We start from the raw sequence: 57,671 nt of genomic DNA on the forward strand, positions 1-57,671 counted from the left end.
CGACCACGCCTCTTCGTTTGTTCTAGCCGTTTTTGCTGTCCTCGTTTGTAATAAGTGTAACTCGGTTCGCTTGGGAGTACAAAATCCTGATTCATCTAAATATTTTAAGTCGATTTCTCCCGCAGCAAACTTTTTAACGCTTAAACTTCGATCGACAATTGCATCGGAATTGGAACGCTGTTTTCATCTAAGACAGACAGCGCATTTACGAAAACAATTGTATGCGGGACTGCGGGCATTAAGCGGCGCAGTGCATTTAGGTAAGATTCGGCATCGGGGCGGCGGGCGAAACGGGCGACTGTTAACCGCTGACAGTTGGGGAGGTGGCGAATTATGCACCAAGGTTGAAGTCGATCACGATATGTCGATTGTTTTGGTATCATAGGAAAATCCTTCCCACTTTTGTGGGTGGTGAATGAAAGGCGATCGCTCTAGATTTCTCAGGTCAGGGGGCGATCGCTAATTTGATAATATTAATCTTATGATACGTTCGTATCGACTGTCAAGTGCAAGATGGGTCTAATTCGGTTGCGGGTTCGAGAACTAGCTGAAGAGAAGGGTTGGACGTTGAAAGAAGTTTCTGAGCGATCGGGCATTCCTTACAGTACCGTTAGAAGTTATGCCCATTCTCCCAAACTGGCAACTGTAGACTATACAGCTTTGAATAAGATGGCTCGCGTGTTTGATATTGCGATCGAAGATTTAGTTGAGATTTTGGAAGAGTAGGCTGATTTTTTGCTGGGAATATGGGACGAATTAGGCTGCGAGTTCGAGAATTTGCTCAAGAGAAGGGTTGGACTCTAAGGGAAGTCTCCAACAGAACAGGTGTTCCATACACCACGATCGCCACCTATGCTAATTCTCCAGGGATGGCTACCGTTGACTACACAGCTTTGGACAAGATGGCCCGTGCGTTCGATATTGCGATCGAAGATTTAGTGGAGATTTTGGAAGAGTAGGCTGATTAGTCGTTAGGAATATAGGATTAGTTCGATAATAAAAAATATTACATTGCTGCGATCGCCAACAGGATTAGCCTAGTGAAGAGAAGTTTTACAACTCAGATAAAAAACTAGCAACTTCAGGAGCAGAAGCCATAGTAAAATTGGCAAAATCCGGTGGCAACCTGACATTAAGAGCAAATGCCATTATCCCTAAGACAAATTGCAGCCTTTGAGATTCACGCAAGTTTTCTGCTCTATTCAAAAATCCACTAACCAATGATGTTGAACGCAACCGAAGTGGCACCCTTTCAAATTTAATCTTCCAATAATCTATGAAAAAAGGTAAAATTACTTGTCGATATGTCGCAGATAAGGGTTCACGATGTTGGTATATGAAAGGTGCGATCGCCATATGCAGGAGAATATCTGTTTCAAGCGGAGTATCATTTTGTTGCGTGGCAACTAAGTAGCCAATTGCTAGAAACACTTCTTCGGTTTGAGGATCGAACCTGTTACTAAGATCTAGTATTTCGCTATATGAAACTTCTGGTAAGTAAATTTGTTCGAGTAGCTCTGCTGCTTGTAACCAAAGTTGCGGCTTCACTGCTGTTGCACTAATTTGGCGACATATTGCTGCTACTTCTGTGGCCTGTGAGCGCGCCAGTTCAACAGAGCGGAGAGCCACTGTACCAATCCGGAAAACAACGGGGAGTAGTCCAACTAAGGCTGCATTATGTTCTGCCTTCCGCCATATTTCACTAGGCTTGTTACCTAAAATGGTTTCGACATCAAGCTCGAATCCTTGCGGAAGTTGACCAATCTGAAGCAGTTGTGTGCTGGCAGCAAAAAAAGCTCCTGCATCCATCGCAAAATCCAGGACTTCAGCATAACGGGCATCTAAAAGTAGATACGGAAAAGCTTCCAGACTAAGACGAGCGAAAACAGCACGCTGGTTTGTATCCCTTGCATCATCAATTCCTCTCAAAGCCCAAACTGCTGCTCGCTCATCATTGCCAACGGAAGCTGCAAAAAATGTTAAATTGACCAAAACCGTACTTTCTCGATTTCTGTCGTAATAATCTACTAATCCTGGATTTTGAGAAAAAAGAATACCTCGCTGCGGTGCTGCGTAATCTTCGCCACCCAGTGTTTTAGTTGGAGGACTACCAGTACGGGCTAGATTAGAGAAATAACCCGATACATGACCATATACAACAAAGAGTTTTTTCCAGTCTTCTGTATCTGACCTACAAGCCAAAAGCTGCTCACCAGCCTGCTCCCAAGATTCAAACACAGATACTAATGAGTTGCCAGCTAGCCATTGGCTAATAGCAAGTTCACCAAGTGCTTTTACCAGTTCGCTCTTATCAATAAGACTATTAGTTTCTGCTAAATTTACGGCCTGTCTAGCAAATTCAACTGCTAACTGAGCATCTTGCTCTCCAGTTGCAATACTGATATATATGAGAACTTTTAGGCGTCTAGAGGGATAAGCATTTGTTTCCTCACTTAATGCTTTGCTGAGCCAGATAACAGCATGATTTTTTTGGTTAATGAGTACATATTTTTGCCCTACGAGTTCCTGGATCAAAAACCGAACTCGCGGATCTTCAGATGCTTGTTGAAGTGCTGCTTGTGCAACAGCTACTATGGCATTTACATCTCCAAGATAATCTCCTAAAACAATAATTTTAGAACGTATAGCACACGCCCATAGCAGCTCTAAATCAAGTTTATTAGCACGTTCTGCCAAGTCTTCATAGGCAGCAAGCATTGCTGACCAATCCTGTTCTTCTTGAGGCTTCTCAGCCTCTTTAAGCCATAACTTTTCTGAAACCACCAAGCAACCTTGTTCAGCTACCTCATGATTAAAGGCAAACTGCCTCTGTTCAAGAGTAAGCTGCTCTATGGTGCTAATCCAATCGCGAAGATGCTCCGGAGAAGTGATTCCTTGGCTATTTGTCCAAATCATGAATCCAAGTAATCCTTCATCAGAAAATGCTGGCTCATTGCTACCCGGTATTTGTGCATATGGTAGAAAGTGGAGTGCAGTTCTTAAATATCTATTGGCACGTATAGGGTCATTGTCAAAGACAGAGTTAGTAGCCATCATGGCTGCAAGAACGCCTATAGCATTTTTATCGCTTGCCTGCTCAAGGAGTGTATCTAAGTCTTGAACTAAATAAGATATAGATTTACCATATTTGTGTCGTGCAGCAATTTGCTCACCACGCAGAAAGATACGAAGGTCCAGATCCATTTGCTCAGGAAGTGGCAGCCTACCCCATAAAGATAGCAATGCTCTGTCATTAACTAAAATCTCCATAGAATTTAGTTCTCGAAGAGCCGAAATCAGCATCAAGCCAGCTCGGTCAAAAACTTCTGCACCAAGGAAGTGAATAATTGCATTGAGAACATCTTGCGGGCTAAGTTGGTGTCTAGATACAATCAGGTTTCCTAACGCTAAATGGCATGATTTTTTCGTCTCAACCAACAAATTATTTTCGCCTAGTTGCTTAACCAGGGGAGAAATGAGCAAACCTTCATCAACATCGCGTTGCACCCAAAGTCCAACTAGAGTATGTAGGCGCTCGCTAGGTCTTTCCAAAACTCGGTTAACAGATGCGACAGCTTGGACCTCAATCAGCGAAAAGCTACCAACGGGCAAACAGAGACGGTATAACAACTCTCTGGTATTCTCATCCTCAACAGAATCCAATACACGCCTAGTTATCTGGCTGTTGAGTGCAGCTTGATACTCACCTTTGAGTAGCCTCTCATATACTTCTTCATTAAGTTGCCAACTGTGCTTGCTTAAATCTCGTGCAATAGTAGTGAGTAATACTGGGTGTTGCTGTGCGATTGCGTTTATGCCTCTGAGCAAATTTGCACTAATCAAAGAACTTGGTGCACCGTAAGATTGAAGGATTTCAGCAGCTTCATCATCAGTAAAAAGTGGAACTTTCATTGAATGAAGAATTGTATTTCCTATAAATTCCTCAAGACTGAATGGAAGCTGATAGGGGCTGGTTGACAAGATCCGAACATCATGTAATCTGCACGCTCTCGTTAGCTGAATCAGTTTTTCTGAAAGTTCATCACTACCTGAAAGTTCTGGCAGATCGTCCAGCACTAGCATTGCACCTTCACCAAGTCTTTCACATAGCTGGCAGTACCACTCGTATTGATTGCTTTGCGATGTTGTGCCCGTTAGTTCTCTACAGACCGCATCTAATTGCTGACAGCCTGCTCTACGGGTTAAGTCCCGCAACCGCACCCAAGCACGACAAGTGCCAATAGCTTGAGCCACTAATATAGCGAGGTGGGTTTTACCCGCTCCAGCCATACCGTCAATGGCTATCCAACTATAATCGTTGAAAATGCTTATTATTGATTTGACAGTTTGCTCCCTATGACTTAGATTCTCTGCAAGCAGGGGAATACTAATATTTGGTGGAGTTGGAAAGTAATTAATTGCTACATCAACACCCTGCTGTTGAATCAAGCGCTGCACTTGGTCATTAACTTGTGAAGCGATCGCATCGGGCAACTGTGTAAAATTTTGCTCCAGAGTCCCCACACGCGATTCAAGGTTCAAGACATTAACTATAAGATTTTGCAACAGGTTATGGTCTCTGTCACTTAGCGTGGGAAGTGAAAGCTGATGCGTTCGCTCTTCTACTGTGAGTTGTTTGATATCAGGCTGAGAAAGTAGTTTAAAAACATAGAGGAAAAGCCTTTGATACTGCTCCTTTGCTTGAATTTCATTTGTAGCATACTCTTGTTTAATGAGGGTTTGTAGAATCCAAGTTCTTAATGATTGAGGATCGGGTGTATTCGTACTCCACTCAAAGCTACAAATTAGATCGAGTAGTTCCTCGTTGCTAGCGGCTGTGATAAAATTCCGAAATACGGCCCAAGTTGTATCAGAACACTTTTCGGGTTTAGAGTCTTTACTTAGAATTATACGGATTCCCTCTAAAGCTTCATTTTGAGAGATTTCTGTTAGAGTCCCTTGGCGGAGCTGTTCCCATACAAAAATTCCTTCTTTTTTCTTAAGCATTTCTGGAGAAGGTCTCTCTTTAGTAACTAAGGCAGTAGTTGTGTAAAGAAAATTTAATGTCTCCTGCGAATTATTCTTACGATGCTCAACAAAATTAGCAATGGCTGTCACAGCACTCCAAAGCGTAACAGAAGAGTTGTAGTTTTTGACCTGTTCGAGTCGTCTTTCCTCTTCTCCAGAAAGTGAACGGTAAATTTTATCTATATCTTCGCCACACTCTAGTTCTAGGAACTCTCCGGGTTGTAAAGAAAGCCAACGCTCAATGGTCAGATCAACCTGATAGACATATCCTCGAATGGTGTCCGATGCGTCTCTATTAAGTTGTCGAGTAAAAGCAGACATAGTTAAATCTACTTAGATAGATAAGTTATCTCGATCGAGATGGATATTTAGAGAAGCCAGCCTTCTCCTGAATAACCCTTATAAGTTGGTTAACCAAACAATTCCTCTAGCTGAATATAAAAGTGATATCGCTCCGGTTCACTAGCCAATATAGCATAAGTTGCTTGATTACAAATGGCTAGAATCTGCTCTCTAATAAAACTCTCGCTGTTTTGCTTGCTTGATTCGAGCGCGATCGCAGATGTAAGGTGCTTACGCTTTGCGATGATAGCACCCTACAAACTTGTGGAACAGGCGTCTCGCCTGTGAATTTCTGCGCTTCCCTACCTCATCTCATATCCAAACAAATTCGGATCGACTTCACCCAAATTCAAATCGGCCAAACCATACTCAGCCCAACGCCTTTCTACCATCGCCGCCACATCAGGATCGGACTCCAAAACTTCCCCCCATTCGTGATCGGTTTCCGGCGGCATCTTCGTAGTAGCATCAATCCCCATTCTGCCTCCCAAACCAATCTTTTCACTGGCAAAATCTAACGTATCAAAAGGCGTATTCGGCAGAATAAATACATCCCGAACCGGATCGACTTTAGAACTAATTGCCCAAACTACTTGACGCGGGTCGCGAATGTTGATACTTTTATCGACAACAATCACAAACTTAGTGTAAGTAAACTGCGGTAATGCACTCCAAAATGCTAAAGCAGCCCTGCGCGCTTGACCGGGATATGCTTTATCAATCGAGATAATTGCGGCTTTATAACTCAGGGCTTCCATCGGTAAGAAGAAATCGACAATTTCCGATACTTGCTGCCGCAAAATAGGGGTATAAATACGGTTAAGCGCGATCGCCATCATTGCTTCTTCTTTCGGCGGCCGCCCGCTAAATGTCGTCAGATAAATCGGGTCTTTGCGGTGCGTCATGCAGTGGAACCGCACCAACGGCGAATCCTCCACGCCGCCGTAATAACCCATGTGATCCCCGAAGGGCCCGTCGGGCAGAACTTCCCCCGGCGTAATCGTTCCTTCTAACACAATTTCCGAGTCCGCCGGTACTTCCAAATCTACGGTTTTGCACTTCGCCAATTGCACGCCGGAACCGCCGTAAAGTCCGGCAAATAACCATTCCGATAAATCTACAGGAATTGGCGTTGCAGCAGCCAGGATGATTAAAGGATCGACTCCAAGGGCGATCGCAACTTCCAACTTTTTACCAGCCTGCGCCGCTTTCCGCAAGTGCCGCGCCCCGCCCCGCACCGATAACCAGTGTACAGTCATCGTGTTTTTTGACTGCAACTGCAACCGATAAACCCCCACATTCGGCGTGCCCGTTTCGCAATCTTTGGTAATTACCAAACCCAGGGTGATAATTTTGCCCGCATCTCCCGGATAAGGGCGAATCATCGGGATTTTGTTCAAATCCAGCCCTTCTCCCTCAAGTACCACTTGCTGACAAGCTGGGAAAAAGTCGCGGCCGGGTTTGGCTTTCACTACGTCAAACAGCACTTTGCCGAATTCTATCGCTTGGGAAATCTTTTTCGGCGGTTTTGGCTGTTGCAGCATTCCCAGTTTTTTGCCGAGCTCTTCTAGTTCGATCGGCTTTTCCATGTTCATCGCCCAGCAAACGCGCTGTTCCGTACCCAACAGGTTGATTGCGACGGGGAATTCGGCCCCTTTGACGTTTTCAAACAGCAATCCAGGGCCGCCTTTTTGCAGCATTTGGTTGGAAATTTCGGCAATTTCGAGGTCGGAATCGACTAAGGCGCTAATCCGGCGCAGTTGTCCCCGTTCTTCGAGTAGTTTTAGGAATCCCCGCAAGTCTCTTGCCATTTTTTTTAAGAATTGTTAACGTTCTTTTGTTATTATGAGCCGATCGACTGCCACAATTTACTCTTGAACCCCTCAAAGAATATCTATTTAACGAACCGCGAAGACGCGAAGGGTGCGAAGGAAGAGAAAGAAGAAGATAGGTGATGCCTTGTTCGGTTCGGGAGTAGGCTGCATAATGGGTTAATGAAATGTCCTCAATGCGAATCTGACCAAGTTCGTAAAAACGGCCGTCCCAACGGGCACCAGCGGTATCTTTGCAAAGCTTGCCGCAAACATTTTTTTGAGCGGTTGAGTCCGCAGTCTTTCAGTCGCCAATGCACTGAAACAGAGTTAAGCGAAGTTATCCCGCAAGGAATCGAGTCTGCAACCACCACAGAGTCCGGCGGGATTGCGATTTTGTTGTTAGATGCCGAAAATCTGAAACTTAAGGTTAATACAGAACAATTCTTAGCCGGTTTGTGCGACTATCCCCTGCAAGTTAAAATTGCTTTTGCTAACTGGAAAAACCCGAGTACGGGCAAGTTGGATGCTGAACTTTACGATCGCGGTTACGAACTAATTCACGTTCCGGGTGGTGCTAATAGTGCTGATGGTAAAATGATTGCTTTTGGCGCTGCTATTTTATATCGATATCGGGATGTGCGACAAGTTTTTGTCTGTTCTTCGGATGGTTTGTTAAATCATCTTTGCAATCAGTTGCAAAATCAGGGAGTGACTGTCTTTCGGGTGCGTCGGCAAAATTCGGTTTTGTCTGTAGAAAACTGTCAGAATGGTGAGAGCAAGCACTATTCTTGCGAAAGGGAAGAGGAAATCCCTAGTTTTGAAGAATTGGCTAATCAAGTTGCTGAGTTGTTGAAGGCTGAACACAAATCTATTGATGAGCGAATCGCTCGTTTTTCTAGTGTGGCTGAGCTTTTTCAAGAACGCCGTAATGTTGCGTTCAATTCTACAAATTCCCATACAGCAGCACTGTCGGAGTCAGCACAAAACCAAGTTCCCCCAGTGCTTGAACCATCTTTGGCGACCGTTGCTGTTCCTCCAAATATTGCGGAGCAAAATTTGCCAGAAATAATACCTGCTGTCAATTCAAATGCTATTGAGTCCCTGGATGTTTTAAAAAATATACTTGTAGAAATAATTGACTGTGCAAAAAATGAGTTGAAAGAGGATGCTATTCTTGTAACAATAATTAAGAAAGTTTTTTTTGCTAAATATCACTCTCATGCTGATTTAATTGTAAAAAGCTTTTTGGGTAAAACTTCTAGTTTGATCAAATTTTTGCAGTCGCAATCAGCTACTTTTAAAATAATATTAATCGGTACCGAACATCAAGTGGGACTCGTTCAAAAACCCTCCGCTTCAAAAATTGAATTATCTGCCGCCCTCGAAGCATCGGTAGCAAAAATTGTACTGGCATTAACTGCTGAATCTCCAGGTAGTTACATTCCGATTCCCCAGGTAGCCGGCGAATTTAAAAAGCAATACGGTCAACCAATTACTAAAAAGCTGAAATCGCTGGATTTGGGCACCAAATTTGCCGATTTTTTGCAGTCCTGTAAAATATTTAAAGTTAAGAAAAACGGTAAGATTTATGAAGTGGCGATCGCCAAAGTTACGGATTAAATATATGACTCCAAAGTCATAAATTGTGAGGGTAAGGTGCGCTTGGACGTACCTTACAAGCTATAGCAGTCGCCAAGGTGCTTAGGTAACGCTCGCTCTTCGACTACGCTCATGTACTCCCTGGCGATCGTATTCAAGATTAAGGTCAAACAGACAACTTTTCGCCTGTCAGGTTTTAATCGGGCGGCCCACTTTTCTTTCAACCAGTCCGAGGCTTTAACCCTCAGTTATCGAATTGCTTACCTATTCTTAACCATTTTTGATTAGCTATTGTGATAAATTATCAGAGGACATCAGTTATTTTAAATAACCATCTACTAGCAATCCTTAGTTATTAGTTTTTAAAGCTGATTTTTTGAGTCAGTTTGGAGCGACTCAATTACTGAATAACAATTACTCCCTCACTAACTAGCACGAAAAATTAATTATTTTCAAAGTCTCAATACACTCTCGATCGCCAACAATCAAAAGCCCAGGTTTAAATGAAAACTGCCCCTTCGCATCTGCCACCTGAGTCTAAGCTTTGGCAGCGCAATTTAACCTCAGCTATGTGGAAAGAGTATGCTTTACACGCTCTATTGGGAATACTTGGGTGTATTCCCGCATTGATCACCCTAGGAATTATTACAGTCCTGATTTATGAAACAGCAATTTTCTTCCAAGAAGTACCTTTGTGGAGATTTTTGACAGATACGCAGTGGACGCCGCTGTTTCCCAATAAAACCTTTGGCATTATGGTACTTGCCAGCGGCACATTGTTGACAACGGCGATCGCCATGACTGTTGCCGTGCCTATTGGCTTGCTCACAGCCATCTACCTCAGCGAATACGCTCCCCATAGAGTGCGTTATCTGCTCAAACCATTTATAGAAACTCTATCGGGCATCCCCACTGTAGTCTATGGCTATTTTGCTCTGTTATTTGTCACCCCGCTGCTGCAAAAACTTATCCCCAATCTAGCCGGGTTTAGCCCTTTAAGCGCAGGTTTAGTCACTGGCGTAATGATTGCACCTATTGTATCTTCTATGAGTGAAGACGCTATTCAAAATGTACCAAAAAGATTACAAGAAGCAGCTTATGCTTTAGGTTTTACTAAACCAGAAATTATTACTAAAATAATTTTACCAATCGCATTTCCCGGCATCATTGCCTCCTTTACATTAGCAGCTTCTCGCTGTTTGGGAGAAACCCTAATCGCCTCCATTGCAGCAGGACAAAATCCCCACTTTGCTCTGAATCCGCTAGAAGCAGTATCGACAATGACTGCTTTTATCATTCAAGTAAGTTTGGGCGATGTACCTATAAATTCTCTAGAATTTCACACTATTTTTACAGTAGGAACTGTCATATTTTTGATGACCTCGATCCTCAACACACTGAGTCACTTGCTTGTCCGGCGCCACCGCGATTTAATGTTAGAAGTCCCAATTTGCAGCCAGGAGGTAAATCAAGAAAGTTTAGCTATTAATTCTCGGTCAGATATCGCTCAATACTCCCCTCAAAAAATACCAAAATTTCCTCACATTTTTCAGCCTGGTTTCACCAAACGTCACTTCCTCGATCGAATATTCATAATTCTCACAGCTATTCCACCTTTAGTTTTAATAACCGTTCTAGGGCTTTTATTATTTGATGTGTCTCAAGATGGTCTCTCGCGCCTTAACTGGCAATTTATCACGTCATTTGCTTCCAGAAACCCCGAAGAAGCAGGAATTTACGTAGCCTTAGCGGGAACTTTTTGCTTGCTGGTATTAACTGCCATTTTCGCTACTCCCATTGGAGTAGGAGCAGCCATTTATCTCGAAGAATATGTCCCCAATAATCTATTTAGCGAATTCCTCGAAATTAACATTGCAAATTTAGCAGCAATGCCCTCTATTATTTATGGCTTGCTAGGGCTGGGAGTATTTGTTCACGGATTAGGATTCTTGACTGGCAAGTACAGTTTACTTTCTGCGTCCCTCACTCTATCAGTAATCGCTTTACCCACAATAATTATAGCTACTCGTTCAGCACTGCGCGCCGTTTCCCATAGCTTGCGCGAAGGAGGCACCGCTACAGGAATGACTCGGTGGCAGGTTTTGTGGCATCTAGTCCTGCCATCTGCAATGCCCGGTATTTTAACGGGAATTTCTTTATCCCTTTCCCGCGCAATTGGCGAAACTGCCCCGCTAATTGCGGTAGGTGCATCGGCTTTTATTACCTTTACGCCTGCTTTATCTCTGGAGGGGTTACGGAGTCCTTTTACCGCTCTACCAGTTCAAATATTTAACTGGGTTTCTCGAAGTCAAGCCGATTTCCAACAAAATGCAGCAGCAGCAATTATCTTGCTAATTGGCATTCTATTTGTGATGAATATTTCGGCTATAATATTGCGAGATAGCTGTAGCAAAAAACAAGCTTAAAGCATCAAAAAGCAATTAGCAAGCCTCACCCAAGTAGCAATAAAAATCCGCACCTGTAAACCTAAAAATCAAGGATTAGGAGTGTAATGGATAAATTATTGCTTCTTCCTTACACCCCCCTATCTGCAATTCCCAATCGCCAATACGCAGTTTCTTTGTACCTATGCAAACAGATTTTGAATTGCCAACACCCCTAGAAGCTATTTTGCGCGTCCAGCAACTATCCGTATCCTACAATGACACTTTAGCCATACAAGGAATCAATATGGAAATTTACAAAAATCAAGTTACAGGATTTATCGGCCCTTCTAGCTGCGGAAAAACGACTCTGCTGCGCTGTTTTAACCGCATCAACGACTTAGTTAAAGGCGCTAAAATAACTGGAAAAATTACTTTTTACGATCGAGACATCACAGAGTTCAATCTCATAGAGATTCGCCGCCGCATCGGTATGGTATTTCAAAAACCCAATCCATTCCCCAAATCGATTTACGAGAACATTGCTTTGGGACTTCGCGTCAACGGCTATCGGGGAAATATTGACGAGCTTGTCGAAGATTCTCTCCGTCAAGCAGCGCTGTGGGATGAAGTAAAAGACCGGCTTAATAAAAATGCTATGACTTTATCAGGGGGCCAGCAGCAGCGACTTTGCATTGCTAGAGCCTTAGCACTTCAACCAGAGGTAATTTTGATGGATGAACCTTGTTCAGCGCTCGATCCAATTTCAACTTTACGCATAGAAGAATTGATTAACAGCCTTAAGAAGCATTACACAATTGTTATAGTCACGCACAATTTACAGCAGGCTTCAAGAGTGGCTGACCTTGTTGCCTTTTTCAATATCAAGATTCAAGAAGGAAGGCGAGTGGGCGAACTTGTAGAGTATGCTTCAGCTCCTTCTATATTCCTGAGTCCTCAACATAAAACGACCTCTGATTATGTGGGGACTTATAGCCGCATAGATAGTGTAATTAGTTGAAAAATTAGGGTGCGTTATATCTAGTTGTAACGCACCTTAATTGAGTCATTTATTATCCAAATCGACCTTCTACATATTCTTGCGTTTGCTGCTTGGCAGGACTGTTAAAAATAGTCTTAGTTTGATTAAACTCGACCATTTCACCTAAATACATGAAAGCTGTATAGTCAGAAACCCGTGCGGCTTGCTGCATATTGTGAGTGACAATTAAAATTGTCACTTGTTCTTTCAACTCGGCAATTAAAGCTTCGATGCTGGAAGTTGCGATCGGGTCTAAGGCAGAAGTTGGTTCGTCAAATAAAATTATCTCAGGTTCGGTTGCGAGAGCTCTAGCAATGCACAACCGCTGCTGTTGGCCTCCCGAAAGATTAAACGCCAAATCATTTAATCTGTCTTTTACTTCATTCCACAAAGCTGCGCCCTGCAGAGCTTTTTCGACTTTTTCATCCATGACGCTGCGCTTCGTTTGACCCCGCACCCGTAACCCATAAACTACATTTTCATAGATTGACTTGGGAAAAGGATTTGGCTTTTGAAACACCATGCTGATCCGCATCCGAACTTCGATGGGATCTACCTTACGGCTGAGGATATTAATCTCATCTGAGTCCAGCAAGATTTCCCCTTCGTAGCGATTGCCGGGATAGAGGTCGTGCATCCGATTGAAACACCGCAGCAGCGTAGTTTTGCCACAGCCAGACGGGCCAATTAGCGCGGTGACTTTTTTATCATCAACAACTAGGTTGATATTTTTCAGTGCCTGAGTTGAACCGTAGAAAAAATTCAGGTTTCTGACTTCAGCTTTTGCCTTAACGTTAGTTGAAGAGGAAGAGTTGGTTGTGATTTTTTTTACCATTTGATGTTTTTGCGGAAAATATAGCGGAGATAAATTGCACAGCCATTCATCACCAAGGTCATCGCCAGTATTATGAGGCCTGCTGCGGCGGCGTTGTTTTGAAATTCCGGTTGCGGGCGCGATACCCAGTTGAACATTTGCATGGGCATGACTGTGAAGGGTGACATCAGCCATTTAAACGAAACATAAGGAAATTCGGCTTGCAGGGGAGAGTCTGGCAAAAAGGCAATAAAGGTGAGGGCTCCAATTGTAATTAGAGGTGCTGTTTCTCCGATCGCCCTTGACAACCCCACAATTACTCCTGTCATAATACTGCCAGCGGAGTATGGCAAAACGTGATCCGAAATCGTTTGCCACTTGGTAGCGCCTGTGGCGTAGGAAGCTTCCCTGATCTCATTAGGAATAGCCCTCAGTGCCTCGCGAGTAGTAACAATTACTACTGGTAAAATCAGCAGTGCTAAAGTCAAACCAGCAGTGAGAATGCTCTGACCCAAGTTTAATTGATATACAAAGAAACCTAAAGCTAAAAGTCCATAAACAATTGAAGGAACGCCTGCTAAATTAGTGACATTAATTTCGATAAAATCAGCAACCCAATTTTTCCGGGCGTACTCTTCCAAGTAAATACCCGACGCAATACCCAAGGGAACCGCTGCTAAAGCTGTTACTAACATTACTAAAGCCGAGCCTACCCAAGCAGACAGTACGCCTGCATCTTCCGGGCGACGGGATGGGAACGATGTCAAGAATTGCCAGGAAAGACGCGGTAAACCATCGATCGCCAAATCAATGATTAATGCTAACAGGACAACCACACCTACTAGCATAAACAATAAGCCGATCGCAGCGAAAATGCTGTCCCACAGCTTAGCTTTTGCAATTATTTTTCGGATTTCCTGTATATTTTTTACTGCCATATTTGGGTAGTTAGTAATTGGCAATTGATGATTGGTAATTGGTAAGGAGTTCTGATTCTTTTGTTAGATTAACTTCAGCCTCAAAATACCAATTTAATTTGAACTTACCGATGTTTTAGATCCCCTTAAATCCCCCTTAAGAAGGGGGACTTTGAAAGCGAGAATCTTGTCCCCCCTTACTAAGGGGGGTTAGGGGGGATCTGATTCTATGGAAACTCACCAAAACTTGCTTTTTACCATTACTTAGTATTAGTAGATTTCCCTGTAACGCTTGCTCAGAAAATGCCCAATTATGTTAAATATCAAAGTCATCAACACTAGGGTCAGCCCCGCCACAAAAATTGTTTGATACTCTAAGCTGGCGTGCGGCAAGTCGCCGAGACTAACTTGCACGATATAAGAAGCAATTGTAGCACCGGGTTCCATTGGATTCCATGTGTAATTTGGCTGCAAACCAGAGGCGATCGCGGGAACCATTGTAAGGCCCACAGCGCGAGAAATTGCCAAAATGTAAGAAGCAGAAATTCCTGAAAGTGCCGCGGGAAAAACTACCGACGTTGCTGTCTGAAATCGTGTTGCTCCCATTGCATAAGCGCCTTCCTTGAGATATACTGGCACAGCTCGCATTGCATCTTCGCCGATCGAACTAATGAAGGGTACAATCATAATACCCACCACTAATCCAGCGCTCAACATATTGAAGCCCGGTAAATCTGGCAGCACTTTCTGCAATAGCGGGGTTACAAATAAGAAGGCAAAGTAACCGTAGATTACTGTGGGAACTCCCGCCAGCAATTCCAACGCTGGCTTCATCACCTCGCGCACGCGACTGTCAGCAAATTCGCTCAGGTAAATCGCAATGATTGTACCCATAGGAATTGCCACCATCATTGAAACTCCCGCAATTACCAAAGTACCCGAAACTAGGGGCAAAATCCCGTAGCGAGGCTCGGAAAACAGCGGTGTCCATTCTGTACTCGTGAGAAATTCCACCAAAGAAACTTTTTGGAAGAAACCCAAGGACTCCGAAACTAGGATGTAAAGAATAGCGAAAGTAGTTAGTACCGACGAAAAGGCTGCGAGGAACAGCAAGAAGGCGATCGCGCCTTCGCGTAAATCCCTCACTACCTTTGGGGAAAACGCGGCTTGTTTGGATAATTTCAGTGATTTTTGAGCCATTAGTTATCAACAATTAGTCATTGGTTATTAGTTATCAGTCATCAGTCATTAGTCGTGCCTCTCCGATTTGCACCCCGAAATATAGATATAATTTTTGTAAGTAAATACAGCGCCACGATCTGGATTTACTCCCGTAACTAATGACTGCTGACTAAATAAATACCGACAAACTTGCTATCTGGCTTCGCGCTTCAACATTTCCTCAATCGTCAAACCTACAGCTTCTTCGCCACCGAAAATAGTGCCTACACGACGCTTTGTAAAATGACTCATAGCAGTTGTATAAGCCTGGGGAGGTAGAGCTACGTACTTGACCTCGCTCGCTAGTTTAGCACCGTTTTTGATATAGTATTCGACAAACTGCTTCACTTCCGGCTTATCTGCTGACTTGGCATTAACGTAGATGAACAGAGGACGCGATAGCGGTTGATAACTGCCATTTTGTACTGTCTGCGTAGAAGGCAATACAGCACCTTTGCCACCATTAATTCCCACTGCTTTGAGCTTGCCCTTATTTGCTTCGTAATAAGCGTAGCCGAAGTAGCCTATGGCATTTTTGTCGCGAGAAACACCGTTGACTAACACATTGTCGTCTTCGCTGGCCGTGTAGTCGCCCCGGCTAGATTTAGATTTGCCGACGATCGCTTCAGTAAAATAGTCAAAGGTTCCAGAAGCAGTACCGGCACCAAACAGCTTCAGGGGTGCGTTGGGAAATCCTGCCCGAATTTGGTTCCAGTTATTGATTTTACCCTGAGCTCCGGGTTCCCACATTTTCTTGAGTTCGGCAACTGTCAAGTTTTGCGCCCAGGTATTTTGGGGGTGAACCACGACAGTCAAAGCATCATAAGCAACGGGTAGTTCTATATATTTAATCCCAGCTTGAGCGCAAGCCTGCATCTCCGCTTTCAAAATCGGTCGGGAACCGTTGGAAATGTCAGTTTCGCCGCGGCAGAATTTTTTGAAGCCGCCACCCGTACCGGAGACGCCCACGGTAACTTGTATGCCTTTGTTGGTTTTTTGGAACTCTTCGGCGACAGCTTCGGTAATCGGGTAGACGGTGCTGGAACCGTCGATTTTAATTGTTCTTTGTCCTTGAGCCTGAATCGCTGGGACTGACATACCGATCGCCGCAGCTACAAATGCCGATGCACCCGCTATTGTCAAGCCGTTAAGCTTAAATTTCATCAAATTGAGCGCCATATAATTTGATCCTGTGCGTTAAGTATGATGAGCAGCGAATCCTATAGGAGGATAACAGTCGATCTTTAAATTTTGAATTAATTTAGATTATGAACAGTTTAAATTTTTCCCACTAACTGAGATAATGGACTGTTGAACAAAGCTTTTGATGACTATAAAATTGATCGGGAAAAAGCTTAAACTAGAAACGGCAGCGACAATAGTCTTTTTAAATGTGCGATTTGCGATCGTCTTGAAAACTTTGTAAGGTTTTTTGCAAAAATGTCTTCACCACTGCTGAAGCGAGAGTTGGGTGTTTTCGGCGCAACTCTCATGGGCCTGGGATCAATCCTCGGTACCGGAGTATTTGTGAGTATCGGCATTGCGGCGGAAGTTGCGGGGCCGGGAGTGATTTTGGCCGTAGGTATTGCAGCTTTTGTTGCTGTGTGCAATGGCCTTAACAGCGCTCAATTAGCGGCCAATCATCCTGTTAGCGGCGGTACTTATGAATATGGCTACAAATATCTCAATCCTTGGCTGGGTTTCACTGCCGGCTGGATGTTTTTGTTGGCGAAAACGGCTTCTGCGGCTACTGCTGCTTTGGGTTTTGCGGGGTATTTTTTAAATGCAGTTGGTGTAGCCGATCGCACTTACCTGATCCTAACAGCTTTAGTCGCCCTCGCCGCCATTACTTTAATTGTATTGACGGGAATTAGGCGATCGAATATTGCCAATACTGCCATAGTCTCAGTTACACTTCTATCCTTAGCGGTGTTTGTTGCTGTCGGTTTGCCAGAGGTAAAGTGGGAAATGGCCACCGTACAGAATCATAACTCGATCGGCTCCATCTTCCAGGCCACCGCCCTGATGTTTGTCGCTTATAGCGGTTACGCCCGAATCACCACAATGAGCGAAGAAGTGCGGGAACCGAGGGAAACCATTCCCAAAGCCATAATTTTCACTTTGGTGCTGACAATGCTGCTTTACGTCGGGGTAGCAGTAGTTGTCGCGGGCGCGGGGGGAGCCGATAAATTGTCTTTACAAACAGGTGGCACGACTGCACCTCTGGAAGTCATCGCCCGCAGTTTCCGAATTCCAGGAGTTTCTCAACTGCTAGCCGTCGGTGCAATTACCGCTATGTTGGGAGTCTTGCTGAACTTAATTTTAGGGCTGTCGCGTATCTGGCTGGCGATGGGGCGGCGCTTGGATATGCCCAGAGTCTTGGCGCGGCTGAATCCTTCGGGGACAACTCCCTACGTGGCTGTGGTGGTTGTGGAAGTGACGATCGCACTTTTAATCCTCGTCGGCGATGTCAAGACCACTTGGTCATTTAGCGCCTTTAGCGTTTTGATATATTACGCTATCACCAACCTCGCCGCGCTGCAACTTTCCCCCGCCGAAAGGCTTTATCCGCAGTGGTTGGCTTGGGTGGGTTTGGGGAATTGTCTGTTTCTGGCTTTCTGGGTGGAGAGGCAAATTTGGCTGACAGGATTGGCATTAATTGCCGCCGGTTTAATTTGGCGGGCGATCGTCCGACTCCCGGCGAAAAACTAGAATTGTGATAAATTGAAACAGCATTCTGCATTGTAGAGGGCCATGCCCGATCGAACTCCCGAGCTTGCGACTCAAGAATCTCCCGCATTCAGCGCCATCAGTCGCTATATCGCTCAAACACTAATTACCATTCAGGAAAAGCATCCCGAATGGATAGCTGAAAAATACAGGAACACCCCCTGGGCAAAACCTGATTTTCAGTCAGTTTTGATTGGAAAATTGACAAAAAGTTTCACAGTAGCCAGCGATACAGATTCCCTGCTGCTGACTGCGAAAAAATATCTACAAATTCTGCTGGTTCCAGAATTCATTAATTCACCTCAATTCAGCAAATTATCTGCCAAAATTCAGCAGCTAGCCCAATCTCAAACAGCACCAGCTAAATCAGAAAACTCAGTTTCCTCAGAACCTCCAACTCCAACACCCAATCAACCAGCCCCGCTTCCGGCCGGCATTGCTATCTTGCTGCTAGATGTCGAAAACTTGCAACTCACCGTCGAAACCGAAAAATTCCTAGAGGGAATTTGCAACTATCCCATTCAAATCAAAGTTGCCTTTGCCAACTGGCGCAGCATGGGCAAGAAAGATGCCGAATTTCACCAGCGGGGCTATCAACTAATTCACGTCCCCCCCGGCAAAGACAGCGCCGACTTAAAAATGGCTACCGTCGGCGCATCGATTTTCGTACATTATCCCACAGCCAAAGAGATTTTTGTCTGTTCGTCCGATCGCGCCCTCACTCACCTCAGCAATACACTGCAAGCCCACGGATTAACCGTATTTCAAGTCCGCAAACAAATAGATAAAATTATAGTTTTAAACAGCAAAACCGGACAAGTGGAAACCCATTCCCTGGTAACTATACCGGAAATTACACCCCTAGAACAATTAGTTATTCAGCTAAAGGAATTAATCAAAAAAGAACAAAAACGCACATCAGCTCAGTGGATAAAACTTTCTACTGTTTCAGCTTTATTTAAGGAGAATCATGGTTTAGTCCTCAATCAAGTTGTTGCCCATCATTTGCTCGGCACTAAAACCAGGGATATCTTTCTCAAATATCCCACGGATTTTGTCCTCCACAAACCATCAGAAACTTCTCAAACTTATGTTACTCTTTTTGAAGTGAGATTGTCGCCCCCACCGCCAATACTGAGCCAAGAAACTCTGAATAACCACCAGGCAGCACCTGCAAGTTTGACAGATATTAATTCTTTGGAAGACTTGGAAAGAGCTCTTGTCAAAATAGTTGGTGACTTAACCGGCAACTCTCCTGACAATTCTGTATTTCTTTCCAATGTAGGCAGCGAATTTCACAGACAATACGGCAAACAAATTACCCAAATAATTAAAGATTTTAATCTCGGTAGGAAATTTACTAAATTTTTGCAATCCTGCGCTTCTCTCCAGCTAAAAAAAGCCGACAAAGGCTGGCAAGTTTCCCTCAATTAATTAAAAATTAGGCGTTGCTTAATCAGGGTATGAAAAAAATAACTTTAAAATCCAAAAGCTTTGTGGATACTGGTTTTTATGACGGGCATATTTAACGTTTCATACCGTAAATCAGCAACGCCAAAAATTAAAATATATAAGCATCCCCATTACTAGCAACTTGAGTTATCATACAATCGGGACGTAAAGATATGTAAAGGGATATGCAGGACAAAGTTGTAGTTGTGGTGGGTGCGACTGGCGGCATCGGTTCAGCGGTGGCCCGCCAACTCGCCGATGCGGGTGCGAAGCTAGTGCTCGCAGCCAGAGACAGCAGCAAGTTAGACGCTTTAGCTAGCGAACTTTCGGCAACAGAGGTACTGTGCGTGCCCACAGATATCACCGATTTGCAGCAAGTCGAGACGCTGATGCAGACAACTGTGGAACATTTCGGACAAATTGATGCTCTCGTAAACGCCGCCGGTGCCGGAATTCTCAAGCAGTGGAACAAGTTAGAACCGGCGGATTTAGACGCCATGCTTGACTTGAACTTGAAAGGCAGTTTTTACACGTCTCAAGCAGCGGCGAATGTGATGAAAGAGCGCAAATCCGGCCACATTTGCAATGTCATCGGGATTTTGGGCAAGCATTCGATGGCGATGGGAACCGCTTATTGCGCTTCAAAGTTTGGGGTAGTTGGTTTCAGCAAGTGCATGGCAGATGAACTGCGACGCTACGGCATTAAGTTTACACTATTCTATTTTGGCGGGGTGGATTCTCCGTTTTGGGATAATGTGAGTTTGAAGGTAGACAGGTCAAAAATGCTGAGTACCGAAACTGCTGCAAATGCGATTATGTTTGCTCTTTCGGCTCACCCGCAAGCTGTGCCGATGGAGATTAATATTCAGCCGGAAAGTCATTTGTTCTTTTAGCTATTGAGGAGTGATTTGAAGGCAGAAGGCAGCGGAAGCTGCAGGCAAGAAAAATTATGAGATTTTTAGGTTTGAGAACTTGTACAGCACTTAATTATGTAGGGTGCACGGGCTCGCGCACCTTACCCATATAAGTAGCACGTCAAACCATTTTTTGGCCTTAGTCCTATTGGCGAAAGCTTAGCGGTCAAAGCGAAGCTATGGCAGACACGGGGTTTCTTTTAATTGCCGACTTATTTCTGCCTTCAGAGGGAGCGAGGATATTCAATCTTTAGGTTATTATTAACTGGGCGCGCAATAAAAAGTATGAAAAATATCCATTACTCAGTCCCTCCCTTGCAGTTTCGCCTTGAAAATCAACAGATTTTCCATTTTTCAGTTTCCATTTTCAATTATTGATTATGGAGTTCGATCGCATTCAATTTTACGTTGAAAACGCTAAAGTATCCCGCGACTGGTTTGTCAGCCAGTTAGGCTTTCAATCAATAGCAGGTTATGCCAATAGCCACACTCACACTGAAGCTGTCAGCAGCGGCAATGTATGTTTTGTTTTATCTTCGCCCCTGACACCCGCTAGTCCCGCTGCTAGTTGGTTGAAGTTTCATCCTCCAGGGATTGCCGATGTAGGTTTTCGGGTAAAAAATATCGAATTAGCGATAGCTAGAGCGGCTGCACAAGGCGCTAAAATCCTGGAACCCATTCAAGAAGACCTAAACGCAGGAGGCTATTTTAAGCGGGCAAAAATCGCGGGCTGGGGAGATTTAAGCCATACGCTCGTTGAGCGAATTGGCAGCCATTCACTGCTATCGGCTTCGGATCAGCGGCCGCTGTTTACCCGGATTGACCACGTAGTGTTAAATGTTGAATCGGGCGATTTGTCAAGTGCTGTGAGTTGGTATCAAAAAATATTAGCTTTTCAACCGCAGCAAAATTTTGACATTCAGACTGAGAAATCGGCTTTGCGGAGCCAAGTTATGGTGCATGCTGAAGGTGGGGTGCAATTCCCGATTAATGAACCGGCAACAGCTAATTCTCAAATTCAAGAGTTTTTGAGTGCAAATCGAGGGCCGGGAATTCAGCACATGGCTTTGCAAACTAATAATATCGTGGGGGTTGTTGCCGATTTGCGATCGTGCGGTTTGCCTTTTCTACCGGTTCCTCCAACATACTACTCCGAATTGCAGCAGCGACAAAACTATTTGCCCGCAGATTGGCAAGAAATTGCAGCTTGTCAAGTTTTGGCCGATTGGCAAGAAGATACTCCCGCAGCGATGCTGCTGCAAATCTTTACCCAGCCAATTTTTGCAGAACCGACTTTCTTTTTCGAGATTATTGAGCGCCGAGTTAGTTTAGTTAACGGCAAACAGGTGCAAGCTGGAGGTTTTGGGGCGGGGAATTTTCGAGCTTTGTTTGAGGCGATAGAACGGGAACAAATGAAGAGGGGAAGTTTGATCGATGATTGACAAAAGTTCCAGTTTTTAAGTCAGACAGGCGTGTTAATCAGCAGTGCGATATCTTTCCACCCGTAGGCAATTTCTTTGAGTGAAACTCCGGCTCTACTTGTTTGCTGTTCGTCTACTTTTTCACCTCCTAACAATTCATAAAATTTATAGGCTGAATTGTCTCCTAGTACCCAAACAAGCATCGAGTTCAAACTTAATTCTGCCAATTTTGTGGCAACGGTTCTCACGAGTTGCCGTCCGATTCCTTGACGCTGATATTCCTCCAAAATATAGATGGCAAATAATTCTCCTTTATATACATATTTGCCAGTTCGCTCGCCACCACCCGCAGCAAAACCCACAATTTGTTCCGAGTCATTCTCAGCAACGCAGACAAAAACCCCAGTATTTTTGACGTTTGTCAGGATTTCTTGCCAACGGCTTTCTGCTTTTTCATAGGACAGTTGCGCGAGGTAATCTGCTGGTACAATTTTTCGGTAAGCTGTCCGCCAAGTATCTAGATTCACCCGTGTTATTGCAGGTGCGTCAGCGATTTTAGCTTCTCTCACAATCATCAGAAAATACTCCTTTCGGGCCCTGAAATTCTCTTTTCAAGTCTAGGCAAACTATACGATCGCGCCCTTCTAGTTTAGCTCGATACAGCGCTCGATCGGCCTGTCCAATTAACTCCTCAATCGATAAACCAGCACCAGGTACAGTAGTAGCGATCCCCATACTAAGAGTTATAAACTTACTTACCTTGGAAGCAGCATGAAAAATTGCCGCTGCTTTCAAACCGCTGCGAATTGCTTCAGCTACCTGCTTTGCTCCTTGCACATCAGTTCGTGACAAAATTACCGCAAATTCTTCGCCCCCGTAGCGAGCGGCTAAATCTCCTGCCCGCTGAGCGTTGCTAGCTAAAATCTCGGCTACTTGTTTTAAACATTCGTCGCCTCCTTGATGCCCGTAATGATCGTTGTAAAGTTTGAAAAAATCGATATCGCACAAAATTAAAGACAGCGACTCTTTTTCTCGCTCCATCAACTGCCATTGTAACTCCAATTTTTTGTCAAAACAGCGGCGGTTGGGAATTTGAGTCAATCCATCCACCGAAGCGAGGCGCTGCAATTCCATGTTCGCTGCTTGTAATTCTAATTTGGCTTGTTCTAAAGCTAAATTTTGCCGAGCTAATTCTTCACTTTGACGTTTTTCTTGTTCGTACAAAAATCGGATTGAAGCTTCAGCTTCTTGCAATTCTTTCTCTGCATATTTGCGCTTGACAAATTCCCCTAATTGAGAACTTACCACAGCTATGATCTGAAGTAAATCTTGATCCGGTGGCAGTTCTTCCCGGCAAAAAAAAGTCATTACTCCTACAACTTGGCTCCTAGCGTGAATGGGGAAACCGAATCCCGATCGCAGTCCCGCTTCCTCGGCCAAGCGCGATCGCACGAAATTGCGATCGCCCACAAGATCAGTAATCCACTGCGTAGAACCGCTTCTGGAAACCGCTCCCGGCAAACCCTCACCCGCAGCCAAAGTAATCTGCTGATCGTTTTCGGCAAACTCCCTAACTTCCTCCGCTGCCTGCCAAACTGCCACCCGCCGCCAACAAGGATTTTCCTCGATCGGACAGCAAAGCGGCAGGCACCAAAGCGGATCTTTTTCAGATTTTATTTCTTCACCCAATCTAGTTTCTTTCTCCCCCTCTGCAGGCGTCCAAAGTTCGCCAAAATCCCACCCAAAACTTTGGCAAATAGCTTGCAAAATTTTCGGAGTTGCGCTATCTAGAGAAGTTGATTCTGACAGGATATGAGTCACAGCATACTGTGCTTCTTGACACTTTTTTATGCGTTGTTGCTTGGTAATGTCTTTGCCTATATAAACAAAATCTTGTATAACCTCCCTATCTGCATCCTTGCTTCCTGTGCTTGTCTCAAAATTAGAGCATGAAAACGCAACAATCACCTTTAAACCTATTTTCGTTTGGCAAGCTACTTTTACTTGAGGCCAATATTCGCTTTTAAGTGCAGGAGGTAGCTGGCTGACTTTGCGTAACAATTCCTCCTCAGCCGTAATCATGGATATGGATTGGCCGATTAATTCCGATTCGGTATATCCAAATAATTGCTGTGCAGCTTGATTCACTTTTTTGATTTGGCCCGATGTTCCTGTTACGAACAAAACATCGCCTAGGGAATTAATAATTTTGTCAATATAATCGCCAGCAGCAGCTACGTGATCGCCTTTAATACTTGTTTTGTTGGCAGCCTGAAGCATGGTTGGCTGAGCTCCCATGCTATCTGTTACATCTTCGCATAAAATAATCAATCTGTCAGCATTCGCTTGTCCCTTATAACCAAATATGTACAAATTTAGATACAAATAAGAGCCGTCTTCGAGAACTCGGCTAATTGATTTTAACTGGCAATCTTGCTGTCTTTCTTCAATAATATCTTCCAGGATTCCTTCAATTCCCATTAATTCGGGAAAACAATCGCGCACGTCTTTTCCTTCGCCTACTTCCTCATGAATGTAGGCAAAATCTTGCACTTTCACAGATATTTCTTTAATCTTAAGTTCGCGATCGACTGTGAGGTATTCAATCCTGCGTAAGGATAACAGCTTATAAAGAAGAATATTAATACTTCTTGGGCTGCTCTCTACAGTCAATGTTGGAAGCATCTCGTTATTGTAGAGCATCTCTCTCAAAGGTTAGCCGGTAAAGTTAGTTGTTGTTTGGCTGCGATTTATCATGGGAATTTTTCTACTGGCATATGTCTTCACCTGTTACCGCTGGCTAATTTATGCAAACAGTACACTTGGGATTCTCCAAGCTGTTTTTTGCTTATTTTAAAAAGGGAACCAAATATTAATAGGATCAACTTTTTTGGAGAAAGCGCAGTCAAAACCAGCCTCGATAGAGGTTGAGATTTATGAAGAATATGTAGCGGTTTACACTATTTGTGCGACACATTTTAATTTTAAATTCCCCGATATGGCTTACAACCGCTAAAGTTGATGAACAGCACAGTTTAATTCAAAAATTTCCTTTAATTAGCACCATTCCTATAGACCTTACCTCCCCTAGGTATTTGTGTCAATTTTTGTAAAGAAAGTGTTACCTTTAAATGATATAGTATCGAAGAATTTGTATAAAAACTTAAAAACACTCTGCTAAATGCTGAGACTTATTACCGACTTTGACGGCCCGATCATGGACGTGTCCGATCGCTACTACCGAGTTTACCAGGAGTGTCTCGCCGAGACTAAGCGTTCGGGCCAACCAGTGCGCGAACTCCCCAAAGCCGAGTTTTGGGACATGAAGCGCGCGCGGGTTCCCGAAACCGAAATTGCCATCCTCTCAGGATTAGACGCAGCCCAAGCGCGCGATTTTGCTCAGAAACGCCGTCAAACCGTCCACACCCTACCCTACATGATTTACGATCAACCAGTCCCCAGCGCTCTGGAAACTCTCGAAAAGGTGCAGCGCGCTGGAGTAGACTTAGCTGTGATGACCATGCGCCGCGTTAGGGAACTAGACGAAGCCTTCAACCGCTGCAATTTAGGGCATTTTTTCCCAGAAAACCGCCGCTATTGCCTCCCCAACGATTACGTTAAAACCGGGGATGTCAAAGATAAGCCGCTGTTGATGGCAAAAGCTCTCGCCGAACTGCCGCCTGCTTCTGACATTTGGATGGTGGGGGATACGGAGGCGGATATTGTAGCAGCAAAAACCCACGGTATCAAGGTAATAGGTGTTTTGTGCGGAATTCGCGATCGTACCCAACTAGAAATGCACCAACCGGATTTAATTGCCAACAATTTGAGCGAAGCAGTTGAGATTATTTTAGATAATCAGTTGTCAGTTGTCAGTTGACTGTTGACTGTTGACTGTTGGCAGTGGTTAATTATTGTTATTGGTTAATTGTTATTGGTTGGTTCGTAGGTTTTAGGTGTTAGTAGTTAGTTGATTGTTACCAATTAACAATTACCAATAACTAATGACAGTTGATAGTTGACTAATGATTGATGACTGTTGACAACTGACAACTGCCAACTGTCAACTGTCAACTGACTATCGGAGAAAACCGCTGACCAGCCACAGAATTAAAAACGTAAACAAAGCGATAAATTTCTCTGTTGTTATAAATGCCGGACTGACCAAAGAACCCAAAAAGCCTCCCAGCAACAAACCTATAACCAAGCCAGCCACAGTCAGCAGCACAGCCCGACCAAATTTTTGTTCCTTGCGATTAACAAAATAAAGACAACAGCCGACCCCAAGAGCCAGAGTCAACTGTAGTAAACCATCATTAGCCGCCGGATAAATACTCAGTCCGCCCAACCCCACATACACCCCAGCCGGCCACAAAATGTCCGATCGACTAGGAGTATCGATTAGCCGCTGCAACCAAGCTGGGCTGCCACTCGGAGGAGACGGAGTAAAGCTTGCGGGCGGGGGCGTCAGCCGCTCAGGAAAGCGGATGCGTTCGGGTACTTTAATTTTACCTTCCTGTCGCTGCCGCAGGCGATCCATGAGGATGGCGTCGTAAGCTGCTTCGATCAATTCCAAACGTTTCTTGTCACCGCTGTACTGCTCACCTAGGCGCATGCGGGCCTCTTGGACTTCATCAAAGGAAGCATCTTCATCGACTTCAAGCAGTTGATAGGGAGTTGGCTCACTCATTGTAATAACCCGCTGAAGACTCTCGTTATAGAGTAATCTTAACAAGAGAGGAAAGCGGGGCGGGGGCGATCGCCGCTTTCCCAAAAGTTTTGCTGCTAGTTTTTGGTGCTTTAAAACAGGAACCAGCAAACCTTAGGAAGGTAGAAGATAGAAGGCATTTGGCATTTGGAAATAAAAAATAATGAATCCAAAGATTTTTATTTTTATCTTGGCGGTCTAAAATTTTACCTTCTGCCAAATGCCCTCAGAAGGAACTTGTCCCGCCGGCGCTCACAATTCCCGACCACTGGACTTTTTTAAGTCGATCGCGGCGGTACGAAAAAAAGTGAGCCGAGTCAGAATAAGTACAGAAAGGAGCGATCGCCACTTGAGAAAAATCGATTCCCAACTGCTGCAATTGCAAAGCATTGCAGAGGCGAACATCCAAGCGTACCTTTCCCGGTTCTGGATCGGCCAAGACAGGCGTTTCCGGCAGTTGGTGCAAAAACTCTAGAATGCCGTCGGCTGTAGCACTAACGGCACTCTTAGGAGCAATAGTGGCTCCCAGTTCCGCTGCTACTTCCACAGATACCTGGTAAACCTCTCCAGCGATCGCCGGCCCCATAGCAATCTTCAGATTTTCTAGTTGACTGCCTTGTGCCACAAGTTGAGCGATCGCCTCTGGTAATATCTTAGCAGCAGTCCCGCGCCAACCCGCGTGAACTGCAGCAACGAGTCCCGTGCGATCGTCAGCAATCAGCACCGGCACGCAGTCAGCCGAGCAAACCCACAGCGCCTCCAATTCTCGCTCGGCCACCAAGCCATCAGCCTCAGCATAGCTTGCTGCAGCGGTTTCCGGGCCCGGAGCCACAACCGGGGACAACTCACTCGTTTTGAGTACCGCATTGCCGTGTACCTGTTGGAGTCGGTAAACCTTAGCTCCGGGTTCGAGAACTTCCGTCAGAGCGATCGGTCCCTGGGGCGAGAAATCGCGAGTAAAAAAGCCGTGAGACCATCGAGAAAGCAAGCTACAAGTCAGATAAGGCAAGCCTTGCCAGCTCTGCCAGTCCCAACTGATACCGTCAGGTTGTCCGGCGCATTCAGAGTCAGGAAAATTTGTCAAGCGATCGCCAGCTAAAGTCATGAAAACCCATCCATCCCCAAGCGAATCATTTAGCTTGTATTCTAAACAATCAACAATTTTGTCCGCGTAGTTTAAAGGCAGCGCCAGCTTTAAGGAAAAAATCGCGAGGACTTGGCGGTTTGACAACGACCGACTGCGCCGAAATTTTGCAGAATCTGAGAAATATAGGCAACTAATTAACATAGAGGAACGCCAAAGCGCTATCATCAGTGTGGCCGTCACAGACTTCTAGGCAAGTTCCATCGGGATCAAAAAAACCGGATATCGATCGCGACTGAATGTGCAAGGCATTCGAGCTTGTTCTATGTGCAAAAAAAATTGCCTCAAGCCCGGTAAAATCAGTTAGGCCTGTATATAAAGACAAGGATTGCCATACATTCGATCCTGACTTCGAGATCCTTGTGCCCCCTGTTGAGTTGGGAAAAAAAATCGTGAAACCAGTTCCAGACAAGCAAATAACAGCCCATTTGAACACCAAACAGCAAAAAAAGAACCCTACAGGCGCCCGGACTCGATCGCGCCTTTTGTCCGATCGCTCACTGCTGGTGGGACTGGGTTGCCTTGCCAGTCTGGGACTGCTCAGCAAAGGCGTAGTTTGGGCCCAAGCCGAAACTCCGCCAGCAGAACAAGCCGTCCCCGGCGCAGCAGAACTCCAGCCATTATTTGAAGCTCCTCTCCCGCCCCCGGAACCCGAATACAGCCAAGGGTCGCCAGAACCATACCCTGAACCGCAGGCAGAAGTTCCACCGTCCGAGCCTTTCGATGCCCAACCGCCGTCAGAGCCTGAGTACGCCAGCGAACCACCTCCCACCGAATATTATCTGCCGGAGCCCGCGCTGATTCCCCTGCCAGAAGCGACGGCTCAGGAGCCGCCTTTTGAAGCACCGGTTAACCCGGCCCACGCTGAAATCGACCAAACAGACTACAGTGTTGGCGCTACCAGCGAGTACGAAGCGCCAACCAGAATAGAGTTTGCAGAACGATCTACCGGCTGCGAAGGAGAAGGCGGTTGGTGCGCGCCTCCTCCTGTTTCCGAGCCGGTGACGGCAGATGCCGGAGAACCAAACTACAGACAGGAAACTCCGATCGCAGACGATCGCTATATTGCAGCCCCTCCTCCTCGAAATCTGCCAGAAAGCATTCCAGAAAATGTTCGGGAAACTGTGGCCGGAAATAGTAGCGGGAATCCTGTCAGTAAAATCGGTCAAGCCGTTCAACAAATAGGCAGCCAGGTGTGGAGGGGTTCAAACCCGCCGGAATCTGCCTACGCACCCCCGCGCTACTCGGCAGGCGCAGGATACTCCGCAGACGCAGGATACTCCGCAGACGCCGGATACTCGGCTAACATCGGCTACTCCGCAGACGCTGGATACTCCGCAGACGCTGGATATTATGCCGGATCTGCATCTTACGGCGGCGGCGCTCCAGCGCCCAGCATGGGACTCGGGCCGGTTCAAGTCGGTGCGGTTAGTGTCAGCAGCGGCAGCAATACCGGTTTTGCTTACTACAATCTCACGCCGCGCCCCGCAGGCCTCCCCGGAAATGGCAACACCAGCTTGCTGTTTCCGCTATCTATTGCTTCGGCCATTACTTCGCCGTTTGGGTGGCGGACTCATCCGGTTATGGGCTACGGCAGGTTTCACACCGGAACTGACTTGGGAGCCCCGATGGGAACGCCCGTACTGGCGGCCTATGCCGGTCAAGTGGCGATCGCCGATTGGTTGGGCGGCTACGGTTTGACGGTGGTTCTCAACCACAGCAAAAAGTCTCAGGAAACTCTCTACGCCCACCTTTCGGAACTGTTTGTGAAACCGGGAGAGTTCGTGAAACAGGGAGAGACGATCGGCCGCGTCGGCAGTACGGGAATGTCTACAGGGCCTCACCTCCACTTTGAGGTTCGGCAAATGACTGACCAGGGTTGGGTGGCGATCGACCCGGGCTCTCAGCTAGAATTCGCTCTGGCAAAAATGATCGGCAGTTTGGAAACCGCCAAAGTACCGCAAATGCCGAAAATGGTGGAAATACAAACCGCTAGCGGACTCAAGGATTTGGAAAACGATCTGCCCCAGCTTCCACCTCTGCCACTGGGAATGGACATCGAAGTTCACAACCTCCAGCCGCCATTCCCGGAACTCTTAAAAGCTGACACTTCTAAGCCCAAAGATGCCGAAGCAGTCAAACCCAAAATTCAGAAGCAAGCTAACAGGTAAAAATTGGGGATTGGCTAGATTAATTTTCTTGTGGAACGGTCGAAAAGCGCACCCCACAAGAAAATTAATGTTTTGTGCAACCAGCACGCAAACTCGTTGTTTTTCCTCGTTACCAGGCTTTTTAGGGTAACGAGGAAAAACTGATAAAAAATGGTAACTTGCAGCTTATGCTAATAGCGCAGCATTTTTGGGAATTAATTTTATTTCTGATTATTCTAGTCGGGCCGATTCCCTTAAGCTTGTCTCTTGCCTTCGAGAATCAAAAAGAAAACAATAACTATTCATTTCCCCATTTTCTCCTCGTACTCCTGACGGGATGGAGTATTGCACAAGTTTGTACAGGCTTGATTTTAGGAAGTGCCGATCGCCTAAATATTGCTGGGGTGATTATAGCAGAAATGCTGATTTGTGCGATCGGCTTGAGCCTGATTTATGCCAAAAACCACACAGCTTTTACCTTCTCGCAGTGGCAGATTCCCCCACTAAAGCAACCTTTGGGCTACTCAGAATCCCTAATTATTGTTGCCACCGCTGTTGTAGGAGTTGTGCTGTTGGAAACTCTGGCAACCAAACCCACAACCAATTATGACTCATTGTGGTTTCACCTACCTGCGATCGCCCGATGGTATCAAACCCATTCATTTACTTTATTAGATGCCGCCGGAAATTGGATTTTTGAACAAGAACAAGCCAGAGTATATCCCTACAATTGGCACGTTTTATCTGCTTTGTGTGTAATCCCATTCAAAGAAGACTTTCTCGCAGCTTTTCCCCTGCTGATTGCTTGGGTACTTGAGGGAATTGCCGTCTATCTCTTGAGCGTAAAATTTGGAGCAAGGCGAATTCACGGTATGGCAGCAGCATCTTTAGTATTGACAGTACCCATGATGCTCAACCAAGTTAACACCATTCACCCCGACTTACCGCTAGCTGCAATATTTACAGTGGGTTTGTATCTAGGTTTATCCTATCATAGCAGCCGATCGCAATCCGAACTTTCCCTATTTTTGGCAGCCACAGGAATGCTAGCTGGAATAAAAATTACTGGAATCGTCTATGCAGCCTCACTTTTAGGAGGATTAGCAATATTAGAAATTAAAAGATTCGCGGTTGATAAAAAATCTACACCAGCTAATTTTAGAATTCGCCACTTTCTCAAACCAGTCTTGCTGTGCGGCATAGCTTGTTGCTTGCTTTTAGGAGGTTTTTGGTATGCGAGAAACTTGCTGCAAATCAATTATCCTGTCGCCGAAGTCGGCGATATTAAAATTCCCTTAGAGCCTGTTCCCTTACCGTCTCCAATACCTCCGGTAAAGCAGCCGCCCGCTTCGCCACTTCTAAAGATTTGGCAAAGCACTTTAGCAGCTCAATTTAATCCTAACAATATTTCCCACTGGCAAACTGTCGGCTTACAAATTATCATTAGATTGCAACTGCCCTTTCTGGCGATCGCACTTCAGGTATTGGCAGGACCTCTGGCTTTTATCCAGGGTAAAACCAGAATAATTAATCACAATAATATTATTTTAATTATACTTCTCGCCAGTACAGGAATTCTGTATTTAATTACACCTTACACCTCCGGTACTGTCGGAGAGTCGATCGGTCAACTCAGCCCTATACTCGGTTTTAACCTCAGATACGGATTTCCCTTTTTAAGCGTACTCGCCATCGCCGCAGCAGCTACAGCAACTCTCTTGAAAACTCAAAATCAAGTTGTTCTGGCCGTGGTTTTGGTTAGTGGTTTTTTCGGAATTACTAGCAACACAATTTTTGATTATATTAAAAATGCTTCTTTCACCGGAGATAGTATTGTTTGGGGGAGTTTGTTGATTGACAATTTGAAGTCTAACCCAGGAGAAGCTATTAATAGGATAGGAAAAATATTACGCCCCAGTTGGCAATATATATTACCATATCCGATATTTTATATTGTGTCACTGACTCTAGCTGCGATATTGTTGAAAATTAATCCTGGCTTCGGATTGCTGAATCATCTATTTCCCACCCGCAAAAAATCGATTTACATAGTAATAATTGGTGTCTGTATAGGATTGATAGTAATTGGTCATTGGAGGGAAAAGCGAGATTTTGCACGCACCGAACTGTATCGTGGTATTTACGAATATATTGATAAAAATACAGTACCAGATGAAAGAATAGGCTTCTTTTTAAGTTCGCGCAGCTACCTGTTTTACGGGAGAAATTTGGACAGACAAGTTTTATATGTGCCGTTTAGAGCCGATCGACTTTCGGCATGGATTGACAACCTGCGGCACAATAAAATTAGGACTGTGGGATTCGGGCCCCTGACTGAGACCAACGCAGCTACCAGAAAAGCTCTCTCTTGGCTGACAAGTGCCCAGGGCCCGCTGCAACCAGTTTTTGGGAAAGATTTTAATACTGAGTCGGTGCTATATCGCTTGAAAAATTAAAAGTTATTAGTTATCATGAACCAAGCTAAAACTCTATTTTCAATTATTGTTCCGACCTACAATCGCCCCGATAAATTAGCAGAGTGTCTTCAGTCTTTTGTTGAAATTGAATATCCGCGCGATAAATTTCAAGTTATCGTCGTCAACGATAGCACCGAAATCTCTGTCGAAAATACAATTTCCCCTTTTAAAAATCAGCTAAATATCACCCTTCTGACACAACCAAACTCAGGCCCTGCAACGGCGCGAAATACTGGATCTTTTGCAGCAGAAGGCAAATTTTTAGTGTTTACAGACGATGACTGTACTGTGGGGGTAGATTGGCTGCAAAATCTGGAAAAGCGATTTGTGGAAACACCAGATTGCTTAATCGGAGGTCGAACTGTAAACGCGCTGCCGGATAACATTTATTCTACTGCCAGCCAGCAACTGATCGATTACCTTTACAGTTACTATAATGCTCTTGGCGATCGCGCGCAATTTTTCACTTCTAACAATTTTGCCCTTCCCGCTGAGGCTTTCCAAAAAATCGGCGGGTTTGACACGACTTTTTCTCTAGCGGCTGGAGAAGACCGGGAATTTTGCGATCGGTGGTTGCATTCGGGCAATATCGCAATTTACGCTCCCGAAGTTATAGTTTATCACTCACACGCACTAACTCTTCGCAAATTTTGGAAACAACAATTCAATTATGGTAGAGGTGCTTTTTTGTTTCAGCAAATGATCTCGAAACGCGGGACTAATGGGAAACTACAACATCCGTCATTTTATCTGAATTTGCTAACTTATCCATTTTTCCACGCACCGGGCTTTCAAAAGCTATTAATTGCTGCATTGTTTGTAGTTTCTCAGGCGGGAATTGCTGCGGGATTGTTTTGGGAGAAAAACAATTTTGTTGAGGAATAGAGTTTTATTAATTAACCACAGAGAGCGCAGAGATCACAGAGAGAGAATTAAGAGTTAGTAGGGTGCGTCTGGTTTTAGCCGTCAATTATTGATAGAATAATTGGCTGCTGACGCACCCTACAAGTTTATTCTTTAGTCCGCAGAGGCGGACTTCGTTTGTATAGTAGCGTTTTCCACCGCCGAGTTTGATGTTGGCTACGATTAGATAAATCCGTGTTCTGCTAAGAATTCTGGTGTAATTGTTCCCAAACTGTTGATTGTGGGGGTTTCTTCCCACGGTTCGGGATGGGATTTTGAGCCGCTGCGGAGAAATTTGGCGACATATTTGCCCAGAATATCTGCTTCTAAGTTTACTAAACTTCCTGGTTGCAAATAGCTGAGGTTTGTCTCACCAAAACTGTGGGGAATGACAGCAACTTCAAACCAATTGCCGTCAGCATCGCAATCTGCCACGGTTAAGCTGATGCCGTTGACGGCGATACTGCCCTTGGAAACGATGTAAGGTGCGATTTGACGTTGCCATCCCGAATTTGCTGTTGGTGGGGCAGTAAACCGCATCTCCCAAGCGTTGGCGGTTTGGGTTGATGTGGCTAAAGTGCCGATCGCATCTACGTGCCCCGTCACGAAATGTCCCCCCAATTTGCTACCGGCGCGCAGGGAGGTTTCTAAGTTGACCAAAGCATCGGGGAATGATCCCAGAGTTGTGCGGCGCAGGGTTTCTGGAGAAGCGACGGCGACAAAACCTTGCGGCAGGACTTCCACCACCGTCAAACAGACTCCATCCACGGCTACGCTGTCCCCAATGGCTAAATCTTGTAAAATTAGGTAGGAGTTGTTTGATGTGCAGGAAATTTGGAAATAATCGTTGCCTAGCGACTTCAGCTTTCCGAGAGATTGAATTAGTCCTGTAAACATAAGTATTTTTCCGTAGTTGATGGCTTATTTACATCAAACCACAGGGACAAACCAGAGACCGGAGGTTTGGCCGTCCCCCTCTCCCGCGGAGTCAATCGATTGCGCGATTTTAGATTAAAGATTAAAGAATTGAAGCCTTGACCCCACGGATAAATTCGGGGGGCAAGTTTCATCGGATACAGGTTTTTTATTTCTGGACGGATGAATCCGGGGGCTTGTATCCTGGATGCTTTCGGTCAATCTAAAATCTAAAATCTAAAACCGACAGTCCCAGATCTGTTGCAGATTCAGGCGAAGATCAAGTCATACTGGATTTAGGTGATCTTTATGTCCAAGTTCTCTACTGCCTTACAGTTTCTTAATTCTATGAGGCCGATCGAATGATTGAAATGAAAGTCGCTGGAATTGCCTTAGATGCAGCCACGCGCAGTCCTATTGTCCTATTGAGAGACGCTACTGAGCGACGGGCTTTGCCTATTTATATCGGTCAGGAGCAAGCAAAGGCTATTATTAGCGCCATCGAAGGCCACAAGCCTCCTCGGCCCTTAACTCACGATCTGATGGTCAATTTCTTGGAGGCATGGAGTCTTACCTTGGAGCGCATAGTTATTCACTCGCTGCAAGATAACACGTTCTATGCCGTCCTGATCGTCCGTCAGGGAGAAGTTAAAAAAGAGATCGATGCCCGACCTAGCGACGCGATCGCCCTAGCCCTGCGAACGAACTGCCCCATCTGGGTGATGGAAGAAGTCGTCGCCGATGCTTCGATACCTGTCGATCGAGATGCTGATGAGGCCGAACGCCGGGCCTTCCGGGAATTTATCTCAAACCTCCGTCCAGAGGATTTGATTAAGAGAAGCGGCTTCAGCCCAGGCGAAACTTCCTAAACTTTATGCGCTATCGACGGTTTGGCAAAACGGAGTTGCACCTGTCTGTATTTTCCTTGGGAACCATGCGCTATTTGGCTTCTGAGGAAACTGCCTGTCAGACTGTACAACAGGCAGTGTCTCAGGGAATCAATCACCTGGAAACGGCTGCGGGTTACGGTTGCAGCGAGGAATATCTTGGCGCGGCCCTTTCGGCTGGTTTGTCTGTCGATCGATCGCGCCTCCACGTCACTACGAAAATTTCCCCAACGCAGGATGCTGCTGCAATGGAACGCTGCATTGACGCATCCCTCAAACGCTTGAATTTAGACTATATCGATTGTCTGGCAATTCACGGTTTGAATACTTGGGCACATTTGGCTTGGGTGCGAGATCCCACAGGCTGCATGGAATCTGTACGCAAAGCCCTGGCTGATGGTCGCATTCGGCACGTCGGCTTTTCTACTCACGGGCCTCTGGATCTGATTTTGGCTGCAATAAATACAGATTTATTTGAATTTGTCAATCTGCATTATTACTATTTTTTTCAGCGCAACGCCCCGGCAATTGAACTCGCCAAGCACAAAGATATGGGCGTTTTCATCATTTCCCCCGCAGATAAAGGAGGGCAACTCTACACGCCCCCGGAAACTCTCGCACAATTGTGCTCGCCTTTGTCGCCCTTAGAGTTAAACTATCGGTTTTTACTTAGCGATACTAGGATTGGGACTTTGAGTGTGGGCCCTGCAAATGCGACAGAATTAGAGCAACCCCTGAAATATTGCGATCGCGACTTTCCCCTCACCAACGCCGAAATCGCTGCGTTCGATCGGCTAGAGTCGGTTATTGCAGCCACTTTGAAAACCGACAAATGCAGCCAGTGCTATGCCTGTTTGCCTTGCCCGGAAAACATCAACATTCCCGAAGTATTGCGACTCCGCAATCTCGCCGTCGGGTGCGACATGACTGACTTTGGCAAATACCGCTACGCCATGTTTGAAAATGCCGGACACTGGTTTCCCGGTAGCAAAGCCAACCGCTGCACCGATTGTGGCGAATGTTTGCCCCGGTGTCCCGAAGAGTTAGACATCCCAACTTTGCTCAAAGATACTCACCAGCGACTCGGCGGCAAAGCAGGCAGGCGGTTGTGGGATTGAAAGAAAGGTGAAGCAGGGAAAAGGTCGATCGAGCCTATCTAAGTGTTGCAATAATTCGGAATTTTAACAACAATTGTGCCGATTCGCAGTAAGAACTTCAGTCATCAAAATTAATTTCCTGAGCACTACATTATTCACTACAAACCAATTTTACAGGACTCGATATTAACAGATAACTTTTGTAAAAAACAGGCACTTGCCAATTTATGAATTACCACAACTTTCGCCACAAAAATCAAGTTTCCCGCCGCAGGCACGGCATTTTGACAAAAAGTTTATTTTTGTTCCTGATAGCGGGTTCTGCGTGTCTCGGAGCCTTGCTGCAGGAGCAATCTGCGGCATTTTCCCAGCAGCCAGTCTGCCCGACTGGCAGCGCTGCTAATTTCCCGTCGCCCCCGCTTTCGCAAACCGAAAAAAGCGTGCCGAGTCTGTGGTTAGCTCAAAAACAGTTTGGTGGCAAATTGCTCGATCGCTGGTTTGTCGATCCCGGCAATACTTGGGTAATTCTCATAGTCAACCGCCAACTTTGGAGTTTGCTCGATTATATGGAACGCTATCAGTTTGTCAACCGCTTCGGCACTGTCGCCAGCGAATACGGTTACAATGTGCGAGTTTGCAACCGTCAAGGCACTGCTGTGGCAGTTTATTCGTGCAAGGGCGATCGGCTTAACTGTCGTATTGATTTAGAATCTCTCTCAAATCCAGGTCTTCGAGGCAAACTCAAAGGCTTTTAGGAGTCTGTGCCAGCAGCGAGTTATGTTTTGGAGAATCGATAAATCAAGAGCAGACGCACCGTGAATTTGAGCTAATAAATGCGGTTTATAATTTGCATAAAAAAATGAAAACAAACCTTGAGCTTCCTGCTGAATTAGAACCTTTTCGCCAAGAAATTGAAAGTTCAGAAAAGCCTGTTATCAAAATCACTTACGAACGAAAGGCGACTGATTTCTGGTCAAGCAAATTTGGCGGAGTGCCTTACTTGCCGAAAGGTTACGATTTTCCCAAAGATAGTGATGGAAAATATATGCACCTTTTGGCACAACTCAATTTTGAGGAAATCTTTGCCCAAGTGCCATATTTAGCGCCTTTCCCCAAACAAGGAATTTTGCAATTTTATATTAGTAACAATCAAGGTTGGTATGGAATGGATATAGAGAAGTTGGACAATCAAAAAGATTTCAAAATATTGTATTTTTACAAAATTGACAAAAATAATTGTCAAACAGATTTTGGTTTTTTAGTGGATCTAAATGAGACCTATTCAACTTTAAATAATCAAAAATTTAGTGGGTGGCAAGCTTTTGACGAAAATAATTGTCCGATTGATTATCCTCCTTCCGATTGTGTTTATGAACATTATTATTCACCTTGACAGCACCAAGATGTGAATAATTATCAAGAATGTTTGGCTTTACAGTTTAGTTTTGACAAGTCGTGGGTGAATCCAGCGGACTATCAATTTGATACTTTTTTGGGAGAACAAAAGCTTCAAAATTATTTGGATATAATTTGGGAAGATGATAATAGGTTATTTGAGTGGTATTCTGGTAATATATACGAGAATCACCATAAAATAGGGGGATACGGCTACTTTACGCAAACTGATCCTCGTGAGGATAGTCCGCAATACAAAGACCATAAAGTTGTACTCTTACACATGATTAGTGATGATGAGATTTGTTGGGGTGATTGTGGAGTAGGTAACTTTTTGATTCGTGCTGAGGACTTAGAAAATTTAGATTTTTCCCAGGTGATTTATAATTACGATTGTTCTTAAAATTAAAATACTAACACTTTCCGCCCCTGCTGTTTTGTTTGTTATTTCACTGCCGTTTGTTGCTTTGCTACACACACAAGGCTGGTGACTGATGAACCCTACGGTTTAAGGTGCGTCAGTTTTGATAATTTTCTCGGCGCTTTTGGGCTGGTGACTGACGCACCCTACATTTTAACTTTTCACTACTTGCCGAATTTCTTGCCATAGCGATCGATATTGGGCAATACCAGCATCCCCAAACGGCAGCAGAAAGTCGCTAGCAGCAAGAATCTTCGCATCCGGCAACAACACAGAATTAGTGCGAACAGCTTCCGGCAAATCCTCGGGTTTCATGCCAACAATTATCGGCGAACTAGCCTTAGCCAGCAAAGATAATTGAGGAGCAACCCGAGGCTGCAAGCAAAAATCAATCCATTTTTCCACTAAAGAAACTGGATTCCCCGATGCTGGTTCTACCCACAAATCCGTCCAAAGTGCAGTTCCAGAAACCGGAACTACTAAAGCAATATCCTTTTGAGTTTGCAACAGGGGCAGCAAGTCCCCAGAGGAACCTACGGCTAACCAAGTATCGCCTAAAATTAATGGTTGCAGGTAAGCGTCAGAACTATACAGTTTAACTTGTTGGTGCAGATTTGCGAGTTCTTTTTTAAGATTTGGGACTTGATCTAATTGCTGCGTATTGTAAGATTTTCCGATTTTTTTTAATGTTAAACCGATAACTTCTCTGGCACTGTCTGGCAGAGAAATTCGATCGCGCAATTCCGATCGCCACAAGTCTTTCCAATCTGTCGGAGTCCACCCCAAAGCCTTAAATTTGTCGGTTCGATAGGCAATTACCGTACTTCCCCAGCGGTAAGGTGCGCCCCAAATTTTACCTTTAGCGTCTAATTTACCGTCATCATTGCGCCTGACGAGTTGTTGCCATCTTTCGGGCAATTGTGACCAATTAGCAAACTTAGCAGGATCGATCGGCTGAATCAATTTTTGCCGAATTGCCAAAGTCAGCCAGTAATCTCCCAACATCACTAAGTCAGCTTGATTTTTTGATTTGGGAACCTGTTTCCACTCCTGCAATAGGGCGAATAATTCTTTTAATTGTGGTTCTTGCGTTACTTGCAAAAGCGGAGACGGTTGTACATCGCGGCTAAATTTGCTTACCAGTTGGGCCGGAATACCGTTTTTGAGCGATCGAATTTTGAGAATGGGCTTCGAGTCGCACCCTGCCGCCAATTGACTTAAAGTTAGGGTGGCGGCCCCCAATAGCAAAGACCTTCGTTTCACCTGTGAATCCGCTTTTCTAAATATTGACCGATCTTTTTGTGTTCTGCGACCCGGAAAATAATTGTTTGTCGAGTCCGTTAGTTGGCGCAGATTTGTTTTATCTGAAATGTTGCACCATTCTCAATAAGCTTTTTATGAACAGGCTTTCCGGCCTGTTCCACAAAGAGTGAATTTTCTTGTGGAACAGGCCGGAAAGCCTGTTAAGCGAGAATGGTGCAAGATCTCAGTTTTATTTTTTCCTCAAACACAGAGCCATTGTACTCGGTTCTGCTCCCTTTTAAGTCTGCTGCCAAGAGAGTCTGTTTGACTCTTGCCCTGATTTTACCTTCTAGTTTGTCGATCGAGCTTTCGGATGCCGAAAACGCCGTCAACTTAACGCCTAATTTCTCTGCTCGAAGTTCCTTTGAGCCAGTTGTGCTCGCCAGCCGGGTCGATCAACGGCATCTGTGTTACATTTTTTAATATAACGAAACAACGAAAGCGCTGCCATCTGCCGTGGGATGACGCTTTTTACACAACCCAAGTAAAAAATCCTTTTTAAATCGGCGACAGCTTAATAACTAAAAAAACTAAAAATCCATTCATCTGAATCCTGAAAGCACGGGCGAGAGCGAAGTCAATCTAATAGGACGCTCTGCGATCCCCCTCTCAGAAACCCGACGTTTTAACTCTGATTGAAGGTTTGAACGAAGTATGGAGGTTAACCAACCCGGTTCCTGTGTCCAAGACTATGTAAAACCTAAAATCTAAAATCTACAATCGACTCACCAATGGCGATCGATTATCTTCAAGCTGGCTCCCTCAGTCTACCGTCAGGATTGGGAACACAACAATTACGTCAAAAATTAAATAATTTAGTGATAAATCCAAGTTATGTAAAGATTTACCTAAAATGTAAAGATATAAGTTACGAGCCAAAGGATGATTGTATGGAAGCGCTCCGCCAGCAAGTTACAGTATTGAGCCAACAAGTCGAGGCCCTCTACAAACTCATAGAAAACCTCAATGAAAAGCTCTTGGAGTCTGCCAAGGAGACGAAGCTGACCCAGCAACAGAGAAACGATCGCTCTGGAACCCTAGGAAATGACAAAACCTCGCCCTATCAAAGCTACAGCAGTCTCGACGGCCTCCTCGAACACAAAGACATACTGTTAGATGATAGCTACTTCGACAAGAATTCTCAAAGCTTGGAAAAAGAGCTGAGCGCAGAGATTCAAATCCAGCGCTTAACAGCTCAGCTAACAGCAGCTTACAATCGAATTGCCGCCTTGGAAGAACAGTTGCTCGCAAAAAGAATGCACTCGCAACAGGTAGGCGGGTCTAATTAAATATTGCTACCGGGGAGCGGGTACTAATCACAAAAAAATACAAGTTGCGTTGATTTATGATCGTCTACTTATAGATTCATTGCATAGAGTTTTTTAGCTCTCGCAATTAGCCGGGGAAATACTGCTGCATCAAAGCCAGATATTGTGTAGGAAATTCTGTAAATCTGAGAGCAGGAATGCTACAGCAAGTGATATAATTATTCAGCCAAAACGAAGCTGGGTGAGCAGCATAATCAGGTTCGCAGCTCGATCGCCGCATCTGAATTTTTAATGTTTAACTCAATTGGCGTAAGTCCCACACCGTAACTGTACCCGGTTCGCTGTTGGGATATAAGCCAAACAAAAATATAGAAAGAGTTGGCATATAGAGTTGATTAGAATTAATATAGAGATGGTTGCGACCCACTCACTCGGCTGTAATAACAAAACGGTCATAGTAGCAGTCATATGCTTACCGGGAAACTGCGAGAGAAAGGAAGAAAAGGCAGACCGCTGGTTAGCATGGTATGCCCTGCTGTAAAAAATAACCCATGTTTGTTGTACGAAAATAGTTTTTGGTCTTAGGAAATAGGACTTCTGCGTGGGTTCCCTACGAGGGGATAAAGGGCGTAAAAGCCCAGAGATGCTGTGTAAGACTCCGATCGTCTTTGATGACGAACATTCAGCAATGAATATCCCCAATAGAGCGACGGCAAACGAGACACGAAGCCCGAATTATAACGGTACTCCGTTTAGTTTGGGTATTTCACTTTCACACCGCGAGGCTAAAGCTTCAACAGCTTGAAGGAGTTGAGGAGGAGTCCAATTTGCAGTCAGGCCACTGGCGATCGCACAGGCTCCCGCACCGACACCTTCCTTAACATAGCCACGATCGTAAGCTTGCAGTTGCCCGTAGCGAGATTCAGCAAAACTTAGCTGCGCGGCCAACAGAGGCACACCGCTGATCTCATTAGCGAGTCCTACAGTGTCTCCTGTAGGGTCTTCGGCCACCCAGCGCGTAGTCCCCACCGCAACTTGTTTGGGACGCCATACTAGAGCATATTCACGGGCTAAGGCTTGCATCAAAGCATACACTGCCAACATTTGCGTGCCCCCGGCCAGAAGCACCCCGCAAGTCCGACTCGCGGCGATCGCCATTGCCGCCACCACTATTTGCATCGGATCGCCCACCGCAGCTACCAATTCTAAGGGAGTGCTGTTTTGTCCGCCAATTTCCCACTCAGCATTATTGAGTCCCCCTGTCACCGCAGCCAATTTTTGAGCGTGATTGCAGCGAGGATGAGAACTGTTAACTTTGCCCGCCGCTGCAATACCCAAACCCATTAACACGCCCAAAGCAGTAGTCGTTCCCCCAACTACGCACTCCCCTAAAATTAAATAGCTGCCATTAGTTTGAGCAGCCAATTTAGCTCCCCAAATTAATCCTTGTTCGAGCAAATGTTTGACTGTTTCGAGTTCTAAAGCATTCCCAGAAATCAGACATTTTGCTGGAGTGCCGCCCAAATCAATTGCAGGTACGGGAGGTGGGAGGGGCAAACCAGCATTAAATAGGTAAAGGGGAATTTCTAAAGCTTCGACTACAGCGCGAGATATTAGTACCGGCGAGGCACCCGCTTCTAGGGGCGGCAAAGGATATTGGGGCGACGGTTGGGGGCCGTTATACAAAAATTCTGCATCGGCTAAACAAGTAAATTGTCGATCGTGCGGCGTTGCTCCTGCGGCTGAAATCCCCGGAATTAAGCCTGTAGCGGTAAATCCTAACACGCAGGCAAATATCGGTTTTCGTCCCCGATAGCGATCGAGCCACCGCTGACCCTGTTCAATTTGCGTATAAATACCAATCATAAATTAGTCATTAGTCAGTAGTCATTAGTTAGCAGTTATTAGTCATTAGACCTCTGCAATAATTATTGTGGAACAGGCAGGATGCCTGTTCAAGACTTGCTTTTCAGGAGGGGTCTATTAATCATTAGTTATTTAGTAGCAATTAGCAATTAGCGATGCCCGATGCCCGATGCCCGATGCCCGATGCCCAATAACTACTCTTCATAATCGATCAAAACTTGCACCCAGCTTGGCGGCCGCGGAATTGGATTTCCTAAACGATCTAATAGCAGCAAAGCTACTAAATGCACTACAAATAAATAGACAATATTGTTAACCAAAATCATCCCGGCGGCGATCGCCCCAATTGTGTTCAAACTCGGTACATTAAGCCAACCCAGCTTCACAAATACCCATTCCACCATGTCCGTTACCTGGGCCGTTACGTAAACCCATAGATCTTGACCCACCAACGCTGACAGCAGCCAAAACCGAAAAAAGAAGCCGACAGTACCAATTAGCGCGCCCACACTAATAGATAATGACCAACTCGCTTTGCGCCTCCAAAGTCCTCCCAGCGCAACTCCCATAATTCCAAAAGGCATCACGTATAAAATGCTCCGCGTCGGACCCATAAGTACCGACAGCAGCAAACCCGATACCAAAGCTGCCATCCAAGCGGCTCGGTTGCCCCAGCGCAAGTAAACCAGGGCGATGGGTATCGGGAAAAAAACCCGCAGCAAAGGCCCCAGCGGAAAGTAATAATTTACTAGCCAAATCAAGCTAGCGGTACTTGCTAAAAATGCCGTTTCTACGAGCCTTAAAGGCACTTCCCCAGAGGCGCGCGTCCCCGGGTCGGGATTTGTGCGATCGCCAGCCCTTGCTGAAATATCAGCGGTTTCCGGCTCATTATTTGTACTGGGTGAACTGCCCGAATTAGACGCAGCATCTGCTGACAAAAAATCACTCATCCGATTTTAGATTTTAGATTTTAGATTTTAGATTTTACGGGACTTGCGCGCTATACGGCTGATTCCCGGTTTTCCGATTTTAGATTTTAGATTTTAGATTTTAGATTTTAGATTTTACAGGGCTGGCGCGCTATACGGCTGATTCCCGGTTTCACTATTTGGATACCTCGGCCAAATTTAATCTTGCTCGCAGAAACCGGGTTTGGGTAGCAACGCGAGTCTTATTTTAGATAGATTTTCTCAGCAAAAATTTTCAGCAGCATCATTTTTGTGTTTTGCCTTCCTGAATTACAAAAACCGAACAAGATGCGTGGTGAACGACATAATTGCTGACGCTGCCGAGGAAAGCTTCTGCCAGCCCCGTCCGGCCGCGCCTCCCCAACACTATTAAATCTGCGCCCCAATTTTGGGCGGATTCACAGATACTATGCCCAGGAGCACCGTCCATTTTGCAGTCAAATTCTACCTGCAATCCTTGTTTGGTTGCCGCGTCGCAGTAATTTTTCAGCAAACCCGAAGCCTGTTTTACGTCGGTTTCCAGCCGCAAACGTTGAGCTTGATAAGCTTGATTCATTAACTCGACATTCATGCCCAAATCTACCGGAATTGGCACTGCCGTCTCCCCCAGCGTGTTGACAGTAACGCAGTTAAATAGCATCACCTGGGCGTGATCCCTGAGAGCTAAATCTAGAGCTTGACTGAAGACGCGGTGGCTCAGTTCAGAATCATCTAAGGCAACAAAAATTTTCTTAAAACTCATCGCTTTACCTCCGGGGGGAAATCATCAATATCAGTTAGTTAACAGAGAGTGCTTTTGAATTAGATTCAATTTAGCAATCTCTGATACTTCTAGACTAACAGACGTTCCAAGGCGTGCAGGTCTGGAATGCACAAAACGTCACGTTCGCGCTGAATAGTTCCTTTTTTTTCCAGCTTGCTCAGCACTCGCGTTACTGTTTCGCGAGCCAGCCCGCTGAGGCTGCTCAATTCTCTGTGTGGCAGGTTGGGAATTTCTGTACCTCCTGATGACATGATTTTCCCTTGCCCCTCTGCCAAAAATAATAGAATATCTGCTACTCGCGAGGTACTGTCAGACTCTCGCAAACGCAGGCGGCGGTTGACTTGTCGCAGGCGACGGGCCATCAGTTGAGCTAGCCGAATGCCTGCTAGCGGCTCGGTATGAATGAGCTGCACAAAATCCTGAGATGGCATATTGCCGATCAGTGTGGGCGCTAGGGTGATGACATCTGTCGATCGCGGTGCTTCTTCGATCGCGGCCATTTCCCCGAACAGTTCTCCTTTCCCTAAAATATTCAGTGTTACTTCTTTTCCGTCTAGGTTGTAGGTGCGAATTTTCACCCAACCATCTAATATAAAATACACTGATGTTCCCCAGTCATTTTCGAGTAAAATCACTTGATTTGACGGATGACTGCGGGTAACGATGTGGACAGTTGCTCTCTCGATTACAGGATCGGGTAATCCTGCAAAAAAAGGAGTAGAAACTATCAATTGATTTATATTAGAATTCGGATCTCGGGTGTTAAAGCGGTCTTCCATGAGGCCATCATTTTAATTTATGCGCTTGATCTGCGCTGGGCAGTTAGAAATAGCTTGCAGCCGAGTCATTCGATTTGAGATTCAAGATTTGAGAAACAAGTATCTAAAATCGGCAATTTTACCTCTAAAGTTTTGCGGTCACAGGCTCAATATGGGAATTAATAGCCTCAAGCTCATTGCGAGCTAGAAACTAAAGAATATACCATAATTTTTTAGATATATACCACTGAGCAAATTTTATTAACAAAATTTTAGCAATGTGGCAAACGACTGAGCCGATCGAATTACCTTTGAAAGCACTTCGCGAAGACAAGCTTAACACTGCTGAGAGATTTGTTGTCACTCGGCCCTGCAGTCGATCGGCACAATGCACAAGCACAAGCCCGAAAGCACGGCATACAGCGACAAAATCCGACTGCAACTGCCTCGAAGCTGTCAAAGGTCAGCATGATCAGCAAAATCGACATATTCCGAGCCTAAAGGTGCTCTTAGCGAGCAAAACCGACGCCTTCCCAGCAAACTTTTCTGCTACCCCGAGATTATTGTACCATTAGTATCTAGCCATAAATACCAATAAAAGGCTATGATAAAAGGTTACTCAAACCGAGTCAACGGGGACAATCCCGAATCTCGGCATCCCAAATCGCAAATTGTTTGAGGTTTTTTCTAACTCGGTGAAAGATGAAGAGACCGTGGCGCGCCACCACGGTAGCCAAAGTTGGGGTTACGGATGTGCGGCCCGCCGTTCAAGCGGGTGAAGGCATTCATTTCGTGCGATCGCACCTATCCCGAACAGGAATCGACATCCCGCCCAGGAAACAGGAAAGCAGACGCAGAATTTGACAGCACTTGCAGTTGATAGAAGCGAGCATTTGGTGCGGAAGTACCGACTAACCTATCATAGGCAATAGAAGCGAGCCGAAGACCAAAGGTTAATTAACAGTTGTCAGAAAATATTAGTAAATTATTGACGGACTCGCATTCAGATTATTCTATCTATTGGCATCGCTGCCGCCTGACTTCAATCTTTTTTCGGTAAAGTTTCTCCCAAGCCGCATTCCCAGAGGTTCCGCCCTTGAATTCTCAGAAGTACAAAATTCAAGCACTGATTGCTGAGATTGACGAGGTACTCAGCAAGCCCGCACCCCGCTTGCCTTGGACGGGTTCGATCGATACTGTCCACCAGCGCCAACTGTTAGAGCGAGTTCGCGCTTATCTGGTTTCGTCAGACTCAAAGCTAGCGGCCCGGAAGGCGCCCGCCCGCCCCAATGTCAGCCCGCAACCAGTTCCAGTGCCCAAAGTGCCTCTGCCACCCCCTCGCCCCTCAGCAGCAGAGCAAATCATGCTTGCCGTAACCGGAGAAATCAGCCACCTACGTTCAAGCTTGACGGGGCCGCTCCAAGAAGACATAGAAGCTCTGCGGCAACAGCAGCAAACTCTAATTCAAGAAATCAAACAGCTAGAAGCAAAACGGCAGCAGCAACAATCCCTAGCTCAGCAACAAGCAAACCAACAGCAAATCATTTCTGAATTCTTGCAGGTACTGACTGCCCGCTTGGAAGAAACCTTGACTAGCGATTTCTCCCAAATTCTAAGTTCCCTAGAAAATCAGTTATTGCAAAGCAGCGCAGCACCTAACTCTTTGGGCACTGCACAATCAGAACAATCGGCTCTTGAGGTAACACTTAACCCACAAACCTCAGAAGAACACCCGCTGCTGACGCCGGCTCAGAGGTTGGAGCAAATGCAACTGTTCCAATCTCGTGCTGACAGTCTGCTGATGAGTCTCGATTCTAGGATGGGTATCGTGTTCGAGGCTTTGCAAGCAAATCTGCAAAGCTATCAAGCTTCCTTGGGACAAGAACTCGAAAATATGTACGGTTTGAGCCAGCAGAGCGAGGCGATGTTTGCGGCTTTCGTCAACCACTTGGCCGCACAGTTGGGGCGAGAAGCGTCTTCCTACGTTCAACAGCCGATCGATTTAGCAAATCTCGAAACAGTCACCGCAACTGCAGGAGATCGATCTCCTGTCGCTCCCGCCCTCTCAAATACTGCTATCGACCAGTCAGCCCCCGATACTCAGGGTGGAGACTTGGTGCAGTCCAATCCCACCGGCGAATTCGGAGAACAAGACAGATTGCCCTACGCCGGTACAGAAATTTCTCCGCAATTCGGACAGTTGAGGCGCGATCGCGACCGCATTCACACCCCTATTTTGCTCCCCGAGTTGGAAGATAATTTGTTCGGTTATACACCCGAAAAATCTCGAACGCCCACTTCATTTCCTGGCGCTGAATCGGAAAATAGGTTAGCAGGAAGAGACGAAGATGTTGAGGATTTGTATGCAAGTTTATTCGCGGGAGAAGCGGTCGCCGAAGTAGAATTAGAACTCGAAACTCTTCCGCCTCAAAATACTGAATTTGAAACCGCAAGTGAGGCTGTACAATATCAAAAAGCGGCGTCGGACAATGAAACTGCCGACTCCGTAAAAATGACAGAAGATTTGTTTTTAAATCTGCTGGATGAAGGGGAACCTGGGGAAGATATTTTAGTAGATGAAGATTCAGAGTTTGTAATCGGTAATGCTGGAGAATCTCTAACTTTAGATAGTGCCGATTTATTTGAACCGCAAGTAGCAACAGTACCTCAAGTTTCAGAACCACCAGCCTCAACCGCCGAGGTGCAACTTGACGCGGACGATCGAGAAAATCTAGAAACGGCTCAAAACCGAGGCGAGCAGTTCGGCGCTACAGTGCCTCAATCAGAACCTGCGCCGTTGAAAACGCCTGCCGAAATTAGCCCAAACCGCCCCAGTGGCACGCCCCATGTGCCGAGTGTCGGCGATGTTCAAACTGGTGAGTTCGACTCATCCTCGCAGCGGCTCGATGATGGCTACATCCAAGCTTCGGCGGACGAGGATTTGCTGCCGGTCGAGGAATTAGAAGATGACCTCGATCGAGCTCTAAATTTGGACAACAATACTCTGGAACTGTTGGAGACAGACCTCTACAATCTGGAGGGATTGGGAAATACTAGCTTCGGGCGATCGAATTTCTCAGCCACTAACAGCTTGGATTTATCGGCGAGTTCCTCCGAGGAGGGCGGTGCAAAAAATCCCTTTATCGAGGTTGCAGAGGAAGAACTTGGCACGCTGGAGGATTTGTTCTCCGATGTGTTGGAACTCTCACCTGAGGATGAACCCTTTGTTTTGGAAAACGAACTTGAGGATGACTTGTTTGCTGAGGAAGATGACTCGAATTTGACGCTAGACGAAATTTTGGCTACTTTAACCGAGACCGATCGACCTTTGGCTGATTCTCCCCCTCTAGAAACTGCCCAAATCAACGAACTGCGATCGAGTCCTCCAGAAAGTAAAAAAAAAACGTAATTTCGACAGAGAGTAAAGCAGGATTTGTTGAGGGGAAAACCGATTTTAGCGAGTTAGCCGGGACACAGCAGCAAGAGTCGGCGCCTCCTTTTGTTGCAGGTGCGATCGCCCAATCCCGAGAACGCCCGAATTCTAGCTGGTATTTGGGCATTGATTTCGCCTCCAGCGGCCTGTCTGCGGCTTTGCTCGATCGCACCAGTGGCCAGTTGCACCCGATTTACTGGGAAGCATCGCGGGCTGAGGCTTGGGCAGCAGACGGCAGCTTTCGGATTCCCTCGGCTGCGGTGCTGGCGAACACAGCCCCAGGAAGCCGAGGATCAGAGGTGACAGTCAAGTCGGTGGGATTCCGACCCCAGGCTTTGCCTGCAGAAGAATTTTTACTGGAAAATTTTAAATTGCCTTTAAAGGTGGGCATTCCTTATCAGCGGGAAGCGGAGGGGATGTACGAACCGCTTTTGCAGTGGTCGCCCTTGCAGGCTTTTTCGATCGCCTTGCCGCTGCAAGGTGTGCGGGCGCTGCTGGCTACTTTGAATCCGAGGAAGCAGGGGCAAAAATTTGCCGAATCAGGGGAAACTTTGGATTCTGCAATGTCGAGGGCGAATTTTGCAGGATTGCCAGTTTCTAATTTAATCTGTAGGGCTTCGGGACTGACGCCAGAAACTCTTGATGGGGCGCTTTTAGACTTGCGGGGTGTAATTTTGGGGACTCCGGCGGGTTGGTCGGATGTTTATCGGTTTAATCTGCGGGAGGCTGTTTTGGGCGCGTCTCTGGTGGCTTCGAGTTCGCAAATTTTTGTGGTGGAAGATGCGATCGCCACTTTGCTTGCTGCTGTAACTCCTGTAAAAAATGCTAAAGAAGTGCCGTCGTCAGCCGTGGATTCTGCTAAGGACGCTGAAGAAGCTGCACCGCTGAGTGTGAATGCTTCATCTTTTAGCGGGGGAACTTTGATTTTGAATGCGGGGGCGGCGACGGTGGAATTAGCTTTAGTTGAGTTGCCGTCCAATCTTCAAGATTTAACTCGTGCTGATTTTACTTGCCACAGTTTTGCTTTTGCTGGCGATGCTTTCGATCAAGATATTATCTGTCAGTTGTTGGCTAAAAATGAAACTTGGGGAATGTCGATCGATTTGCCACGTCCGGGGCATCCAGATTTGCCGAGCCGCTATCAATTGCAGCAGCGGTTACAAGGTTCTGCTTTTGGCCTGCAATTGTTAGAGGCGGCAAGGCAAATAAAAGTTATTTTGCAACATCAAAAAAGTTTTGTTTTGGATATTGACGAGCACCATTGGGATGTAAAGCGCAAAGATTTTGAAAGTCTAGTTTTAGTGCCTTTTGTGCAGCAGTTGAACCGCGAATTGAATACTTTGCTCAGCCGCGCCGGAATGTCGCCGGTGGGGATTAATCAGGCGATTTGTGCAGGGGGTATGGGTGCTTGGCCTGCGATCGCCCGCTGGTTGCGGCAGAAGCTGCCGAATGCGATCGTCGTTCAAGACCAGGAATTGCAGGTCGATCGAGATATTTTTGAGATTCACAATTCTACATTAAATTCTGTATCTCAAAGTACCAATTTTTCCCAAAAAATTGGTCGCGTTGCCTGCGGGTTGGCGAGTTTGGCTCTCTACCCTCAAATTTTGGATGTGTCGCAGCAGCAGTACAGCGACTTTTTTCTGCTGTGGGAATTAATGCAGGTTTTGGGTGACGAAACTCTGAGTTTTCAGAAAATTTTGCAGTTGTTGGAACGCCAGGGCGTGAATACCCGCACCTGCGAACCCCGGATTCTGCGGATTTTGGAAGGAAATTTGCCGGCGGGAGTTGTGCCTGCGGAGGAAGATTTCATGCTGTTGGCCGAGGAGTCGAGACAAAATCCCGATTGGGAAGCAATTTTGGCCGAGCCACTTTTCTTTGAAGATGTCTCACGGGGCTATCGTTTGAATCTCGAACACGCCTCTGTTGTTCGCGAATATTTAGGCAAACTCGCTTCTAGCAGCCAGCAAAAATTGTTAGATCCGCTAACACTTGCTTGGGATGTTCGCACAGATATTTATCGCTAAACGGCAAAAAACCCGGTTTCTCAGTAGAATCCTCCCTGTCTTCCGGGAAGAGTCCTAGTCGAAACCAGGTTGTTTTGCGTCCAGGACTAACTTTTTTCTGTAAATTTACGTGAATTTACTTAAAGTTTATAGGTTTTTATAAAAAATACATAGAAACTTTATAAAAGTGTGATTGCTTTTTAAAGATTGTGCAAAGCTGAGTATTTCATGTTCTCCAGATTTGGGATGGCTAATAAGATGGACGTAAGAGATCGTTGAAGTTGAGACAAATCATATGAAATTTCCGATGGGTGCCTCGTCGAAATCATCATTATCAGAAATGCTGTCCTTATTCTTTCAAGAATTTACTTACAAAGTCTGTGTATCAAAACAACAGCACCACCGATCCGTAACGAGCAAGGTAAAGCGGGCGATCGATATTTTGGGCTCGCTGCTGGGACTGGCAATTACTGCTGCGGTAGCGGTGCCGGTGGCAATGGCGATGCTGTTGGACAATCCTGGCCCGCTGCTGTACAGTCAAGTCCGCTGTGGGGTGAAAGGTCAGCATTTCAGAATGTGGAAATTTCGATCGATGGTTGTCGGTGCAGAAAATCTCAAACATTTAGTTAGCAACCAAGCCAAGGGTCACATTTTTAAGAATGAAAATGACCCGCGAATTACCCGCGTCGGCCGCTTCTTGCGGTGCACGAGTTTGGACGAGTTGCCTCAATTCTGGAACGTGTTAGTCGGTGACATGAGTTTGGTGGGAACTCGACCGCCCACCCCTGATGAAGTTGCTGCCTATGACGATTTTCACTGGCAACGTTTAAATGTCAAACCCGGTATGACTGGGGAGTGGCAAGTCAACGGACGCTCTGGAGTTAAAGACTTTGACGAGATTGTCCGCATGGATCTAGACTATCAGGGTAAGTGGTCTGTTTTCTACGACATCACTCTGATTTGCAAAACAATTTGGGTGGTCTTCAGCAAAAACGGTGCGTGTTAATAGATTTGCTATTTTGGGGTGTTTTTGGATTTTAAATTTTAGGAAACAACAGGGGATGAAATAGTAGGAAACAGATTAAATATATGTTAATAGAATTAGCGATTGGTGACGCTTACGGTGCGGGTTTTGAATTTGTTGACCAGCAGACGATCGAATTGTACAACAATCTCAACGGCTACATCAAGCATCCCCGTCACGAGATCCAGCCTGGATGTTACACCGACGATACGCAGATGAGTTTAGCCGTCGCAGAAGCTATCGTCAGCCGAGAACCTTGGACACCGGAACTTTTAGCCAGCAAATTTGTTGCAGCTTTTCAGCGCGATCGGCGATTTGGTTATGCTGGCAAATTTTACAATTTTTTGCTACAAGTTCAAGACGGAAAAGAATTCTTAGAAAAAATTCACTCCTCTAGCGATAAAAGCGGATCGGCGATGCGAGCAGGCCCCATTGGCATTTTTCCTAGTATTGAAAAAGTAATCGAAAATGCTACCATTCAAGCTGCAATTACTCACAACACTCCTGATGGTATTAAAGCAGCTATAGCGGCCGCTTTGATGTCCCATTACTTTATTTATCAGCTAGGTTTAAAGAAGAACTTGGGAAATTTTCTAGAAAAGCACGTAGCTGGTGAGTGGTCGATACCTTGGCAAGGAGAAGTTAGCGCTAAAGGTTTGGTCTGTGTTAGAGCAGCTATTACTGCGGTGATGCTCCATGATAGTATGAGCAAACTGCTCCAAGCTTGCATTGCCTTTTCGGGAGATGTCGATACAGTAGCAACTATTGCTTTAGCTGCTGGTTCCTGTAGCAGTGAAATTGCCCAAGACCTGCCAGAAAATCTAATACAAGGATTAGAAAATCTATCTTACGGCAGAGATTATATCATAAAACTGGATCGACAGTTAATGAATTGCGCGATCGACTTCTGACTTCTTCCTGATATCTGTTACATCCGTTACACTGCGCGTTGCCGAGCTTTTTTCTATTAGGATTAAGGCCAACTTTCACAAATAGGGTTAAATTTTAGGTATGTAGTTGCGCTTTAGCGCTCTTAGCTTAGGAAAGAGCGCTAAAGCGCAACTACATACCTTTGTTTGATTTTCCAGTTGGTCTTAGTCCTATCTATTATAAATTTGCCTAATTTGATTACTTTTTATCGCTTGCTGGGATTGCCTTTTGTGCAGTAGTTTAACCGCGAATTGAATACTTTGGTCAGCCGCGCGGGAATGTCGCGGGTGGGGATTAATCAGGCGATTTGTGCGGGGGCTATGGGTGCTTGGTCTGCGCCGCTGGTTGCGGCAGAAGCTGCCGAATGCGATCGTGGTTCAAGACCAGGAATTGCAGGTCGATCGAGATATTTTTTAAATCCACAATTCTCTATTAAATTCTGTATCTCCAATTACAAAATTCTCAGAAAAAAAATAGTCTAGTTGCCTGCAGGTTGGGGAGTTTGGCTCTCTATCCTCTAGCAGCAATGCCAAAAATTGTTAGAGCCACTCACAATTACTTGGGATATTCGCACCGATAGTTATCGGTAAGTATATAGACTTATCGAGCGCCCTTAGATAAAGCTCATAGGACTTACGCAAATGTCACATTTAAGTCAACTTGTATGGTGCGTCAGACCTCGTGGTTATCGGGCGATTATCAAGGGTTTCAGGTTTCGGGCAACCCTACCAATTGTGCCAGTTGTGTAAGTTTTGAATAAAAAACAGCATACCCAGAACCCGCAGCACTTACAGCAGAATTCAGGAGTCAAGAGCGTTGCCCTGACGAAGGCCATAACAGCGAATAGTCAGAATTAGTTTGTGCTTTTTTATGTAAAAATACTGATTTTTTTTATAAATTTTATGCTTTGGTAGAATAAATTTACATAATCTTTATAAAACTGTGCTTTTTTTTAAAGATTGTGTAAAGAAAAGGATTTGCCGCTTGTGGGAAATTTGGGAGGCTCATAAGATGTAAACCAGATTCAGCTATTAAAAATATTTGAGTCTAAAGTCTAAAGTCAAGACCAATTGCTTCATGCTTTTCAAAACATAAGTCTTCACTTTTTGGTAACTACAAATGGTAGCGCAAAACTTTAGCAATCAAAGTTTGGTCGGCAATAACTTTAGTGGGCAAAACCTGAATGGTTCCACATTCTTCAAAGCCCGACTGGAAAACGTCTTGTTCAGGCGCAACGCTCAAGGTACCTCCACTCAACTCAGAGGTACCAACTTTGAAGAGGCATTTCTGCTGAATGTAGATGCAACGAATGCGATTTTTGCTGCCAATACCAACTTTGAACCGGCGAATTTTTATAAAGCGACCTTAGAAAACGTCAATTTCAGTCGCGCCAACCTAACTGGAGTAAATCTGTCGCTGATCAGCACAAAATTCATCAACCTGTCCAACGCCAACCTGACGAATGCCATTCTCCATGAGGCCAATCTCAGCGGCGAACAGTCGAACCGACCGAACCTAAGGGGAGCAAACTTTACGGGTGCTGATTTCTATAAGGCGAATCTGAAAGCGGCTGACTTTACGGGTGCCAATTTGACGAATGCCAAATTCCAGGATGCTGGTCTGGATGGAACCTTGTTGATCAATGCGAACTTTACTGGCGCTCAATTCGACGCATCAACTAATTTCACAGACATTATCCTCAGCAACTCCATCTTTGACCTTGCCAACCTGAGTGAGGTTAATCTGACGGATGCCGACCCACCCGCTGGATTGACACGGACAACTTCTCGCTTTCGTGGCGCCAATATGACTGGCTTTAGTGCCGAAGATGTCAATCTGGCTGGTGCTGACTTCAGCCCCCATGCAAATGGTACGCGCACTCAAATGGGCGGTGCTAGTTTCGCAGATTCGGAGTTGAACAACGCCAACCTGACTCAGGTGATTGCAGAAGGCATAGAGCTGAAGGGTGCAGATTTGAGCAATGCAATCGTGGTTGGTGCTGATCTCAGCAACGCCAATCTGGGTGGAGCAATTCTCGTTGGCGCTAACCTGACGGGTGGAGTTCAACTGGACAACGCTTTTATTGAGAAGAGTAATGTTGCTGGAGCTAACTTTACAGGGGCAAACCTGGCAGGCGCAAACCTGAAGGAGGCGGTTGGAGATCACCTGACCAACTTTAGAAACGCCGATCTGTCAGGTGCCAACCTAGAGGTGGGGAGTTTTATCGGTACCAACTTCACCAATGCCAACTTCACCAATGCCAACCTGGGCAAAGCCAACTTCACCGATGCCACCATGGTCGGGGCGAACCTGACCGGGGTCAATGCAGTCGATGTTGTGGGTCTGACGATCGGGACTGGCAGTAACGATACCCTAACTGGAACCGGCAGCAAAGATAATATCTTCGGGCTCGACGGCAATGACTCCATCCAGGGCGGTGACGGGGATGATTACCTGGATGGCGGTAACGGTGCTGATATCCTGACCGGTGGCCCGGGCAATGATGCGTTGTTTGGTGCTGCGGGAAATGACACTCTCACAGGCGGTGGTGGCAGAGATACCATTCACTACCGCAGTGGTCATGGTTCCGATCGCGTGAATGGTTTCACCCTCGGAGCCAGCGGAGACATCCTATCATTCAGTGGCATTGCAGCGATCGATGTGGTGCCATCTGGCGCGAACACTCAATTACGATCGGGCAATGGCATTGCTGGCGATGCCGGTTTTGGCACAGGCGCGCTGTTGATCACCCTAGCTAACACTTCATTTACGGCAGCTCATATCAGCACCAATACCAACTCGACCAACAGGCCCACCTTCCAGTTCTCGTAACCTCAATTCGGAGTCTGTGTAATGGGTGCTCAGGGTTTATTTTTTCTATCGAGGCCTCGCTCCCCCCCTTTTTCAAGGTTGGAAGGGGGAGTTGTGAGGATTGCCAGCGGTAACGAAGCACCGAATTCTAGGGTGCATTAAAAACTTTGGGGCTATGTGCCAAGTTCACTTGATATACCTCACCGTCTCTTCATGAGCAGTGATTCTTTGACGCGACCTTGAGATGTGGTACCGAGGTAGTCTTACCTTCTATCCACGTTTGTTTAAAGTCTCCCAATGCCCTGCCTGTGGCGGCTTGTTTACATTCTAGCATCAAGCCGTCAAGCGAAGGATGGGGTTTAAGGCCCAAATTTTCGATAACCACGAGAAATTTACATAACACTAGGAGAAATTTATGGCTGTCAGAAATGGAACTCCAGAATCCGATACCCTGACCGGAACCAATAACGCCGATATGATTCGCGGCTTTGGCAAGGAAGATCTGCTGTCTGGCTTAGGCGGTAACGATAGCATCTACGGTGGAGAGGACAAAGACACTATATATGGTGGTGCTGGAGTCGATCGCATCTACGGAGAAAACGGCGAAGACGATCTATATGGTGAGGATGGTAACGACAGCATCTACGGTGGGCTGGAGAAGGACAACCTGTATGGTGGAAGCGGAGCCGATCAACTCTTTGGAGATTCAGGCGAAGACTCCTTGTATGGCGAGGGTGGCAATGACATCCTGTACGGAGGCTCGAACGCCAACGATGCCAACGATGGCAAAGATTACATCGATGGTGGTGCTGGCAATGACCGAGTCTATGTGGGTTTTGAGGATACGGGGCTTGGCGGTGCTGGTAATGACACCGTTATTGGCGGCTTTACCGATGACGTGATCTACGGCGATGATGAAAAAGGCGAAATTTTTGGGGGAGCAGATTCCCTAGTTGGCGGCAGCGGCAACGACACCCTCTACGGAGAAGGTGACAGCTTAGCGGGCGGTGGCAACGATACCCTCGATGGTGGCGTAGGCAATGATACGCTGTTTGGCTATGCCGGAGATGACCTCCTCAATGGTGGCGATGGCATTGACTTCCTCGATGGTGGCGACGGCAATGACCTCCTCAATGGTGGCGCTGGCTCTAGCACCCTGCTCGGTGGCACTGGCTTAGAAACCATCACGGGTGGCGCTGAAGGCGACTTCATTGATGGCGGAGAGGGCAATGACAACCTCAATGGTCTGGGTGGCAATGACACTATCTATGGCGACGACGGAGTTGCTGAAACACTGGCTGGCAATGATGTCCTCAATGGTGGCGCTGGCGATGACTTCCTGGATGCTGGTGCAGGAGTCGATCGCATCATCGGTGGTGCTGGGATTGACCTGCTTTTTGGCGGCGAAGATGCGGAAACTCAAACCGCCCGCGACACGCTAACCGGCGGGGCTGACACCGACTACTTCCAGTTGCTGTTCACCGATTTTGAGCCCGAACCCATCGAGCCCGGTGAGCCAGTTGTTACTCCTCCTGCTGGTGACTACATCGTGGACTTCGTGAAAGGGACTGACTACTTCTTACTGGAGGAGATTACCTTTGAGCAGCTATCGTTCCAGAACATCTCGCTGACAGTTAACGGGGTTGCTACTCCGAGTACTCGGATCTACGTCACGCCTGAAGCCGGAATTCCGATTTCTCAAGCGGAAACGCTAGCTGTGGTTCAAGGAGTGCGTCAATTTAACGCCTCGCATTTCGTTGAGGAATCACCCTTTTAATTAACGGGACTTAAACAAATTTTAAGTCCAAACCAAGGGCAAACTGCCTTTATACGCGGTAAATAAGTACATGTTTTCTTGCCACCACCGCGCAAATCTATATTCTGTCCCTTGACAGTTTTTATCTCCTGCTGTCTCTTTAAAGGCAGCAGGAGTTTCGTCTTTGACCAGGAATCCGCAGATCCTTTTTCTTCATGCCAATTTTCCTGCCCTGTTTCGCCATGAGGTAGCCGGGATGACCAAAGATTACCCTGAGCTAGTGAACTCTGTTTCAGAATTTTTCTAGCCACTTACGATCGCCAATCGGGAGTAAAAATCGAATTCGATCGGGTGAGGCGACACAACAAATTGATCCAATAAATTATCCAATCTGGTGACAACTCTAATCAGAATGTTTTGAAATTAAGTAAATCCACCTGATTATCAGTCCTGTAAATGTTAAATTAAGGAAAGCCTTCGTAGAGTAACCCTTAATTTTTGATTTATGAATTTGCCTAATTTGATTACTTTTTCTCGCTTACTGGGAGTGCCTTTTCTGCTCTACGGTTTGTACGACCCAAGCGCGCAAAGTCGCTGGATTTGCACGGCGATTTTTGTGGTAGCTGCAGCTACTGATTGGCTGGACGGCTATTTGGCTAGAAAGTTGAATCAAATTACCGATTTGGGTAAGTTTCTCGATCCTTTGGTGGATAAATTGTTGGTGCTCGCGCCGCTTTTAGTGTTGATTGAGTTGGGTCGAGTCCCGGCTTGGGGAGTGTTTTTGATTTTGGGTCGGGAGTTGACAATTGCGGGGTGGCGTGTTAATAAAACTACGATTTCTGGAGCTAATATTTGGGGGAAGTTGAAGACGGTAAGTCAGATTGTGGCGATCGCACTTTTAATTGCTCCTTTGTCTGAAGCGTGGAATTTTCCCGCATTAATTGCTTTTTGGGTTTCTGTGGCTTTAACTTTGATTTCTGGCGCTATTTATCTATGGCCGGAAAAGACTGC

At 45.7% G+C, this 57,671-nt stretch carries 45 protein-coding genes (1 of these 45 running past the window's edge); 27 read left to right on the forward strand and 18 right to left on the reverse strand.

Features of this window, described 5'->3' with window-relative positions:
- Positions 1 to 140 precede the first annotated feature (140 nt).
- The gene (locus tag QUA70_RS05825) at positions 141 to 383 is read right to left on the reverse strand and encodes a hypothetical protein (protein ID WP_333345527.1); all 243 of its coding nucleotides are present in this window, start codon (positions 381 to 383) and stop codon (positions 141 to 143) included.
- Between the two features lie 130 nt (positions 384 to 513).
- On the opposite strand from QUA70_RS05825, the gene QUA70_RS05830 reads away from it, so the two are divergent.
- Together QUA70_RS05830 and QUA70_RS05835 are read left to right on the forward strand one after the other, a co-directional pair.
- The gene (locus QUA70_RS05830; RefSeq protein WP_006635455.1) at positions 514 to 726 is read left to right on the forward strand and encodes a helix-turn-helix domain-containing protein; all 213 of its coding nucleotides are present in this window, start codon (positions 514 to 516) and stop codon (positions 724 to 726) included.
- 20 nt (positions 727 to 746) lie between these two features.
- The gene (locus tag QUA70_RS05835; protein WP_333202000.1) at positions 747 to 959 is read left to right on the forward strand and encodes a helix-turn-helix transcriptional regulator; all 213 of its coding nucleotides are present in this window, start codon (positions 747 to 749) and stop codon (positions 957 to 959) included.
- Positions 960 to 1,053: 94 nt separating this feature from the next.
- Here the strand turns inward: QUA70_RS05835 and QUA70_RS05840 are convergent, their stop codons facing one another.
- Positions 1,054 to 5,349 (reverse strand): hypothetical protein, encoded by a 4,296-nt coding sequence (locus QUA70_RS05840; RefSeq protein ID WP_333345529.1) that lies wholly within the window; start codon positions 5,347 to 5,349, stop codon positions 1,054 to 1,056.
- A 323-nt stretch (positions 5,350 to 5,672) separates the two neighbouring features.
- Positions 5,673 to 7,181, reverse strand: coding sequence for a UbiD family decarboxylase (locus QUA70_RS05845; protein ID WP_333345531.1), 1,509 nt, complete (start codon positions 7,179 to 7,181; stop codon positions 5,673 to 5,675).
- 183 nt (positions 7,182 to 7,364) lie between these two features.
- On the opposite strand from QUA70_RS05845, the gene QUA70_RS05855 reads away from it, so the two are divergent.
- The 3 genes from QUA70_RS05855 (at position 7,365) to pstB (QUA70_RS05865) (ending at position 12,188) form a co-directional block, all read left to right on the forward strand.
- A complete protein-coding gene (locus QUA70_RS05855; protein ID WP_445251613.1) occupies positions 7,365 to 8,804 on the forward strand; it encodes an IS1/IS1595 family N-terminal zinc-binding domain-containing protein in 1,440 nt (479 codons plus the stop codon).
- Positions 8,805 to 9,286: 482 nt separating this feature from the next.
- Complete coding sequence (gene pstA, locus QUA70_RS05860) at positions 9,287 to 11,209, forward strand: phosphate ABC transporter permease PstA (RefSeq protein WP_333345533.1); 1,923 nt, start codon at positions 9,287 to 9,289, stop codon at positions 11,207 to 11,209.
- A 163-nt stretch (positions 11,210 to 11,372) separates the two neighbouring features.
- A complete protein-coding gene (pstB, locus tag QUA70_RS05865; RefSeq protein ID WP_333345535.1) occupies positions 11,373 to 12,188 on the forward strand; it encodes a phosphate ABC transporter ATP-binding protein PstB in 816 nt (271 codons plus the stop codon).
- Between the two features lie 52 nt (positions 12,189 to 12,240).
- On the opposite strand, the gene pstB (QUA70_RS05870) is transcribed toward pstB (QUA70_RS05865), so the two are convergent.
- The 4 genes from pstB (QUA70_RS05870) to QUA70_RS05885 all read right to left on the reverse strand — a co-directional run bounded on the left by pstB (QUA70_RS05870) (position 12,241) and on the right by QUA70_RS05885 (position 16,340).
- Entirely contained in the window at positions 12,241 to 13,044 is an 804-nt protein-coding gene (gene pstB, locus QUA70_RS05870) for a phosphate ABC transporter ATP-binding protein PstB (protein WP_333345537.1), read from the reverse strand.
- Positions 13,038 to 13,961 carry a phosphate ABC transporter permease PstA gene (gene pstA, locus QUA70_RS05875; RefSeq protein WP_333345539.1) on the reverse strand — a complete coding sequence of 308 codons (924 nt, stop codon included), beginning with the start codon at positions 13,959 to 13,961 and terminating at the stop codon, positions 13,038 to 13,040. The genes pstB (QUA70_RS05870) and pstA (QUA70_RS05875) overlap by 7 nt, the downstream gene beginning before the upstream one ends.
- 249 nt (positions 13,962 to 14,210) lie before the next feature.
- Positions 14,211 to 15,140: a phosphate ABC transporter permease subunit PstC gene (gene pstC / locus QUA70_RS05880; protein WP_333345542.1), complete on the reverse strand. Its 930-nt coding sequence runs from the start codon at positions 15,138 to 15,140 to the stop codon at positions 14,211 to 14,213.
- 174 nt (positions 15,141 to 15,314) lie between these two features.
- Positions 15,315 to 16,340 (reverse strand): PstS family phosphate ABC transporter substrate-binding protein, encoded by a 1,026-nt coding sequence (locus tag QUA70_RS05885; RefSeq protein WP_333327289.1) that lies wholly within the window; start codon positions 16,338 to 16,340, stop codon positions 15,315 to 15,317.
- A gap of 261 nt (positions 16,341 to 16,601) precedes the next feature.
- On the opposite strand from QUA70_RS05885, the gene QUA70_RS05890 reads away from it, so the two are divergent.
- The 4 genes from QUA70_RS05890 (at position 16,602) to hppD (ending at position 21,699) form a co-directional block, all read left to right on the forward strand.
- Positions 16,602 to 17,873 (forward strand): APC family permease, encoded by a 1,272-nt coding sequence (locus QUA70_RS05890; protein ID WP_333345546.1) that lies wholly within the window; start codon positions 16,602 to 16,604, stop codon positions 17,871 to 17,873.
- A gap of 42 nt (positions 17,874 to 17,915) precedes the next feature.
- Entirely contained in the window at positions 17,916 to 19,325 is a 1,410-nt protein-coding gene (locus QUA70_RS05895) for an NYN domain-containing protein (RefSeq protein ID WP_333345547.1), read from the forward strand.
- 203 nt (positions 19,326 to 19,528) lie between these two features.
- The gene (locus QUA70_RS05900) at positions 19,529 to 20,236 is read left to right on the forward strand and encodes an SDR family oxidoreductase (RefSeq protein ID WP_333345549.1); all 708 of its coding nucleotides are present in this window, start codon (positions 19,529 to 19,531) and stop codon (positions 20,234 to 20,236) included.
- 401 nt (positions 20,237 to 20,637) lie between these two features.
- Entirely contained in the window at positions 20,638 to 21,699 is a 1,062-nt protein-coding gene (hppD, locus tag QUA70_RS05905) for a 4-hydroxyphenylpyruvate dioxygenase (protein WP_333345551.1), read from the forward strand.
- Positions 21,700 to 21,719: 20 nt separating this feature from the next.
- On the opposite strand, the gene QUA70_RS05910 is transcribed toward hppD, so the two are convergent.
- Both QUA70_RS05910 and QUA70_RS05915 read right to left on the reverse strand, forming a co-directional pair.
- The gene (locus QUA70_RS05910) at positions 21,720 to 22,253 is read right to left on the reverse strand and encodes a GNAT family N-acetyltransferase (protein ID WP_333327301.1); all 534 of its coding nucleotides are present in this window, start codon (positions 22,251 to 22,253) and stop codon (positions 21,720 to 21,722) included.
- A complete protein-coding gene (locus tag QUA70_RS05915) occupies positions 22,234 to 24,363 on the reverse strand; it encodes a diguanylate cyclase domain-containing protein (RefSeq protein ID WP_333327304.1) in 2,130 nt (709 codons plus the stop codon). Before QUA70_RS05915 ends, QUA70_RS05910 begins: the two co-directional genes overlap by 20 nt.
- 496 nt (positions 24,364 to 24,859) lie before the next feature.
- Here QUA70_RS05915 and QUA70_RS05920 point away from each other — a divergent pair, with 496 nt between their 5' ends.
- On the forward strand, positions 24,860 to 25,558 hold the full coding sequence (locus tag QUA70_RS05920; RefSeq protein ID WP_333327307.1) for an HAD family hydrolase: 699 nt from the start codon (positions 24,860 to 24,862) through the stop codon (positions 25,556 to 25,558).
- Between the two features lie 198 nt (positions 25,559 to 25,756).
- Here QUA70_RS05920 and QUA70_RS05925 read toward each other — a convergent pair whose 3' ends face one another.
- Complete coding sequence (locus tag QUA70_RS05925; protein WP_333327310.1) at positions 25,757 to 26,368, reverse strand: CPP1-like family protein; 612 nt, start codon at positions 26,366 to 26,368, stop codon at positions 25,757 to 25,759.
- A gap of 244 nt (positions 26,369 to 26,612) precedes the next feature.
- Positions 26,613 to 27,491: a peptidoglycan editing factor PgeF gene (pgeF, locus tag QUA70_RS05930; protein ID WP_333327541.1), complete on the reverse strand. Its 879-nt coding sequence runs from the start codon at positions 27,489 to 27,491 to the stop codon at positions 26,613 to 26,615.
- A 431-nt stretch (positions 27,492 to 27,922) separates the two neighbouring features.
- Here pgeF and QUA70_RS05935 point away from each other — a divergent pair, with 431 nt between their 5' ends.
- The 3 genes from QUA70_RS05935 (at position 27,923) to QUA70_RS05945 (ending at position 33,042) form a co-directional block, all read left to right on the forward strand.
- Entirely contained in the window at positions 27,923 to 29,701 is a 1,779-nt protein-coding gene (locus QUA70_RS05935; protein WP_333327313.1) for a peptidoglycan DD-metalloendopeptidase family protein, read from the forward strand.
- Positions 29,702 to 29,868: 167 nt separating this feature from the next.
- Positions 29,869 to 32,136: a hypothetical protein gene (locus QUA70_RS05940; protein ID WP_333345553.1), complete on the forward strand. Its 2,268-nt coding sequence runs from the start codon at positions 29,869 to 29,871 to the stop codon at positions 32,134 to 32,136.
- A 15-nt stretch (positions 32,137 to 32,151) separates the two neighbouring features.
- Entirely contained in the window at positions 32,152 to 33,042 is an 891-nt protein-coding gene (locus QUA70_RS05945) for a glycosyltransferase (RefSeq protein WP_333345554.1), read from the forward strand.
- A 201-nt stretch (positions 33,043 to 33,243) separates the two neighbouring features.
- Here QUA70_RS05945 and ribE read toward each other — a convergent pair whose 3' ends face one another.
- On the reverse strand, positions 33,244 to 33,957 hold the full coding sequence (gene ribE / locus QUA70_RS05950; protein WP_333327321.1) for a riboflavin synthase: 714 nt from the start codon (positions 33,955 to 33,957) through the stop codon (positions 33,244 to 33,246).
- A 380-nt stretch (positions 33,958 to 34,337) separates the two neighbouring features.
- On the opposite strand from ribE, the gene QUA70_RS05955 reads away from it, so the two are divergent.
- From QUA70_RS05955 to QUA70_RS05975, 5 genes are all read left to right on the forward strand, one after another.
- The gene (locus QUA70_RS05955; RefSeq protein WP_006635481.1) at positions 34,338 to 34,844 is read left to right on the forward strand and encodes a bifunctional nuclease family protein; all 507 of its coding nucleotides are present in this window, start codon (positions 34,338 to 34,340) and stop codon (positions 34,842 to 34,844) included.
- Between the two features lie 5 nt (positions 34,845 to 34,849).
- Positions 34,850 to 35,980: an aldo/keto reductase gene (locus tag QUA70_RS05960; RefSeq protein ID WP_333327324.1), complete on the forward strand. Its 1,131-nt coding sequence runs from the start codon at positions 34,850 to 34,852 to the stop codon at positions 35,978 to 35,980.
- Positions 35,981 to 36,186: 206 nt separating this feature from the next.
- Positions 36,187 to 36,714: a hypothetical protein gene (locus QUA70_RS05965; RefSeq protein WP_333345556.1), complete on the forward strand. Its 528-nt coding sequence runs from the start codon at positions 36,187 to 36,189 to the stop codon at positions 36,712 to 36,714.
- A 104-nt stretch (positions 36,715 to 36,818) separates the two neighbouring features.
- A complete protein-coding gene (locus QUA70_RS05970; protein ID WP_333345558.1) occupies positions 36,819 to 37,352 on the forward strand; it encodes a YwqG family protein in 534 nt (177 codons plus the stop codon).
- 12 nt (positions 37,353 to 37,364) lie between these two features.
- Positions 37,365 to 37,757 (forward strand): YwqG family protein, encoded by a 393-nt coding sequence (locus tag QUA70_RS05975; RefSeq protein WP_333345560.1) that lies wholly within the window; start codon positions 37,365 to 37,367, stop codon positions 37,755 to 37,757.
- 171 nt (positions 37,758 to 37,928) lie between these two features.
- On the opposite strand, the gene QUA70_RS05980 is transcribed toward QUA70_RS05975, so the two are convergent.
- Positions 37,929 to 39,038 carry an extracellular solute-binding protein gene (locus QUA70_RS05980; RefSeq protein WP_333327333.1) on the reverse strand — a complete coding sequence of 370 codons (1,110 nt, stop codon included), beginning with the start codon at positions 39,036 to 39,038 and terminating at the stop codon, positions 37,929 to 37,931.
- A gap of 770 nt (positions 39,039 to 39,808) precedes the next feature.
- Here QUA70_RS05980 and QUA70_RS05985 point away from each other — a divergent pair.
- Positions 39,809 to 40,366: a hypothetical protein gene (locus QUA70_RS05985; RefSeq protein ID WP_333327336.1), complete on the forward strand. Its 558-nt coding sequence runs from the start codon at positions 39,809 to 39,811 to the stop codon at positions 40,364 to 40,366.
- 106 nt (positions 40,367 to 40,472) lie between these two features.
- Here QUA70_RS05985 and QUA70_RS05990 read toward each other — a convergent pair whose 3' ends face one another.
- From QUA70_RS05990 to QUA70_RS06010, 5 genes are all read right to left on the reverse strand, one after another.
- The gene (locus QUA70_RS05990) at positions 40,473 to 40,625 is read right to left on the reverse strand and encodes a hypothetical protein (RefSeq protein ID WP_333327338.1); all 153 of its coding nucleotides are present in this window, start codon (positions 40,623 to 40,625) and stop codon (positions 40,473 to 40,475) included.
- Between the two features lie 455 nt (positions 40,626 to 41,080).
- Positions 41,081 to 42,211, reverse strand: a complete 1,131-nt coding sequence (cobT, locus tag QUA70_RS05995; protein WP_333345564.1) for a nicotinate mononucleotide-dependent phosphoribosyltransferase CobT — start codon at positions 42,209 to 42,211, stop codon at positions 41,081 to 41,083.
- Positions 42,212 to 42,405: 194 nt separating this feature from the next.
- Positions 42,406 to 43,161, reverse strand: a complete 756-nt coding sequence (locus QUA70_RS06000; protein ID WP_333327345.1) for a DUF2232 domain-containing protein — start codon at positions 43,159 to 43,161, stop codon at positions 42,406 to 42,408.
- A 262-nt stretch (positions 43,162 to 43,423) separates the two neighbouring features.
- Positions 43,424 to 43,921, reverse strand: a complete 498-nt coding sequence (locus tag QUA70_RS06005; protein WP_333327348.1) for a universal stress protein — start codon at positions 43,919 to 43,921, stop codon at positions 43,424 to 43,426.
- A gap of 89 nt (positions 43,922 to 44,010) precedes the next feature.
- Positions 44,011 to 44,721 carry a Crp/Fnr family transcriptional regulator gene (locus QUA70_RS06010; RefSeq protein ID WP_333327351.1) on the reverse strand — a complete coding sequence of 237 codons (711 nt, stop codon included), beginning with the start codon at positions 44,719 to 44,721 and terminating at the stop codon, positions 44,011 to 44,013.
- A 681-nt stretch (positions 44,722 to 45,402) separates the two neighbouring features.
- Here QUA70_RS06010 and QUA70_RS06015 point away from each other — a divergent pair.
- The 8 genes from QUA70_RS06015 to pgsA all read left to right on the forward strand — a co-directional run.
- Positions 45,403 to 45,564 (forward strand): hypothetical protein, encoded by a 162-nt coding sequence (locus QUA70_RS06015; protein ID WP_333345565.1) that lies wholly within the window; start codon positions 45,403 to 45,405, stop codon positions 45,562 to 45,564.
- A gap of 232 nt (positions 45,565 to 45,796) precedes the next feature.
- On the forward strand, positions 45,797 to 48,109 hold the full coding sequence (locus tag QUA70_RS06020) for a hypothetical protein (RefSeq protein WP_333345567.1): 2,313 nt from the start codon (positions 45,797 to 45,799) through the stop codon (positions 48,107 to 48,109).
- Positions 48,110 to 48,252: 143 nt separating this feature from the next.
- Positions 48,253 to 50,160 (forward strand): hypothetical protein, encoded by a 1,908-nt coding sequence (locus tag QUA70_RS06025; protein WP_333345569.1) that lies wholly within the window; start codon positions 48,253 to 48,255, stop codon positions 50,158 to 50,160.
- 319 nt (positions 50,161 to 50,479) lie between these two features.
- On the forward strand, positions 50,480 to 51,145 hold the full coding sequence (locus QUA70_RS06030) for a sugar transferase (RefSeq protein ID WP_333345571.1): 666 nt from the start codon (positions 50,480 to 50,482) through the stop codon (positions 51,143 to 51,145).
- An 83-nt stretch (positions 51,146 to 51,228) separates the two neighbouring features.
- Positions 51,229 to 52,074 (forward strand): ADP-ribosylglycohydrolase family protein, encoded by an 846-nt coding sequence (locus QUA70_RS06035; RefSeq protein WP_333345572.1) that lies wholly within the window; start codon positions 51,229 to 51,231, stop codon positions 52,072 to 52,074.
- Positions 52,075 to 53,212: 1,138 nt separating this feature from the next.
- Positions 53,213 to 54,925: a pentapeptide repeat-containing protein gene (locus QUA70_RS06040; protein WP_333345574.1), complete on the forward strand. Its 1,713-nt coding sequence runs from the start codon at positions 53,213 to 53,215 to the stop codon at positions 54,923 to 54,925.
- Positions 54,926 to 55,319: 394 nt separating this feature from the next.
- Positions 55,320 to 56,681, forward strand: coding sequence for a calcium-binding protein (locus QUA70_RS06045; protein ID WP_333345576.1), 1,362 nt, complete (start codon positions 55,320 to 55,322; stop codon positions 56,679 to 56,681).
- 484 nt (positions 56,682 to 57,165) lie between these two features.
- Positions 57,166 to 57,671, forward strand: the 5' portion of a protein-coding gene (gene pgsA / locus QUA70_RS06050) for a CDP-diacylglycerol--glycerol-3-phosphate 3-phosphatidyltransferase (protein WP_333121563.1). 13 nt of this gene lie beyond the right edge of the window; 506 of the gene's 519 nt are visible here — the first part of the coding sequence; the start codon lies at positions 57,166 to 57,168; the stop codon falls past the right edge of the window.

It is taken from the genome of Microcoleus sp. LAD1_D5 (assembly GCF_036702115.1).
Lineage (GTDB): Bacteria > Cyanobacteriota > Cyanobacteriia > Cyanobacteriales > Microcoleaceae > Microcoleus.

What these genes read in the sequence shown, in the direction of transcription:
- QUA70_RS05900 (WP_333345549.1), top strand. Translation starts at nt 19,529, where the DNA reads ATGCAGGACAAAGTTGTAGTTGTGGTGGGTGCGACTGGCGGCATCGGT.
- QUA70_RS05890 (WP_333345546.1), top strand. Translation starts at nt 16,602, where the DNA reads ATGTCTTCACCACTGCTGAAGCGAGAGTTGGGTGTTTTCGGCGCAACT.
- QUA70_RS05845 (WP_333345531.1), bottom strand. Translation starts at nt 7,181, where the DNA reads ATGGCAAGAGACTTGCGGGGATTCCTAAAACTACTCGAAGAACGGGGA.
- ribE (WP_333327321.1), bottom strand. Translation starts at nt 33,957, where the DNA reads ATGTTTACAGGACTAATTCAATCTCTCGGAAAGCTGAAGTCGCTAGGC.
- pstB (WP_333345535.1), top strand. Translation starts at nt 11,373, where the DNA reads ATGCAAACAGATTTTGAATTGCCAACACCCCTAGAAGCTATTTTGCGC.
- QUA70_RS05955 (WP_006635481.1), top strand. Translation starts at nt 34,338, where the DNA reads ATGATTGAAATGAAAGTCGCTGGAATTGCCTTAGATGCAGCCACGCGC.
- QUA70_RS05920 (WP_333327307.1), top strand. Translation starts at nt 24,860, where the DNA reads ATGCTGAGACTTATTACCGACTTTGACGGCCCGATCATGGACGTGTCC.
- QUA70_RS06045 (WP_333345576.1), top strand. Translation starts at nt 55,320, where the DNA reads ATGGCTGTCAGAAATGGAACTCCAGAATCCGATACCCTGACCGGAACC.
- QUA70_RS05965 (WP_333345556.1), top strand. Translation starts at nt 36,187, where the DNA reads ATGAATTACCACAACTTTCGCCACAAAAATCAAGTTTCCCGCCGCAGG.
- QUA70_RS05940 (WP_333345553.1), top strand. Translation starts at nt 29,869, where the DNA reads ATGCTAATAGCGCAGCATTTTTGGGAATTAATTTTATTTCTGATTATT.
- QUA70_RS05825 (WP_333345527.1), bottom strand. Translation starts at nt 383, where the DNA reads ATGATACCAAAACAATCGACATATCGTGATCGACTTCAACCTTGGTGC.
- pstC (WP_333345542.1), bottom strand. Translation starts at nt 15,140, where the DNA reads ATGGCTCAAAAATCACTGAAATTATCCAAACAAGCCGCGTTTTCCCCA.
- QUA70_RS05855 (WP_445251613.1), top strand. Translation starts at nt 7,365, where the DNA reads ATGAAATGTCCTCAATGCGAATCTGACCAAGTTCGTAAAAACGGCCGT.
- cobT (WP_333345564.1), bottom strand. Translation starts at nt 42,211, where the DNA reads ATGATTGGTATTTATACGCAAATTGAACAGGGTCAGCGGTGGCTCGAT.
- hppD (WP_333345551.1), top strand. Translation starts at nt 20,638, where the DNA reads ATGGAGTTCGATCGCATTCAATTTTACGTTGAAAACGCTAAAGTATCC.
- QUA70_RS06030 (WP_333345571.1), top strand. Translation starts at nt 50,480, where the DNA reads ATGCTGTCCTTATTCTTTCAAGAATTTACTTACAAAGTCTGTGTATCA.
- pstA (WP_333345539.1), bottom strand. Translation starts at nt 13,961, where the DNA reads ATGGCAGTAAAAAATATACAGGAAATCCGAAAAATAATTGCAAAAGCT.
- QUA70_RS05840 (WP_333345529.1), bottom strand. Translation starts at nt 5,349, where the DNA reads ATGTCTGCTTTTACTCGACAACTTAATAGAGACGCATCGGACACCATT.
- pgeF (WP_333327541.1), bottom strand. Translation starts at nt 27,491, where the DNA reads ATGACTTTAGCTGGCGATCGCTTGACAAATTTTCCTGACTCTGAATGC.
- QUA70_RS06040 (WP_333345574.1), top strand. Translation starts at nt 53,213, where the DNA reads ATGGTAGCGCAAAACTTTAGCAATCAAAGTTTGGTCGGCAATAACTTT.
- QUA70_RS05990 (WP_333327338.1), bottom strand. Translation starts at nt 40,625, where the DNA reads ATGCGGCGATCGAGCTGCGAACCTGATTATGCTGCTCACCCAGCTTCG.
- QUA70_RS05925 (WP_333327310.1), bottom strand. Translation starts at nt 26,368, where the DNA reads ATGAGTGAGCCAACTCCCTATCAACTGCTTGAAGTCGATGAAGATGCT.
- QUA70_RS05970 (WP_333345558.1), top strand. Translation starts at nt 36,819, where the DNA reads ATGAAAACAAACCTTGAGCTTCCTGCTGAATTAGAACCTTTTCGCCAA.
- QUA70_RS06005 (WP_333327348.1), bottom strand. Translation starts at nt 43,921, where the DNA reads ATGAGTTTTAAGAAAATTTTTGTTGCCTTAGATGATTCTGAACTGAGC.
- QUA70_RS05895 (WP_333345547.1), top strand. Translation starts at nt 17,916, where the DNA reads ATGCCCGATCGAACTCCCGAGCTTGCGACTCAAGAATCTCCCGCATTC.
- QUA70_RS05835 (WP_333202000.1), top strand. Translation starts at nt 747, where the DNA reads ATGGGACGAATTAGGCTGCGAGTTCGAGAATTTGCTCAAGAGAAGGGT.
- QUA70_RS05915 (WP_333327304.1), bottom strand. Translation starts at nt 24,363, where the DNA reads ATGCTTCCAACATTGACTGTAGAGAGCAGCCCAAGAAGTATTAATATT.
- QUA70_RS06015 (WP_333345565.1), top strand. Translation starts at nt 45,403, where the DNA reads ATGAAGAGACCGTGGCGCGCCACCACGGTAGCCAAAGTTGGGGTTACG.
- QUA70_RS06010 (WP_333327351.1), bottom strand. Translation starts at nt 44,721, where the DNA reads ATGGAAGACCGCTTTAACACCCGAGATCCGAATTCTAATATAAATCAA.
- QUA70_RS05885 (WP_333327289.1), bottom strand. Translation starts at nt 16,340, where the DNA reads ATGGCGCTCAATTTGATGAAATTTAAGCTTAACGGCTTGACAATAGCG.
- QUA70_RS05910 (WP_333327301.1), bottom strand. Translation starts at nt 22,253, where the DNA reads ATGATTGTGAGAGAAGCTAAAATCGCTGACGCACCTGCAATAACACGG.
- QUA70_RS05985 (WP_333327336.1), top strand. Translation starts at nt 39,809, where the DNA reads ATGGCGATCGATTATCTTCAAGCTGGCTCCCTCAGTCTACCGTCAGGA.
- QUA70_RS06035 (WP_333345572.1), top strand. Translation starts at nt 51,229, where the DNA reads ATGTTAATAGAATTAGCGATTGGTGACGCTTACGGTGCGGGTTTTGAA.
- pstA (WP_333345533.1), top strand. Translation starts at nt 9,287, where the DNA reads ATGAAAACTGCCCCTTCGCATCTGCCACCTGAGTCTAAGCTTTGGCAG.
- QUA70_RS05830 (WP_006635455.1), top strand. Translation starts at nt 514, where the DNA reads ATGGGTCTAATTCGGTTGCGGGTTCGAGAACTAGCTGAAGAGAAGGGT.
- pstB (WP_333345537.1), bottom strand. Translation starts at nt 13,044, where the DNA reads ATGGTAAAAAAAATCACAACCAACTCTTCCTCTTCAACTAACGTTAAG.
- QUA70_RS05960 (WP_333327324.1), top strand. Translation starts at nt 34,850, where the DNA reads ATGCGCTATCGACGGTTTGGCAAAACGGAGTTGCACCTGTCTGTATTT.
- QUA70_RS05945 (WP_333345554.1), top strand. Translation starts at nt 32,152, where the DNA reads ATGAACCAAGCTAAAACTCTATTTTCAATTATTGTTCCGACCTACAAT.
- QUA70_RS06000 (WP_333327345.1), bottom strand. Translation starts at nt 43,161, where the DNA reads ATGAGTGATTTTTTGTCAGCAGATGCTGCGTCTAATTCGGGCAGTTCA.